Raw genomic sequence first — 57,671 nt, 5'->3', positions numbered from 1 at the left:
ACCTCCGCAAGGCAAGAAACACCCACCAGAACCGGATAAGCCGCAGGATAAAAAGTTACCTTGGTATAAACGGTGGTTTAGCGACAGCAAAGATAAGGCCGAAGCCGCTGCGACTGCTGTAGCTGCAACGACTCGCAGCGCGGTGGCGGATGGCGAAGCATTGGTGATGCGTTACATTGGCGGCGGCATTAGCAGTGCCGGGCGCTGGCTGGCGGCGCCGAATCCATTGACAGTCGGACTAATGGGGCTGTTTTATTCATCGGGACTAAATGAAGGTGAGGAAGATTACTTAAACCAATATCATCTTAGTGAAATTGCCAGTCAGTATGGTAAAGCACCGACCCGCGTCCGTTTTCGCTGGATCAGAGATGAAGAAAGCGGCAGGATGACAGTTCAGGGGTATCACGTCAGCCCGGAAAGTGGTCTGGATAAAGTGCCGGTTCATATGATGAAACTGAATCCGGTCACCGGTAATTACGAGTTCTGGGAACCGGGAGAACACCGGCCAACGATTTTATGGACACCAAACGAGCAGGAATTCAAAGTTCCACCCCATACCGGGAATGAGGAACAGCCGTTTATTCCGTCGCAGATAACCGTATTGCCGATCCCGGATAAAGTCGGCAGCGATATTGAATCGTTGCCGATGCCGGAAGAGAAGGATTTTCGGGATTATATTCTGATACTCCCCATTCCGAATATGCCACCGGTGTATGTGTATTTGAATAAGCCGCCGGTGAAACCGCTGGAAGTGGGAGAATATCATGATCTGGCCGGGCGTAGTCGCAATGATGGAATGGATATTGATCATATTCCGTCTAAAGCGGCATTGAAAACTTATTTGATTGAAAAATACGGAGAATTAGATTCTGATATGCTCAAAAATATCTTAGATAATAGCGTTTGTATTACTATTTCTCGCAAAGTTCATCAAAAATATAGTGAAACTTATGGTGGAAGAAATACACCAACGAAAAGGCTTCAGGATGCATCCGATTTGAAAGCAGCAGTTAATAGTAACTTTGATGCTATAACTCCAGGTCTGAAAGAAGAAGGTTATACTGATAGTCAATTGAATAACGCCCGGAAAAATTTACATAAACTTAATCAAGAGAAAGGATGGTACAAGTAATGAGAGATATTGTTGAAGTAATTCATAGTTTAGGGAAAACAGCGGATTTATTAATTGAAAAACAACTTATTCCAACAGGAAAATTTGAATATCTTTTTAAAGGAGACGATGAATTTCTCTGCATACCAGAAGATGGATTAACGTTAGCTTTTGAAGACAAATCAAGATCGTTAATCTCAGTCGGTATTACTCTAATTGCATCTGGACCAAGGATGAAGGTTTATAGAGGTAATATGCCCCCTCCATTTCTATCTGAAATGAATAAGACAAAGGTTAAATCTATGTTAGGAGAGCCATCAAAGACAAAGGGGGCGGTTGAATTGCCAGTTATTGGAATGGTTGGAGGATGGGATACTTATATTAACCGGATGAGCGATCAGTACCCAAACACACGAATAGTTTTTGCGTATTCTACAGATCAGAGGGTAAGTAATATAACTTTTAAAAAAATTTGAGCGAGGGGTAATCTTTAATTATTTACTTTGGATAAAGTCGGCAGCGATATTGAATCGTTGCCGATGCCGGAAGAGAAGGATTTTCGGGATTATATTCTGATCCTCCCCATTCCGAATATGCCGCCGGTGTATGTGTATTTGAGTAAACCGCCGGTGAAATTGTTTGAAGTGGATTTGTACAGCAATTTTGCGGGGAAACCAAGAAGTGGGATGCATGCTGATCATATGCCTTCGGCTGCTGCGGTTCGGACAAAATTGAAAGTGTTATATCCTGATTTAGATAAGGATGAATTAAATCTTTTAGCAAAAGATGTTGCAGCAATTATCATTCCAGCAGAGGTTCATCAAAAATTCAGTGCAACCTATGGTGGTCGAAATTCCCAGACTCAAATAAAACAGGATGCACAAGACTTAAGAGCAGCGTTAGATCGTGATTTTAATACTATAAAACCAGCATTGAAGAACTATGGAGCAACAGAAGAGCAGTTAGAAGAAGCTCGCTCTAAGATGCATAAGCTAAACCATGAGAAGGGGTTATATTAATAATGGCGATTAATGTTGAAGCGTTAATTAATAGTTTAGGTAGAACTTATCAGGAAATTTATAGTGAAGGATTAATTCCTTATAAGAATAAGCCGAGTAGTTTTCCAGGTGATCCTGATATTCATATTGATATGGTGAGAGAGGGAATTTTCTTATCATTTGAACGGAGTAGTAAGATACTAAATGAAATTACATTAAGGCTACTTAGAGAAGATAAAACTTCTTTTATATTTCCAAGTGAATTGCCATCACCATTAAAACCTTCTATGGATAGAAGGTGGATTGAAGAAAATTTAGGTGCTCCGATTAAATCAATACCACCAAGGGAAATTTTAAAGAGGCAATTTGGTTGGATAGATTTATATCGTTTCACAGACAAGATCAGTATGAGAATTTCTTATGATTTACGTGAGCAGGTCAAATCAGTGACATTCCTACCTACTTCAGAAGTGTGTTGGTAGTCAATATAAAGAGGAGATTTTTCTTGAGAGCCAATTCATTAATCAACAGCTTGAAAGGTTAAATTGAAAATGAATTGGCTTAATTAAGAAAAGAGGTTATATAAATAATGGCGATCAACATTGAAGCATTGATTAATTATCTGGGTAAGTCTTATCAGGAAATTTTTTATAAAGGATTAATCCCTTATAAAACCAAACCAACAGGTTTTTCTGGTGACGAAGTGATATGCTTGGATATGGTGAAAGAAGGGGTGTTTCTAGCGTTTTATCGAGAAGGAAAGCGTTTAAAAGAAATTACGTTGACTTTGCTTGATAAAAATAAACCTCTATATCAGTTTCCTAATGAGCTTCCTTCTCCTTTTGTGCCTCTAATGTCCCGGGAATGGATGTATAAACAGTTTGGTAAACCTGAAAAATCACTTCCTCCGAGGAAAAGATTAAAGAAAGATATTGGTTGGACCGAACTATATACTTGTCTAGGTTTTCATATTCCTATTAGTATGCAAGTTGATTATGATCTATTAGAGCGTGTCAAAGAAGTGACATTTTTACCCACCTCAGAAGTGCGTTGGTAGTCAATACCAAGAGGAAATTCTTCTTGAGATTCAATTCATTAATGAGTAGTTTAAAAAATTAAACTGAAAATGAATTTGAATATTGGAACAGACAATGATGGAATATAATACTTGTCCGTGTTGTGGTAAACGGACAATTGAGCATTTAGGAGAATATGAAATATGTCCGATATGTCATTGGGAGGATGATCCTGTTCAATCAGCAGACCCACATTTTTCAGGAGGAGCTAATTCTATGAGTTTAGAAGATGCGAAGAAATTCTATCTTTCAAAGTAAGATTGATTTTGGAGTTAAATATTCTTTATAGTATTTCATTGCCTTTATTGTAATTGATTAATATTTATATGAAATTACTATCAAATGAATTATTCCTATAACATTATCAATAGAAAAAATAGTGGATTATAAGAACTGAGCTATGCAAGAATGAGAGAGTTATAAGATGGAATTAAAAAAATCTGATTTCAAGAATAATAAAGAGAACAAAGTCATTGAATATTTCTTGCTTAAAAATGGATATGTTAGTAACGGCTTAACCAGAACTCAGGTTATTTAAATTAATTTCCATTCAGAAACTCATTACCCCCATCCATTGAAATTATTTCCCAAATTAAATGTTAGATTAAAGTAATTTCAATAGTCATTCCCACCTTTATCATTACAATATAATATTATCTCAAATATATTTCTCCATTTTATTTCCAGCAAATCCAATTTTTCATAGGCTAGTACCTGATCCCCTCCATGAGATTCTCATATTATATTAATTAAAAAATCTCATATCATCCTTTTATCATTCCAATTACTAATTACTTCTCCTGATTTATAATTATCTTCATGAATATAATGTTAGATATTTTTCTCTGGCAGAATATCATGGCATTCTCGCTACTCACCAAGCACTAGCACATGTTTAATTCAATTTATCCCAAGTTAAACCTTTAATTCTTCTGGGGTTCCCTCCCTATATGGCACCAGCGTCGTCCTATCTTGTGAATCAACCGCACAATGATTATTACCAACAACAAGCATGACCAAATCGCTGGTTGCTTTAATCGCGTGATCTATTTGTCCATTCACAAAATAACAAACCCCAGGTTCTATTTCATGCTTTTCTCCAGCATAAATAACATGACCCGTTCCTGCGAGTACAAATAAGATATGATGCCCTATGTGAGTATGATTCTGCATCCCTTCATCTTTGCTGAAACGAATTAAATCAGCACCAAAGCCATCAAACGAAACTAATCCCTCGCCCGTTCCCATACTGTTAACCATTTTATGACTTCTAGCCATTGTATCGACAACGAGATGTTCACCATTCCAGTGACAAAATCTATTTTTAATAAACTCCATATTACCTTCCTCTTATCTCTATAAATAAAATTTCATTTTAAAGTGACTATCCCTCTATTAAATAATATAATATTTCCCAGTAAAACTTTAATCTTCAAAAAATTATATTGGCAAAAAAGCTAACTAGTTATTAACAATATATCAAATAGAAATATGTAATTCCATAGTAGTATTTCACAAAAGCTCACTTTGTGATAACAATCACTGTAAAACGATTATTTTAAATATCTTTGCAGAAGATAACTTCAGTTTAAAATAACATCTGTAGAAATTTAGGTTAATTACATTATTAATTCATAACAATAATGGCGTTGATTAAACCCAGCCTTAACCCTTGCTAAGAATAACCGTTTCACATAGATATAAACGCATTTTTTTATTTTAGCCAAGAAATATATACAATTAATCCTGCTACCACTCTCAATAAAAATATTATTATGCTACAACGGCTAAAATATTCATTAGAGAAATACCCTTTAACTGCTCAAGCATCGTTTTAATTAAATTAAATACTATTTTCTTAGCCAAATCCCCCCCTTTCAATGCAAACGGGAACATAAGACAAACAAAAGAAACCCCACAATCTCTTTCGATGATTGTGGGGTTCTGCAACTATTTCATCATACTCTCTGGTTTTCCCGTTCCGTTTCACTTCCTACGGTTTTTCAACCACAGATTCATGGTTAGGTAACCAGTAACGCCGATGTTCAAATGCATATTTGGGCAATCTAATGCGTAACGGTTTCTGCCCGGAAGGCCAACAGGTACGCCAATCTATATTCTGACCTTGTAACCATAAAAATCGAGAGTCGTCTGCCGCCATATGGAGCCACTGTTCTTCATCGGCTGAAACAGACGAAACAAAATCACGTAACTGGCTCAGAAGATCTTGTCTTGATGTCGCAACAAACAATGCCCGATGAGGTAAAGCTGCCCTACCAAACTGCAATGTCCAGCTCACCGCTTGCAAATCGATATTTGCATCGTTTTCAATAAAATCTCCCAGCATGACAACCATTTTTTGCAACGATGCCGGGCTATTAGCGGCAACAGGATAGTAATATTTCTCAGAACTGGCTTTAACCGATTGCTGTGTTTTGGTCGGAGCTTCCTCCAAAATAACATGAGCATTACTTCCACCCAATCCAAAGGAACTTAACCCAGCAAAACGTTTTTGCCCTGCCCCCACCTGCCAAGAATGTACTTCCGTAGCCAATTGCAAGCGAGTATCCGTGTTATCAATTTCAGGATTCAAACGCTGAAACGCTGCGCTAGGTACAATAGATTTATGCTGCAACATCAATAAGACTTTAACGATGCCCGCTAATCCCGCCGCTCCCTCTAAATGACCTATATTGGCTTTTACTGAACCAATATAACAAGGCTGCCGGGTTTTTCCTGATTTATCATGGTTAAAGACTTCGTTAAGCGCGTTAAATTCAATTGGATCACCCAGCGAAGTCCCCGTTCCATGTGCTTCCATGTAACTAATTTGCTCCGCAGAGACTCCAGCCTGTTGCAAACAATCATTGACTAATGCGATTTGCTGCTCAGGGTTAGGTGAAGTCAGTGAGTTGGCTCGCCCACCATGATTTATCGACGATGCCCGAACGTATCCATAAATCGGGTCCCGATCCTCTAATGCCTGTTTGTGCGTTTTCAGAAATAGACACACAGCCCCTTCACCACGTACAAAACCATTAGCATCCGCATCAAAAACCCGGCAACACCCATCTTTAGATAACATCCCCGCTCGATAATAAGCAGCCATGTTAAATGTGTTGCTCAATAAATTAATACTGCCAACTACCGCCTGTTGGCATTCTCCAGAACGTAATGAATTTACAGCTTGAGTCAATGCAGTTAACCCGCTTGAACACGCGGTATCAATTTGTAAACTCGGACCAACAAAGTTGTAATAAAATGACAACCTGTTTGCCAGAAGGCAATTCAGTGTTCCCGTCGTTACATAAGCATTTGCCATCGTCATATCAGCCGCAGCGAGTTCACGATAGTCATTACTGCACGAACCAATAAAAACACCCGTTTTTGATCCTGAATAGTCAAGCGGATTAGCCCCGCTATCTTCGATTGCCTGCCATGTCAGCTCCAATAGCATTCTCTGTTGCGGGTCCATCATAGCCGCTACCCGCGGAAAAATACCAAAGAATGGCGCATCAAAGCCATCAATACTATCAAGTAACCCAGCTTTCAATGCTTTTTGGGGCACCGGAACAGCGTAAGTTTTCCCAGATGCAAACCGTTCCTCAGGAATCTCTTTTATCACACTGCGACCAGATTTTAAGATCTCCCACATTTGCTCAGGAGAATCTTCTGCTCCAGGGAGCCGGAAAGCCATGCCTACAATAGCAATAGGCATCTGCTTCGTATCACCCGCATCACTTATTGATGGAGCAATGGCGTTCAGATGTTCCAACAAGACAGATTTAGCCATCTGTTGTTCATCCGGACTTAGTGAATGATATATGTGATACAGATTATCCATGCTGCTTCCCTCCTTCTATGAGGCTCTGCAACCTTAATGCAGCTTCACCATCAAGGTCACGCACTGCATTAGTAAAGTCATCTAAGGAATGCTTTTTCTTCTCCGTCATTTCAGTACTGGAAACGTCAAGGTACTCAATTAATCGATGCGGCGAACTATAGCGCCAGAACAGGGTTGGAGATAATTTTCGACGAAAATCCCGTGACATCAGCTCCGCAAGTTTTATCGCTTTAAGCGAATCAATACCCAAATCAGCCCAGGTACGTTGCATCATTGATTCAGTAAAATCCTCATCCCAATTCAGAAAATCAGCCAAAAGTGTGCGTAACTGACTAGAGACCGATTTGACAGATTTACCTTCCATTTGATGGGCTACCGATTGTGACCCAGCCAGAGCACGGACCTGAGTAATAACCTCTGTAATAAATGCAGACGCCTCTACCCCATTAAGCAAATAGTGATTAAATGCCAGAACCAAGCTCATTTCTTTGTTATGAGGCGCACCGATGAACAATGTTGATTGAGATGGCGGCACAATAACCGGTACGGCAAAGGTAGCACCATCGTTGCCGGTATATGAAATCATCATAGGAACATCAATATCGACGGGCAGTTTTTCAACATCTGGATCAAGTACACTATTCAGATGCTGTCTGAACTCGAAAAAGCCCATTGTCTGCGTTCCCGGTACTTTTAACGAACTCAAATCACCTTTTTCGTCCAGAAAAGCAATACCCAGGTTGATATCCGTATAAGTGTGATAACGTTCTTGATCAAGCGGTCTTGAGCGCAACATCGGGAATTTTTTCAGTGCCTGAGCAACTGCATAAGTAATTACCTGAAATGGCGTTATCCACTCTTGTTGCCCGGAGGTTTCCGTTAAATGACGAATGGCACTATCAACAAGCTCAATCGGTAATGGTTTAGCTGCCCAACAAGGCTGTACAGTCGCACTATTTAACCGTATTGCACGATTAAGACGCTGCTGATCTCTTGACAGAAAACCTACATTGCCATTTTCTGCCTTGTCTTTTTCTGACGGTTTGGCTTCGCGGTGCTGTTGAAGATAATCATCAATATGGACTGGCAATAATGTCCCATGTTTTTCCGCCAGTTGGCTAAGAATTTGTGGCTCAATGTGATGTTCTTGTGCGTATTGACGGGTTTTAGGCGGAATACGCGCCGGAGGAGCTGATACCTCAGGAGCCGCCGCTATCTCCACATTCTCCACTTTCTCCAGCGGAGGCGTTAACTCTTCACTGGCAGGGGAAGGCTCCACCAACTCGCCGGCGACTCTAATGACTGCAATAGGCGATCCAACTGGGATAATATCATTTTCCGCCGCTAGCCATTTTTCCAGTATCCCCTCAACATCAGATTCAATGGTAAAAGCGGCCTTATCCGTCTCCATTTCATAAACAGGTTCATCACGCTTGACATAATCTCCCACCTGCTTAAGTAACTGGATGACGACGACTTCCGTGGTTCCTTCTCCCATCGGGGGAATAAACAACTGTGCCATAAGTTCTCCTTAGCCCATTACCGCATAGACGGAAGCCAAAATGTCATCCGTGCTGGGTAAGACAGCTTTTTCTAAACAAGGATTAAAAGGAATATGAATATCTTCACGCGTCACCAGGCGCGGAGGTGCCAGTAAAGAGAAGAAATTGTCATTCTCATCCAAAATATCAGCAATAATGGATGCTCCAACACTGGCCGTCCGGGTATCCTCTTGCACAACGATAAGCCGCCCGGTTTTGCGCAAAGATGCCGCAATCCGTTGTTTATCCCAAGGTACCAGACTACGTAATTCAATCACTTCAATGTCAATATTGTTTTTTTCCGCCTGAAGAGCAGCCATAGTCGCAAGCTGAACGGTATTCCCCCAGGCAACCAGTGTAATATGCTTGCCAGCCCTGACAATATTTGCCTGCCCAAGCGACACTGGAGTCACCAGCTGGCGCTCATGACGCTCTCTCATCAGGTGTTTAGGGATCAGGATCAGACTCGGCATATCCAGACTTAATGCAGTACGGAACAACGCGACTGTGTCGGCGGGTGTTGTTGGAACAAGCACATTAATACCGGGAATATGCGCTAAAATACCGTCCGAGCTTTGGCTGTGCCATATACCGCCTCCAGGAAGATAAGCGCCATAAGGAGCATATATCACCACCGGACAACGCCATTTTCCCACGGTTCTCCAACTTAAAGTGCCAAGTTGTGACTGTAACTGATTGAAGCCCAACCCAACAAAGTCGATAAATTGCAATTCAACAATTGGACGCCAACCACAGGCGGACAATCCAACAGAAGAACCAATAATCGTGGCTTCAGAAAGGGGAGCATTAAAAACGCGATCAGGATAACGGGTGGATAAGCCGCGGGTGAAACCAAAAACCCCGCCTTTGGGATCTTCAATATCCTCACCAAATAACAGCACATTTGGATTCTGGCTCAACGCCTCGTCCAAAACCTGATTCACCGCTTTAAACTGTGTCTCTTCGGCTTCCATTTCAATATGTACAACAGGAGCGCTTTCACGATTACACAAATAGGTACTGACACTTGCAGGATCAGGCTCTGCCTCGTGATAAACACGCTCAAATATTTCCATGACATCCGCTTTAATGCGCTCTTTTTGTTCAGTCAACGCCTGTTCAGTAATCGCCCCCTTTTCCTTTAAATAGGCGACATAATTTTCAATAGGGTCCTGTAGTGCCTCCAGCTCATCTTGGGTACGGTACAGTTTGTGAGAATCTGAGTTGGAATGAGAATCTAACCGGTCCACACGACAAACCAAGATGCAAGGTGTTCGCTCAAATCGCGCCTTATTGAATACCTCCTGTGCAACAGGAAACAAAGTTTCCGGCTTGCGGGCATCAACACGGCGGATCAAACACTCGTTAAATATTCCCAATCGATACGGAGCCATCTTCTCCGTTGAGGTACTAATACCCAATTTATTATCGGAAACCACAAAGACGACGGGCAAACGCCTTTCAACCGCAAAGCTGACCGCTTCATAAAATTCTCCCTGCCGGGTTGCCGCATCGCCAACACCACACACGACAAGCCCATTTTTATTATCCAACACGCTTGCCCAGGCAGCTCCAGTCGCGGGAATACATTGGGTTCCCGTCAGACTGACTACCGAGAAAATATTATGCTCTTTGGAGCAAAAATGATTCGACATGGTCCGGCCAGCTGAGTGAGAAGTGGCCTTACCCATCAATTCCCTTGTCATTTCAACAATAGACATACCACGCGCTAATACTAATGCCCGATCACGATAGTAAGGAACCAACACATCATTCTTTTCCATCAGCTGTGGCAACACTGCCAGTCCTTCATGTCCAGCAGCCGATACATGGAACCAAGCGCGGCCTTGTCGTGTGACTATCGCACTACGATTATCAAATTCCCGTGACAGCAGCATGTCATAAAGTAACTTTTGCTCATCCAAACAATTATCCATTGAAGGGCTGTGTTCCTTAAGAGGTACTTCATTGATCTGTACGTCTATCACTCTCTTTTTCCTCACAAATAGTTAACGTGGTAATTGTCGTTATTGCGCTTAATGCCTGATAAAGAAGCGAACACGGGGTAGTCCCATTTATGATTACCTGTGAGACTACAGTTCCCAATAAAGAAGTGAATGCGGGGTAATGCCATCACACGGATCGCAAAAAATAGAGATATACGGTCACAATTTCTAATAACATTTACGCGTCTGGAATGGTAGGCAAAATTCTCTCCATGGCCATAAATGGCTCTGGCTGTCGCAGTATTCCCCGAATTTTGAGCATTGTCTTGATCACAATGTGATACCATTTAAAAAACTCCAACCGATGAACAATAGCCATTTGCCAAGAGCAGAACCAATAAACATCGGCATTTCCATGATTACGATACGATTAAAAACAGGTTTTTACCTATACTTTTGAATCCTGCAATGATAAGACGCTGGAATAATTTCTCACTCTGTTAAGCTATTTTAAAGTTATGCTTCTGCAACAGATTCTTCATTAGGTATTTTTACATTTAACTGAGAAATAGACCTAAAATAGCATCACATTACATCAATCAAGCTCAAATTCAATGATTTTATACTTATTGCAAATCATTATATTTTGTGATGAATCTCAATAACAACCTCATTTATTGCCAAATACATCCCATTGAATTCATGAATCCATATAGCACCAACACTGATGCTTTACAAAAAATTAATTTATTATCCCTTATATTTTATCATAAAAAAACTGATCGTAATGAGTGAATGATCACAAAAGTACTGATATACTTAACTGCCTGATTCTACTAAATTTACAAGCCTAATATCGTTGATATTATAATGCAGTTAATAGCATATCGACATATAAAAATATATTTCTTAACCATTTGAATATTTTATCAATTATTTAAAATAGTAAACTAAAAAAACAATAAGATAAAATATAATTTCAGTAAGGTTGATCTGAATGAATTTATCTCTATGTTGTGTGCAAATTATTTCTATAAATAATAGCATCAAATACATCTGTCCTTTTAGCCCTCTTCATACTATTAATCCTCTTCATACTATGGAAAAACGATTAATTCATGCAATTATTCTAATTTTAATCACTACTTCTTATTTTAAATAACAACGGCTTTGACAGCCCCCTTGTTTAACATTGATAAACAACTCTGCCACTTTCGCACCATGCCAATTATTCCTATCGATCTCGCAAACACACAGTGATGGGTACCTATCCCACTGTTACTTATTTTTCTGCCGAATTTGAGCATTTGATCACAATAGCCTGACCGTTTTATGCAAAGATAAACACAACATTCCGGGTCCAATCAGACCCGATTTTGATCTATGCTGAGTACCAGATTAGCATGAAAAATTGAATCCACGTTTCCTTCTGAAAATGGTAAAAACTGATGGATATTTGCAATTTGCAATTTGCAAAATCAGCAATCCATTTATATTCAAGCAATATAACTGGCAGGATTTTAGCACTAATAAACCTTTACTAGCTGAACTAGTATTGGATAGTCCATTAATTGCCTAAGTTAATGATATACTAAATTCAAAATCAATTAAATTTAATATAATATTTCAATACCTTTTCATATGGTAAATATTTTTTTAATAAAAAATAAAAACCAAGTTTATATCGTCTATTTTACGGTCCACTTTCTATTTAAATATGAATGAAAATATTTTTATTATTGGACTGTTTATGTGTTTTATTATTACTCTTGCTATAATATGAGAGTTATTTTTGAAAAAATAAATCATCCAGTAATAAAAAAATGATACCAAATGATACCAAATGATACCAAATGATACCAAATGATACCAAATGATACCAAATGATACCAAATGATAAATAAATTAAACTAATCTATTGATATTACTATTCTTATTTTCTCAATATATATCTTTGATTTTTTAAAATCAAAGATATATAAATGTATTCTTATGGGTATTTCCCCAAATCATAGAATATAACAAAATAATTTTTTGAGTTAATGAACATTAACTGGATATTCCTAAAATATCGTAATTAATTTAATATAATGTTATTTTAGTTCACTCTAATAAAGAGATATTACAATGGGCTGGAATAGTGAAGATTCGGTGAGGTGAAGAGGATAATGATAAGTTACGTGGTTATTTGCCCCTGCGGCTACCCGGGTATATGATGCCGCATGCTTTCGTGTTTCTCGATAAATTAGATGATTACATGTAACTATTTCATGAAAAATAATTACAACCGTTCTATTTTATCCCATCAGGGAGAATAAGATTAATATCGCTCAATACCATCAATCATATTTCCGAAAAATTTTTAATTCTGAGTGGCAGGCTTACCCCACCACTTTTATTCAGAAACCTAAGCTATCCAGTAGATCATCAACCTGAGCCTGATTAGCAATAACACCCACGCCATTTTGATTCACTTGCGGGCCATTTAGCAAACTGTCGGTCTCTTTCTTGGTTTTCACCATCTGATCAGCCGGCATGTTTTCCATCAATACCATCACCAGCTGTTTTTCTATTTCCTGAATAACATCCATCATCCGCTTGATAACCTGACCAGTAAGATCTTGAAAATCTTGTGCCATCATGATCTCCATCAGTTGAGCGTTAGTAAAAGCAGTATGCTCAGGTACTGTATTGAGGTAATTTCGGGTATCCATAACCAATGAGCGTGCCACAGGCATTTCAACTGGATTTTCAAACCACTCATCCCAGCGTTTTGTCAGTGATATTGCCGATGATTCCAACTCATTCTGACGAGGTTGCGCCGCCTCAACACAATTCAGCGCTCTTTCGGCTGCCTGCGCAGTCATCTGAACAACATAGTCCAGGCGCTCTCTCGCATCAGGTATCGCCTCAGCCGCCTGAGCAATAGTTTGATCCAACCCTAGCTCACGTAAACTATCACGCAACATCCGCGTAAGTTGGCCGATACGGCTGATAATCTCACTGGCAGTAATGGTCTCATCCCTCGGCATGACTGGATTTACACTCATTATGTCTCCTTAGAGGCCCAATTTTTCGAAAATTTTATTAAGCTTCTCTTCCAGAATGGCAGCTGTAAAAGGTTTAACAACATAACCACTAGCCCCGGCCTGCGCAGCTGCAATAATGTTTTCTTTCTTCGCTTCTGCTGTCACCATCAAAACGGGTATTTTGGACAATTGTGCATCTTCACGAATGATTTTTAACAACTCCAGACCATCCATATTAGGCATATTCCAGTCAGAGATAATGAAATCAAATTGGGATGAACGAATCTTAGTCAGAGCTTCTGCTCCATCCTGAGCTTCTTCTACGTTGTTGAAACCCAGCTCTTTTAGCAGGTTACGAACAATGCGCCGCATGGTTGAAAAATCATCAACCACCAGAAATCTAAGATCCTTATTCGCCATAAAAACTCCTTGAAATTATTTATCAGTCAGCACAGAGCTGCTTAAAAAATTAAATTTATCCAACTGCCGTTAAATACGAACAACCTGCCCCGAGCTTATTTTTGCCAGCATTCTCTTGCTCATTTTGAGTATATCCATAACCTCATCCACAGCCCCCATTTGTATTGCCGCTCTTGGCATACCAAATACGACACAACTTGCTTCATCCTGAGCTAACGTGTATGCACCGGCTTGCTTCATTTCCAGCAATCCCGCCGCGCCATCACTACCCATTCCTGTCAGCAATACACCAACAGCATTCCTGCCAGCAAATTTAGCGACTGATCGGAACAGCACATCCACAGACGGACGATGACGATTAACCGCCGGCGCATCAGTTATCAAAACCTGATAATCAGCACCATTACGGCATAGTTCCATATGGCGATCACCCGGAGCAATGTACGCATGACCTGGCAAAATTCGTTCGCCGTTCTCGGCTTCTTTTACTGTAATTTGGCTAAGTTTATTCAACCGTTCAGCAAAAGAACGGGTAAAACCAGGCGGCATATGTTGAGTAATTAGCAGTGCTGGGCTGGTTACAGGCAATGGTTGCAACAAGCTCTTTATTGCTTCCGTTCCCCCAGTAGAAGCCCCGACTGCAATCAGTTTTTCACTGGATAACAGAGGCTTAAAACTCAAAGGAGCAGAATCTACCGGTGTGGTTATTTGCGTAGATAATTTAGCCTGCGCTGCCGTCCGCACTTTTTCTGCAATAAGTTCACTGTAAGCCAGCATCCCTTCACGAATACCCAATTGAGGTTTCGTTACAAAATCAACAGCGCCAAGTTCCAATGCTCTTAATGTGATTTCAGAACCTTTAGCTGTTAGAGAAGAAATCATAACCACAGGCATCGGTCGTAAGCGCATTAATTTTTCAAGAAAATCAATGCCATCCATGCGTGGCATTTCAACATCCAGCGTTAATACCTGTGGGTTATGTTTTTTAATGAGATCACGAGCCACCAATGGATCTGGCGCACAAGCTACTACTTCCATATCCGGATGACTATTGATGATCTCTCGCATGATTTGCCGCATAAGCGCTGAATCATCGACACAAAGAACAGTAATTTTATTCATGACCTCTCCTTGCCTGGGCTACACCGTAAACGGTCTGTCCTTGCAAGTAGAATTCCCGGCTGATTTGAGTGACATTCTCGGAATGCCCGGCAAAGAGCAATCCATCGGGTTTTAATAAAGTAACAAAATGACGTAGTATCCGTTCCTGCGTCTTTTTATCAAAATAAATCATTACGTTACGACAAAATATAGCATCAAACTTACCTTCGAGCGGCCAACTAGCATCCAACAAATTGAGGTGTTGGAATGTCACCATGTCAGCAATCTGAGGCCGGACACGGGCATAACCTTCATAAGCACCAGTACCTTTAAAAAAGTAGCGTTTTCTCTGTTGATCTGTCAGCTGACGCAATTCATCCAGACGATAAACACCCTTACGCGCTTTTTCCAGTACATTGGTATCAATATCACTGGCAATAATCTTTACCCGATGAAAACGATGCCCCAATACATCACTCAATGTCATTGCAATTGAGTACGGTTCTTCCCCTGTAGATGCTGCCGCACTCCACACCCGGTACGATCCATTTTTCTTACTCGCATGCTTAGCTAACAGAGGGAAATGATGAGCTTCTCTGAAAAAAGCCGTCAGGTTAGTCGTCAATGCATTGATAAATTCCTGCCATTCATCACTATCAATATCATTTTCAAGAATGAACAGGTACTGACCAAAATCACGGATACCAAGAGTACGTAAACGCCGAATTAAACGGTTGTAAACCATCTCCCGTTTATGTGCCGCAAGCACAATACCAGCACGTTGATATATAAACTGACAGATGCGCTCAAAATGCACATCTGACATGGTATAGCGCTGAATCATGTGATTCAGCGGTGGAGACGGCAAGCTTGTAGTTGAAGCAATTAAATTTGATTTCATCTGGCCTCAGCGAGTCTGACTGACTGCCCCTTCGCTATCCGCAGACCTCAGCGTAGGTGAAAGTTCATTTTCAAGCTTATTTTCTAAATTATTTGGTAATTCGAATTGCGCTACGGTTTTCACCAGAATATCCGCTTGATCTTCAAGTGCAGCTGCGGCAGCAGCTGACTGTTCAACCAATGCAGCATTCTGCTGAGTAACCTGATCCATCTGCGTAACAGCTTGTGCCACTTGATGAATACCCCGACTTTGTTCATCGGATGCCGCAGCAATTTCGGCCATGAGATCTGTAACCTGATTTACAGAAGTTACCAATTCATTCATAGTCTTCCCTGCATGGCTAACCAATTCGGAACCTTGACTTACCCGCTGAACTGATTCACTGATTAATGTCTTGATCTCTTTTGCTGCTTCAGCACTTCGCTGCGCCAAATCCCTAACTTCACCAGCAACAACGGAGAAACCACGGCCTTGTTCACCCGCCCGCGCAGCTTCTACTGCCGCATTAAGTGCCAGGATGTTGGTCTGGAATGCAATGCCATCAATAACGCTGATAATTGCACTGATTTTCTGTGAACTGTTAGCAATTGCATCCATCGTTTCTACAACACCCGTTGTCAGTTCGCCACCTTTAGAGGCTGTTTTCGATGCAGATACTGCCAATTCACTAGCCTGACGCGCATTTTCAGCATTTTGTTTTACTGTTGCAGTCAATTGTTCCATACTGGCCGCTGTTTCTTCCAGAGATGCAGCTTGTTCTTCGGTGCGGGAAGAGAGATCCGTATTACCCTGAGTAATTTCCTGAATACCGCTATACATCAGGTTAGTATTCTCTTTAATCAAGGTAATAGAATTAACCAGTGAACGCTGCATATCACGTAATTTGAGGAACACTTCACCAATTTCATCATTAGTGAAAACAGCAACTTCTTTGTTTAACTTCCCTTCTGCAACATGCTGGAAGTGACTACGCATATTGGCGAATGGTCTGAGAAGATTTCTTTTTAGCCACCAATGAGCAGCCCAGGCAACCACCAAGACCATCAGGATCGCGCCTGCAAACATGGCGGTTGCAATCTGATAATAAAATCGACCATCTTGAACGGCAGTTGTAATTTCCTCTCCGATATACTGCATATAATGGTTGAAATCAGATTCCAGTTGCTGCTGATATTTTTCTGTCGGCTGGTCTAAAAATGCATCATAATTACCCTCTTCTAAGAAAACCGAGAGTTCCCTAAGTGCTTTTATATATTCCTTGTAGCTGGTTTCCACTGATGCCAGCAATACACTGCTACCATCTTCCTCATTTAATTTAGGCAAAGAGATAAACTCTGCAAAATGCATCTCAGCCTTATCCAGCGTTTCTCTGACATTAGCGACCATACTTTTAATATGATCCTCAGATTGCTGGAGCGTTTTTCCTACGGCGACTCTATTAAGTGTATTACGCGATTGCAGCAAAGCTGCCCAGCTCAACCCTAACGAATCTCTTTTTTGTGTTCCCAGATCAATCTGTTCGATATAAGACTGATCTGTGTGAATTATTCCAAGAGATAAACCACTTGAGATTATCTGCATTAAACAAAACATCATCAGTAACAGATATAAACTGGTTGATATACGAAGCCTGCCTAGCCCTAACATGTAATCACCTCTGTTAACGGCTGCATATGCAGCCGTGGTTATCGCTTAGTGTTTTAAAATGTTTCCCAATTAGACTGTTCTTCCACGTTACTCACTTTCTTCAATACAGGTGAATTCGATTTAACAGGAAGAGCTTTAACCACAGATAAATGCTCAGTTTTTGTTTCAGGCTGAGGTTTATCGTCAAGATTCGGTAATTGGAATAGAGAAACCAGCTTCTTCAATCCAGCTGCTTGATCTTCCAGTGCCGCCGCCGCCGCCGCTGACTGCTCAACCAAAGAAGCATTTTGCTGTGTTACACGATCCATTTCAGAAATAGCCAAACCAACCTGAGTTATCCCTCTGCTTTGTTCATCTGAAGCAGATGCAATTTCACCCATAATGTCAGTTACGCGGGTTACTGAGCTGACAATATTGTTCATTGTTTCACCGGCGCTCTCAACCAGAACAGACCCCGTATCCGCACGGCTAACTGAATCTTCTATTAATGCTTTAATCTCTTTTGCTGCTTCAGCGCTACGTTGTGCGAGGTTACGAACTTCCCCCGCAACAACCGCAAAACCTCGTCCATGTTCACCTGCACGCGCTGCTTCTACCGCAGCATTAAGCGCCAGAATGTTAGTCTGGAACGCAATGGCATCAATAACGCTGGTAATATCAGAAATTTTCTGTGAACTACCCGCAATTTCATGCATTGTCTGCACAACATTCGCTACGACTTTCCCGCCCTGACGGGCAATCTCAGAAGCACTATCAGCCAGGTTACTTGCCTGACGAGCATTTTCAGCATTCTGTTTTACTGTTGCTGTCAGTTGTTCCATACTTGCTGCCGTTTCTTCCAAAGAAGCAACCTGCTCTTCAGTGCGTGAAGAAAGATCATTATTTCCAGCAGCAATTTCGCTGGTTCCGTCATAAATATTTTCACTGCTCTGACGAACACTACTAACAGTATTGATGAACTCTTTCTGCATATGCTTCAGGCCAACAGATAACATACTCATCTCATTTCTGCCTGAAACCGTAATATTCTGTGTCAAATCACCAGTAGAAAGCGCCTTGATATTCTCCAGCAATTTATTTAATGGATTCAGCAAACTATGCCTGATGCTCACCCAGCTGAAAATCATGGCCGACACCAGAATCAGCATGATAATACCCAACATAATCATCGCATTTCTGTAGGATATGCCCGCATCAAATACAACATCGGAATAGAGATGGTCGTTTTGAGTTAAATAGAAATTATATTCTTCCTCAAAAGCACTCTGATATTTGCCAGTTGGCTGATTGAAAAATTCGACAGCCCGATCATGTTCAATCAGGACAATGAGCTCATGAAGTGCCGAAATATAAACATCATAAGCTTTTTTTAGACGATTAAGGCTTTCTGATTCATGAATAGGCAATTTAGCACTTTGTTCATACTGCTCAAAGCGCTGCTCTGCGATAGAAAGATTACTTCTGGCATCAGTCAGCAACTGTTCCAACGTGTAATAATTATCGACGCCTTCATCCTTCATCATGTACCGAATGCCAGCACGGTTCAGACTGTTACGAGCCTGTAATAAATTAACCCAAGTCTCATTCAAAAATGTCTGCTGTTCACGCATCTTATCCAGTGTTTCTAGATTTTCTTTGTTACCTTTCAACTCATGGAAGAAAAGCCCTCCGGATATAAATTGCAAAGCACCAAACAATATGATGACCGTCATCAATCCAGTCACTATTTTCATTCGGTTAAACATGTTTTCCCTTTTTTACAATAGATCGGCATGGCTCTGTTATCGGCATAACTAAACGGAACTTTACTGATTGAATAAAAGAAATTTGAATATTTTTTATGACAGTCATTGGAAGGGATAAAAAGAAAAAATAGCTGCCATCTATCTATGGTGGCAGCTATAAGTTTGACAACTAATTTTTAGCCACTGAATCTACCAGAGCCATCTCTTCACTGTTAAGCAACTTCTCAATATCCACCAGAATCAGCATGCGATCATCAAGTGAACCCAATCCAGTCAAATACTCAGTAGACAATGTCACGGCAAATTCTGGAGCCGGACATATTTGTTCAGCTTTGAGCGATAAGACATCTGAAACACCATCAACAACAATGCCAACTACACGGTTTAACAGATTCAAAACAATCACAACGGTATTATCATTATAGGTAACAGTTTCCTGAGCAAATTTAATTCTCAGATCAATAATAGGAACGATAACACCGCGCAGATTGGTTATTCCTTTAATGAACGCAGGCGTATTCGCGATACGAGTGACGTGATCATAGCCACGGATCTCCTGCACTTTGAGTATTTCAATACCGTACTCTTCATCACCCAAGGTAAAAACCAGATATCCTTCTCCAGCAGTTTCTCCTGACAATTTATTAAAAGCTTCTATGGCCGACATGATCTTACCTTTTACTGTGAGATTGACTATTTTTCTATGGGGCAAGCCCACTCAGTGCTTATTTTTTTCTGATAATTCAGCTTTGCTGATTGCCAGTTGGTCATGGTTGAGTTGCTGCAATGCAGAAACATCAATAATCAGTGCCACACTGCCATCTCCCATAATTGTAGCAGCGGAGATCCCCGGTATTTTGCGGTAGTTACTTTCGATATTTTTCACAACTACCTGATGCTGCCCAACTAACTGGTCAACCAGTAAGGCATAACGTCGGCCAGCACTTTGTACAATCACAACGATTCCTTTAGTTGGATCTGTTTTTGCGCCAGAAATATCAAAGACTCGATATAGTTTAATCAGTGGCAAATATTCGCCTCTAACATGAAGTAATTTTTCATCACCAGCTAGTGGATAAATATCTTCTTCCTGTGGCTGAAGAGAACTCACTACTGCACCTAATGGCAAAATAAACACTTCCTCATTAACTTTCACTGACATACCATCAAGGATTGCCAATGTCAGAGGTAACAAAATCCGTGTAATTGTCCCTTTACCGGCTTGGAAGCTAATCTGGATTTGTCCTCCCATTTCCTGAATATTTCGCTTAACCACGTCCATTCCCACACCGCGACCAGACACATCTGTCACAACTTCAGCAGTGGAGAAACCGGGAGCGAAAATCAGCATAGCAACCTCTTCGTTACTCATGTTTTCACTGACTGACAACCCTTGTGACATTGCTTTAGCTAGAATCTTCTCACGATTTAAACCAGCACCATCATCCACAACTTCGATACAGATATTTCCGCCCTGATGCTCAGCAGAGAGGGTCAACTTACCCGTTTCGGGTTTGTCTGAAGCGAGTCGAATTTCAGGTTCTTCAATACCATGATCAAGGCTGTTACGGACCAGGTGAGTCAGTGGATCAATAATGCGCTCGATTAAACTCTTATCCAGTTCAGTAGAACTACCAACCAAAGTCAGATCCACTTTCTTATTCAGTTTGCCAGCAAGATCCCTGACTAAACGCGGGTAACGGCTGAACACATATTCCATTGGCATCATGCGAATAGACATAACAGACTCTTGCAAGTCTCTGGAATTTCGCTGTAACTGAACCATACAATTTAATAAATCGCCATGTGAAGTCGGTTCAAGATCGTTGCAATGCTGTGCCAGCATAGATTGTGTAATAACTAATTCACCAACCAAATTTATAAGCTGATCAACCTTCTCAACCGCAACTCGGATGCTGGAAGATTCTGCTCGTTGACGTGGTGAACCGGCCTGTGGCATGGGTGCCGGACGCCCGACAGGTGGTGTAGAACTTTTTTCCGGCACAGTGGATTTGACTTTAGCTGTATCTTTGTTTTTAACTTCATCTTTTGGTTCAGCTACCGGCAAGAAAGTTATCTGCTCCGGTTCAATAACAAAACAGAGCACGGCTGTAATATCGTCCTCTGTAGCTGATGTTACCAGTGACGCTTCAACACTATCTCGAGTCTGTTCCGCATCATAAACCTCCCCCAAATTACCCAGTTCATCAAGCATTAAAGAAACTTCACGCTCTTTTAGACCTGAAAGATGAACCCGAACTCTACCTTGTTGGTTTTTGGCCGCATCAGGTTCTGGTTTTAATTCTGGCTCGGATTCAGGTACCTGTGATGTCGCCACCGGTACGGCGGACTCAACCTCACCGTCATTGTCTTTCTGTACTTCTAATGCAAGCTGGCGCAATGTCTCACAGATGTAGGTAAAAGCACTTTCATCCGGCTCCTGAGAACTTTTATAGGCATCCAACTGTTGCTGCATAATATCTTTCGCTTCCAAAAACAAGTTGATAATATCAGTTGTCAGACTCATTTCATCTCGTCTGGCACTGTCTAACAAATTTTCCAGAACATGTGTAGTTTGCTGTAGTTTGATAAAACCAAAAGTCGCAGCTCCGCCTTTTATTGAGTGCGCACTACGAAAAATAGCATTCAACTGTTCTTGATCTGGCGCATTTGGATCGAGCTGCAATAAATGCTGCTCCATATCCTCAAGCAATTCGTCTGCTTCATCAAAAAAGGTCTGATAAAACTCAGTAATATCCATTGTTACTTTGTCACCTTAGTCGGTATCACGATTAGGCTCAGCACTCGGTGATACTGGTTGAGCCGATATTGTGATTTCATTGGATTGTTGTGATGACCCACTCTCAGCCGAATCCTTTCCAATCGCCTCGTGAATTTCCTTACTATCATTAATAATCAAGGAATTGCTACCGGTATTTTGCTGTTCAATTCGCTCTTCCGCTTGCTTATTGAGCACTAAAATACTTATGCGACGGTTAACTGGTGAACTAGCATCTTCCTGTTTCAGGCGAACAGTTGAAGCCATACCGACCACCCGCAGAATCTTTCCTTCATCCAATCCACCTACCAATAGTTCTCTACGTGAGGCATTCGCACGATCTGCGGACAATTCCCAGTTACTGTAGCCGCGTTCACCATTAGCATATCTCAAATCATCTGTATGACCGGACAGACTAATTTTATTTGGAATCTCGTTCAGGATTGGCGCGATAGCCCGCAAAATATCTCTCATATAACTTTCAACTTTTGCACTACCAACCATAAACATTGGCCGATTTTCCCGGTCAATAATCTGGATACGTAATCCTTCATCCATCATGTCGATTAACAAGTGTGGACGTAATGCTTTAAGGCGGGGGTCAGTAATAATTAACTGATCGAGTTGCTCATGCAGTCTGTTTAACTTACGTGCTTCATCATTAGCTTCAACAACTTCAGCCTGACGAAGAATATCACCTTCCTGATAAAGCACATCCTGCCCTCCCCCAGGAATAGGATTAGAGCTATCGCTACTACGTTCCCCTTTATTTATTGCAACTTGCAATGGAGTACGGAAATATTCTGCAATGCGGGTCAATTCCTGCGGGCTGGAAATTGCCAACAGCCACATAACCAGAAAAAATGCCATCATGGCGGTCATAAAGTCAGCATAGGCAATTTTCCATGAACCACCATGATGCTTGGTGTCATTTCTTTTACGTCTTTTTACCCTAATGACAGAGACGTTTCGTGCCCTCATATTTGTTCTTCAGCTTCTTGCTGGACAGGTACTTTCACCCGGCGAACATGTTCCTCCAACTCAGTGAAAGAAGGACGATCTGTGAGGTATAAGGTCTTACGACCGAACTCAACAGCAATCTGAGGAGCATAACCATTCAGGCTTGATAACAACGTTACTTTAATGCACTGCATCATTTTGATGTGCTCACCACTGCGCTGGCGTAACAGTGTTGCAAGTGGAGAAATAAAGCCATATGCCAGCAAAATACCAAGGAATGTTCCAACCATTGCATGGGCAATCAGTGCACCAAGTTCTCCTGCCGGACGATCTGCCGAACCCAAAGCATTAACAACCCCCATAACAGCAGCAACAATGCCAAAAGCAGGAAGTGAATCACCAACCATCATAAGACTGGTTGCTGGGATCTCACTTTCCTGCTCATAAGTTTCAATTTCTTCATCCATCAAGGCTTCAATTTCATGAGGATTCATATTGCCACTTACAATCAACCGCATGTAGTCGGTGATAAAATCCATCAAATGCTTATCCTTAAGCAAACGCGGATACTGGGTGAAAATATCACTCTGCTGAGGGTGTTCAATATCTCGTTCTAACGCCAAGACACCATGCTGGCGGGATTTTGCTAGCAACCGGAAAAGCAAAGCCATCAGATCCATATACATCGCTTTATTATATTTGGATCTACGCATTATCTTTGGCAAAACACGCAATGTTGCCTTAATCGCTTTTCCGTTGTTACCAACAATGAAAGCGCCGATACCAGCACCAGTGATAATTAAAAATTCAGCGGGTTGATAAAGTGCGCCCAAATGACCACCTACAATCAGGTAACCACCGATTACCGCACCAAAAACTACGATATATCCTAAAAGTACTAACACGCGATATCCTTTAGCTAAGTTGGTGAGCGGATGGGAAGTTGAACAGTTTGAATCCAGAATAGTGACAATTTCAATACAGGTTACAGGAAGAAAAGTATAAATCTGTAACCTGTAGGAATGATTTCCCATTTAAATTCACATTGCGCGCTGAGCAAGTCCATCCAGCAGTTGTGAACTAGTATCGGCAGATTGAGAGGAAAGTTTACGTTTTTTTACTGCACGTGATGGTGGTTGGCAAAGGCTACAAACAAAGCTATTTACAGGTTGATGAGCATGGGTAATAAAAGTTCCTCCGCAAGTACGACATTGTGAAGGTTGCAACATGCCACTGTCCACAAAACGTACCAAAGTCCAGGCACGAGTCAGTGCCAAAACAGGTGCGTCCCCTTCTATAGGAGGACATTGTTCAAGATAGAGCCGATAAGCTTTAACAACTGCCTCTACACCGTCACAATAACCACTCTTGAGTAAAAAGCGATAAGCATTGTAGAACATTGATGAGTGAATATTCTGTTCCCAAGTCATAAACCAATCTGTTGAAAAAGGCAGCATTCCTTTGGGCGGGGGACTTCCCCTCAATTCTTTATAAAGCTTAATTAATCGCCCTCTGCTCAGTTGTGTTTCACTTTCAAGCATTTGTAACCGCGCGCCCAAAGTGATGAGTTCCATTGCAAGCTGTATATCCTTCGCTTCTTGAACTATACTTTTCCCGGCCATCTCTATGCTCTTTTCTTCACTGAAGTATCGTCTTTCGAAGATAACTGCTGAAATAAATGAGTAGATAACAAAATGCCTGTGTGTATTTGTTGCAAATCATCTACCCGAGATTCCCTGGTAAGCTGCTGAATAGTTTCACTGTCTTCGAACCGGAAATTACAGACTAATTGATTAGTCTCGGCAAGCTTTACCAACTGAGGTAATGTCAATTCAGACAACGTATCAGCCATAGAATCGCTAATACCTAAACGGAACATCGCTGATGCTTTTTCATGGTTAATTAATCGCTGAGCTAAAAGCAGATACGATAAATTTATGTCATAAATATGTTTGAGCAATTCAACCGTACTCATTTCTCTATCCCGTCCGATTACATTAAAAAATCAGTTTAGTGTTCGAAAAACCACTCGTGACAAAATTCCTAAAATAGCTTAGGGATTAATAATCTCTTACATAACTAAAATATACAGGCTTAGTCAGAGTAGTAACCATCCTTTGTATTACTTTTGATTCGTCCAACTTCAAAAATATTACGGTAGTGAGTTGCAAAAGTATTATTGCGTTACCTGATATAACATTTTTTACTGTCGATTAAGAATATTCTTAATGCAGGACAACTTTACTCCTGAATCATCAACTTATACAACGGAAAGAAGCCGCCATTTTAAATACTATGTGACATAACTCACAAAAATAAAGTCTTTTAATATGTATTTAATCGATGAATTGCTCATTAACCATTCAAACAATTAAATAAAATCCGAAATCCCAATTTTAATAAGTTAAATTATCTAAATAAAAATATTAGATATATTTTTTGATTTTATACGATCTATTAAACTTATAAATTTAAAATAACGATAAAAAATCCTACCCTTAGTCAAACAATCGATAAAAAAACCAGTTTTATCTCTAGGTAATAAGTGTAAACAATAATCTTATTCTGGGATCTGACATCTCCATTTGCACGATAAAACTGATTAAATTTATGTGAAATTTCGTTACAAAAAAGATGCTGGTATGATCACTTTTAGTTTAGATTTGTACTTTTTTCAACCTCAGGGCTTAACTAAAAATGTGTACCACCATTCACAGATAACACTAACCATACAAAAATAGCATAAAATACAGTAAGATAATGCATAAAAAAACAACTATAACAGCATTTTATTGCTGGCATAGTAACCAATATCTAGTATAGAGATAATCCCAAAAATCAATCCATTTTGCTTCATTACAGTCCAATCACCAGAAACAATCATTAACAAAACTTATCAAAAATCATATTTTGTAATGTCATTACACGCAAAATACTTTTGTTAATTACTTTACCCTTTTCACCTTTAATTTTTATTTTTCATTATAACTCATTAGCTAAATTTACACATTATCTATATATATATTCTAAAAGCATTAGGTATTTTAAATAAATTATGGTTATTTATTAGCCTATGAATCATTTTAAAATTCCATTAAAGCACATAATAGTAGAAATAAAAATTTTCAAGCCATATAAATATATAACCCCATTAAATATAAATCACAAATGACATCACCATTCTTTATAAAATTCAATAAAAATATAATTCATACATTAACTTTCAATATAAATAATATAAGTCATTTCAGAATTCATATCCTTATAATACAAATTAAATAAAATACTAAAAGACATTTTTTCTACTTTTCATTATTTCATATAATATTTACGACTCTCATCCCAAAAACATTTTTTATACGTGTAAAAAACGCAAATAAGGTTGCCATTAACAGATATCGTAGATTTCATTTTTTAAAATCATAATTATGGATAAAAATAATTAATTGAGATTTATTGCCAAAATAGCCAACAGTAATAGAATGATAAGAAACCCCAATACCATTCCTTACCAGAGAAATAATGTTAATAATCATTATTAATAAAAACACTATGATATTTTTATGAAAAATATGGTCTTGAGTAAAAATTTATTTTCCCATATAAATAGTAATGACAATTTTTCAAACAATTATAACTGTTCATCAAACATGGAAAATAATGCAGCAACTGATTACAGCCTCATCTCATCACAGAAAATATTCTCAGGGCAAAGATTCCATACTCATTAGTTCAACAAACAAGGTGCAAGGAATATAGATATCGAGAATCATTATCAATTATGTAACCAATAACACTGGAAATGCCATTGCAGTTTGGATAAAAGACACTCCCCTCATGCACAATATATAAACAATAAATTCTTGAAAAAGTTACCATTTAATACACTAAGTTGGTAGAAATGCAACTCAAAAAACAACATTTTTTACTGAGATAACGTATAAAATCAACATATATATCGATATACCGAGAATTAAACAAAGTCTCTTTATCAATACCACAAAACATCTAATATTTTTAGAATCTCATTTATAAAATTTTATCAGGTGCATTTTATCTCAATGATAAAGAAGGCTACGAAATATCATACATTAGATCTTGTACTAGTAAATGAATGTCCCCCATTGACAAAAATGGAATAAAGGTACCATCAAAAAACATTACCAGGTCTGAACTTACCGTTATATTCAAGTAGTTGATGATATTTCCATTCGTCTATCTTCCCTTAACTATCCAGCTCATCCAATCCCCTCAAATTTTTATCAAATCAGGTAATATCTATCGCTTTTTCTGATATATCTGTACTTGTACTAACAAAAATTCCAACATCAGCGTATCTCAATACCTCAGTATCATTAACGTCATCACCAGAAAAAAACTGTATGCCTGTTATTTTATAACATAGGACTCTTACAATACGCAGTTTGTCAAATATCGATTTTATTCCATTTCACTTTTCAGGATTTCAGCGTACATCGAATCAGTTTGTTAGGTTGTTAAAATAGCTTTGGCATCTAATCCTAGATCATGACAAATTATGACAGTAATAGCAGAATTATCTTCGGTAAGAATTTTTGCTATTACTCTACTCTCTCTTAATGCATAAACAGAAGAGGCTGCTCTCTTCTCTACCAAATCAAGAAAAATCCGTTCCCCTTGTAATATCGCCGATCTTTCTCATCAGAAAGCAACAAACATTTCTACTTTATCATAGGATAAATATCGAGCTGCTAAAAATTAATACTCTGAAATTTTGTCTGATAGTAACCATTAACTAGTACCATTATTTTTTCACGGCATTCTCCATCAAGCAGAATTATTATCTATTTTACTCTTATATAAGAACAAACTTAGATCATTTCTTCTACAATACCTTTGCAGGTTAATTGATATTTTCTCTAAAAATCCCGCACAGAAATAGATAACCAATACCGAACAAAATAAAATGTCAACTCATCAATTTTTCTGTACCCGTGCATAATAATACTGCATCGTTCCCCGCTTCCCTGTAAAACCAACAATCAATAATACCGCCAGAAATTATTTCCAGTATAAAGCGAATTTATAACCAACGCCCCCCACGATAAAAGTAGTCTGAAATCTACCACTAATAATCAATAGATTTAACCGTAACAATAATAACCGCTGGACAGTACCACTGTTCACATTTGACTCAAATGGTAGCCAGAACACAATATTGTCTGACACAATATATTTGATAGATATTTAGGGTTGGGATATGCAATACTATGACTTAACCACTATTGCCTTGATCACAGGTTTCACCGCTTGCTCGAAAAGTATTCTTATCAAAACGTTAACAAATCACCTAACCACAATCGTTCTGATGATGACATCCATAAAATTTGCTTTCTTTGATTGTTACCAATATCACCAACATATTAATAAAACCTACTGATGAAGTATTCATCTTATTATTAGAGAAAAAATTTCACATAGTTTCTTAATTACGCGTTGCCTAACAGAGAAAAGACTTAGTAGGCAACGCTCCATTTGTTTCATGTGACAAAAGGCAATTCATCAACAATGGCACTTTTTTTAGACTAAATTATTATTACCTTATATCAATAATTTTCAGACCTATAGTTCAGAAGCAATTTTCCAGTTTATTGAGCTAACGCTCTTTTCCAGACTCATGCGACAAACAATCGCTTCTATCTCTTTTTGCTCAGTCGATGTTGCTAATATTTCAATACACACTTCGAGTTTTCCAGGTTGAATCATATCAATGAAACTCAGTGATTGTAATCTCACTGCCACGCCATTTAGAGCTTGCAACACTAAAGTTCTAACCAGAATTCCGTCATTACTATCGCATACTAAGTGAATTCTATAACACTGTACCAAATCAGTGACCTGTTGTTTGGGTTGTAAATTAATACGCTGAGCAGCTTCACGTAATAATATATTCGCGCAAAGAATAATAACCGTCGCTATCGCAGCCAGCCAATATTGCCCAAGACCACATAACACACCAATTCCGGCAGAACACCACAAAGTTGCTGCAGTATTTAACCCACGAATATTCATACCTTCTCGCATAATGACACCTGCGCCCAGAAAACCAATACCTGAAACAACCTGAGCAGCAATACGACCAGCACTATCTGGAGAAGTTGTTATCGAACTAAGAATAAAAACTGCAGCACCAGTCGCAACTAATGCATTCGTTCTTAAACCTGCCATACGCTGACGCCATTGACGCTCAGCGCCAATTAATGCACCAAAACACATAGCTGATAATAAATGGAAGACAAAAGGAGTTATTAACATGACATTCTCCATATAACTAAATGGATAAGTAATCATGTGCATTTATTTTGCACACAGAAATTTGTGCTGAATGTTTAATTCAGCATTATTTTCTGTACATACCTGGAGGTAATAAGGTGTAAATGTATAACAACATAATAAAAACCCAATATATTATTCTTCGCTACTCTACCGAGTACCAAATAATACCGTGTTTTAGGTAAGTACAGCTCAGATATTTTGAGAGGCACCGCCCACCTTGTTTGGCAAGCAGCAAATCGGGAGGAAATTAACAGCTTACCATCTTATTTTTTATTTAACCGAAAATTTTGACTGTCCAATGATAATTTCTCCAATGAAATTTGCACGAAGTATAATCAGGAGTAGTTAATAAGTAAAGGGGGATATTGCTATAACAAAGAAAAAGCCCGCCACTACCAAAATAGTGACGGGCTTGAAAATCATTCAGGCAATCAGATAGCAGTTACGTTTGCTGCTGCTGGGCCTTTAGCACCATTTTCAATGGTGAATTCTACGTTCTGGCCTTCTGCCAAAGTTTTGAAGCCGTTACCCTGAATGGCAGAGAAGTGAACGAATACGTCTTTGCTACCGTCAGCTGGGGTGATGAAACCGAAGCCTTTAGACTCGTTGAACCACTTCACTTGACCTTTCATTTTGTCAGACATTGTGACTTTCCTATATATCAAAAAAATTTTGCCACCATGGGCATGTATTGGCCAGTTATCAGCTATTACTTATGGAGGCACTAAGAAGGAAACGCGTCAACAAAGGCTATCTCAGGATAACACTTACACATAACTCATTAACTCAAGATGTCGTACATAAAGTAGGTCTGTTTATCAGGCCGGCAGCATTAACGCATGATAGAAAAGGAATAGCAACCTTTTTATGCATTCGTGTTTTAAAAAATACGGTTAAGCTCACTATTAGAACAATAATACAACAAGTAAAGCAAATTAGTTATAAATTTTTTTGATTTATTCAACCATTATCTTAATGAAAGCGTTAGGATTAATCTCAGCCAATAACAGATCATAGATTAAAGTAAAACAACTGATCTACGTAAGATCATCTACCTCATGCTAACCTTAAGAACCGATAACTATGAAAACATTCCACTTTTCCTTCATCTACTCAGGTTAATATATGAATATCATTAAACAGATACTGATTCGGGACCTTGAACGAATTAACATTGAAGAACAGCGTGATGGCAAACCTCGCTTTAACAGCCAGTTTCTCAGCAACCACCCTTACCTTTTCCTGGCTATGCTCATCTCTTATCTGTTTCTCGCTGTACTTATCTGGTACGCCCCATACTTTGGTTTATTTTCACTGCTAGCCTTTACTGTACTCTTCATTGTTATGGCTACTGTTCTGCTATTTGAAATCAAACCTGTATATCGGTTTGATGATATTGGTGTGCTTGATCTACGGGTATGCTACAACGGTGAGTGGTTCACCAGCGAAAAAATATCAGACCATGCTCTCAAAGAGATCTTTTCTCATCCCCATGTTCCGTTAACAATGAAAGATGAAATCAAACGTATTATGAAACTGAAAGGTGAAATATATTTTTATGACGTTTACATAATGGCATTTTCTGAACAGTCAGACAAAACACCACCACCGCCGATGATGAATAAAAGTACTCAATTTCAATAAAATAGCATAGTTATAACACAACATGCTCATATGACGAACAAACAATAAAATTGTAAGACTTTTTGCGTTGACAGTGTCTCAGTTCATCGCTAGTATTCGCCTCGTTCTCAGGAATGATTCCTCCATAGTTCAGTCGGTAGAACGGCGGACTGTTAATCCGTATGTCACTGGTTCGAGTCCAGTTGGAGGAGCCAAATTCAAGTCTAGAGATGCTAACAGGAATCTCTGGTACTATCAGACAGATAGTCTGTACGAAAGCCCAATGAAAATTGGGCTTTTTTGTTTATAAAATAGCACATTTAGGGGTACTGGGGTGATTAGTCCAAAACTACTTTATAAATTCTCTCTTTAGATTTATGCAGTATATTTACTTCGCCAACAAGTTCTACTTCGTAATGAATTATTACCCGACCATTACCGATATAATTAAAGAAATCAATTCCACCTGGCTGACCATCGGCATTTACTTCAGGATTAATTACCCCCAACCGGACAACATTATCTTCATTGGCTACTAAAGATTCTATCTTTAATACTAACTCGCCTACATCCTGATTATCATCAGAATAACCTCTTATATGAACTGTACCTTTTTTTAACTCCTTATCTTTAAGTTTAACATCGCTAACCATAATATTGATGTCATACTCAATAATACTCTCACCAATTGGTCGGCCTCTAGTTTCATCATATTCATCAATATAAGGCATTTCCAGATCACGGCGAACCTGAACTGTTCCAGGGTCTTCATCAAGTTCTACAACTATATGCTGAACAGTAGAAAATTTAGCACTACCACTTTCACTAATAGTATAATAAACACTGTTGTGTTTACCGTTAGTAAGAAGATCACTTTTCACAGACAAGCTGCGGATATCATTGCTATCCTGAGCGTTTGGGACAGAAACAATAGTATCATCAAAAATAAATTTTACTTCATGATTTTTCAGAATATTAGAGTCAACAAAAAGTACTTTAACTCCTGACTTTATATCATTGCTATCAATTATATTATCATAATTTGCCGGATATATAGGTGCTGATAATCCCACTGACTTCAGTTTGAATCGATCCAGAACAGCTTCCGCAACCACATTACCACTAGCATCAGTTACTTCCGCAACAAACTTAATTGTGGCATTAACTTTTTGATCTGTTTTAATTTTTACTAAAATTTCAGATGCCCTGCTAATAGAGTCGAATACGTTATTGTTATTTACAATTTCATATTCGCCTTCACTCAAACCATGTACTGAAATTTTACTTTTGTAATTATCTAATGATACAGAATAATCATCATCTTTTAGAACTATAAACAATCGTAATGGAACGTCAAACCAATCTTTATGTGAAACCCAGTTAGTTACATCAGTATTAATTAAGAACTTCATGACTTTTCCTCATTTTGTATAAAAAATACAGAAAAATTAGCCACTCTTTTCTGGAAAAATATTATTTACTTTATTGCATCTTATATACAAATATAAAATAACCATTAATTTAATAACATATTAACCCATTAACATTAGATAAAACTTCATTATCAACGGATAACTACTTTCCTTAGACTAATACTATGCTTTCCAATTTATTGTTGAAATAATGAATTACTCTTTCAATTAATAATTATAGACGATAAAATCCACTAATAAATATCAAAAGACAATGCGCACTCTATTAAAAAATAAAATAGGAAGATTGGCAACAAATATAAACCCCCCTATAAATAACATTAAAAAATAATTAAAAATATATTTCATCATATTTTTAATATCCACAGTTAATTATCTTTTAAATAAAAAAATAGATAATATTCCCTCTACCTAACTATCATAGATAAATATTAATTAGTATTGGTATTTCCTGTCCCAAAAGATTTAATTGACTAAAAAATAACAAAGAAACGCCATTTTGAACACCAGTTAATCAATCAAACTCAATTTGCACTTTTCCCCTTTGACAAGCCTAAAATACCCAGCTATTATTCGCCTCGTTCTCAGGAACGATTCCTCCATAGTTCAGTCGGTAGAACGGCGGACTGTTAATCCGTATGTCACTGGTTCGAGTCCAGTTGGAGGAGCCAAATTATGAAGAGCCCGCTTAGTGCGGGCTTTTTGCTTTTCTAACTTACACTACCGCTCTTACAACCCAACATTCAATATAATAATGCTATTCAACCTACACTCCTAGCATACAATTCCTGCAACCAGCCATTGTTTAGCACAAAAACAGATCAACAAGTTCAGTTTACCAGCAAACAAACCCTATTTGTTGTTTTCTGCTTTGACAAAGCAGAAGTGTACCGTTAATATGCACCCCGTTGTGAAGGAGTTCCTCCATAGTTCAGTCGGTAGAACGGCGGACTGTTAATCCGTATGTCACTGGTTCGAGTCCAGTTGGAGGAGCCAACTTCATATCATTTTACCCTCATGCTTCATTTTTTCCTGTTTATAAGAAAATCCACCTCTGGTTACCCTAGTCTAATTGATTTGGATGGAACTTTCTCTGAAAGTTACATTCATCAATAGCTATTTAATCTTTTTCACTTTATTATCCATTCCCGGCTTGAACATGCTGAATTCAGCACTTGTCTTTTCTATTATATATACTGGAGCCGGTTTCATGACCACTGAATCATATACAATAAAAATCCGCCGCCCTGATGACTGGCACATTCATTTCCGTGATGGTGAAATGCTAAAAACCGTCGTTCCTTATACCAGTCACTATTTTGGCCGAGCTATCGTCATGCCTAATCTGCTTTCTCCGATAACAGAGGTTGGTAGTGCCAAAGCCTATAGAGACAGAATATTGGCAGCTATCCCTAAAGGGCACAATTTTCAGCCTCTTATGACTTGTTACCTCACTGATTCTACCAACAGTTCCCAAATAGAGGTCGGTTATAAAGAAGGAATTTTCATTGCCTGTAAGCTCTACCCTGCCAACGCCACAACCAATTCAAGCCACGGTGTCTCTGATATTAAGAACATTTATCCACTACTAGACGTTATGGAAAAACTGGGGATGCCTCTGCTCGTCCACGGTGAAGTTACTACTTCTCATATTGATATTTTTGACCGTGAAGCCCGTTTTATCGAACAAGTCATGGAGCCATTACGTAACCAGTTTCCCACACTGAAAGTCGTGTTTGAACACATAACAACCAAAGAAGCAGTGCAATATGTACTGGAGGGTGATGACAATCTAGCAGCAACATTAACGCCACAGCACCTAATGTTCAACCGCAACCATATGCTGGTTGGTGGTATCCGTCCAAACCTGTATTGCCTGCCCATTCTGAAACGCCATGTTCACCAAAATGCTTTACGCACAGCCGTCGCCGGTGGATGTGATCGCTTCTTCCTAGGTACAGACTCTGCACCACATGCACAACATAAAAAAGAATCATCTTGTGGTTGTGCTGGCGTATTTAATGCCCCATCAGCATTACCTGCTTACGCAACAGTATTCGAAGAAATAAATGCATTACAGCATTTTGAAGCCTTCTGTTCTCTTAATGGCCCTAAATTCTACGGATTACCCGTTAACGAAGGCTTTGTCGAACTGACTCGCAAATCTTCTACGGTCATTGAACACATTGATTGTGGCAATGAAAGGCTTATTCCGTTCCTGGCTGGCGAAGATGCCCGTTGGGAAGTAAAAATAGCAGACTGATATACGTGGGGATGGTTATCATCCCCACGTATATACCCAATAGATTTCAAATTGCAGCGCGACGGCAAGTGAACGCCTCCCCAGGAGCATAGATAACGATGTGACTGGGGTAAGTGAAAGCAGCCAACAAAGCAGCAACTTGAAGGATGAAGGGTATAGTTATCAACCTACCAACGAGCCGGGTAATAATTCCTAACAAAAAACCTTCTTACTTTTATTAAAAAGCATATACTAATAATGACTCATTCAGGAATGAGGTAGTTTGCTCTTAGTCAATGATATTAATAATTAATGCGGCGATCTGATTAGGAGGTTTTATGGGCAGTAAAGATGAAGTTATTCAAACGCATCCTGTTGTAGGTTGGGATGTCAGTACGGTTGATACGTATGATGCAGTGATGTTACGCCTTCACTACTTGTCCTCCCAAGATCAAGCACCAGAACATGTCATGGTAGACCGAACCTTATGGTTGACAACTGACATTGCAAAGCAATTGATATACATCCTCCAGGCAGGAATTGAAAAGATCGAATCCTCTGAATACAGCGATCTGAACTATATTAAGCACTAATCTTAAACTCGGACACCCAAACAAGTGGGTGTCCAGCTTGGAGGTACATTGATTCACCTCAACGATTTTATCTGGAATACTATACCATTAGATAATAATTTCGGATTAATCTGACTTTATTATCGCAATTGCCGAGTTGACTCTTAACAGATAAGGCGTTTATTGTGAACTCCGCCCAACAGGAACAGGGATGTACAATAATGAAAATCTTAGTAGTTGAAGAATGCTATTATACCCGTTCAGGTATTAGTGAGTTTTTAAAGAAAAATGACAACATTGAGGACATTGAAATCGCTAACTGTTCTTCAATTAACGAAGCTATAGATATTATAAATCGTTTTTCTCCTGACATTGTTTTAGCTAACCTGTCTCATTATTGTCACCATGCCAGTTACTGCTCTAATTTACATAAATTTATTACCCTTTTAGATAATACTCGTATCTATATATACCTTAATAATCCATATCCTTACTGTGATAACTATATTATATTGAAAAGTAATGTTTTTCTTCTAACAAAGAGAAATCTTCCCTATTTACTTAACAAACTGGGTAAAACAACATTACAGGAAATTCAGAAATACCGTGAAAAAACTGATGAATGTTGTTCTATTTTCAGTCCACAAGAACATAAGATAATTAACTACTGGATGAAAGAAGTTCCAAATTATCAGATATCCCAAAAATTAAGGATCAGTAATAGTACAGTATATTCTCATAAAAGGCATATTGCAGAGAAAATCAATGTACGTAATAGAATTGAATTCTGTTTTATCTACAACGTATTTAAATATCTCTATTAAAAAATCTATTACTAAAAATAAACTGGCACATTAATCTCTATGCCAGTTATTAGTATTATTACTTAGTTACCTGCAACGAAGGAATATTCAATCCATCCTGTTGGCGGTGCCGAGATTTATTAAATATTTTAGCCCCATTTTCACGGCCAGCCCGACGAACACGTTGTTCTGTTTCTGGTAATCTAACTTCTTCCCTACATGTTTCACTGCAACAGCCTTCAAATTTATCTACACATTCCGAACACTGAATAAATAACAAGTGGCAACCATCGTTTTTGCAATTAGTATGGCTATCGCAAGGTGTACCACATTGATGGCAATGAGCGATCACATCATCTGAGATACGTTCTCCCATCCGCTCATCAAATACAAAGTTCTTACCAATAAAACGTACCGGCAATCCCTGTTCCCTGGCTTTACGGGCATATTCAATAATACCGCCTTCTACGTGATACACTTTTTTAAAACCATTATGCAACATATAAGCACTGGCCTTTTCACAACGAATACCACCTGTACAATACATCACAATATTCTTATCTTTATTATCCTGCAACATTTCTACTGCCATTGGCAATTGATCGCGGAAAGTATCGGACGGAATTTCAATTGCATTTTCAAAATGCCCTACTTCGTATTCATAGTGATTACGCATATCAACAAATAGCGTATCAGGATCATCCAGCATCTGGTTAATCTGCTCTACCTTAAGATATTCACCCGTTTTTGATGGATCAAAAGTTTCATCTTCAATTCCATCAGCGACGACACGATCACGTACTTTCATACGCAAAACCCAGAAAGATTTCCCATCATCATCAAGTGCAATATTCAATCTCAGATTATCTAAAGCAGGATCAATGGAATACAATAAAGCTTTCAACGCTTCCATATTATGGGTTGGCACACTTATCTGCGCATTGATCCCTTCTTTGGCAATATAAACCCGGCCAAATACTGCAAGCTCGGTAAATTGTTGATAAAGATTATTACGAAAAGCCAAGGGATCTAATATATTAAAATATTTATAAAAAGAGATGGTAGTACGGGGCTTAGTCTCCGCTAGCATACGTGCTTTCAGCTCTTTATTAGAAATGCGGTTATGTAACACTGGCATGGTGTACTTTCCTAAATGATAAGTCATAAGAGTGGATATATAAGTGATGGCCTCCGCCATCAAATGTATACCTGTTATCTTTCAAGTTGCCTCTTTGTTGGCTGCACTCACTCACCCCAGTCACATAGTTTGCTATGCTCCTGGGGATTCGCTCCCTTGCCGCCGCGATGCATTTTGAAATCCATAGGGTATATATGATAACGAAAATGATTTTCAACGAGTAGCAATTTATAACATGGTAATAGAAATAAGGGAGGAATCCATCCTCTCCTAATTGATTGCGAATTTATTTACAACAAACTGCCAGCAGCTTAATCCTCAAGGCTGAAACCAGTCATCAGCGCTTTCCCATGTCTCTTGTAGAATCTCTTCAATGATTTCCCTATCATCGGAAGTACCACCGCGAATAGACAGCCCATCACTACTTGCTAATTTCACATTAGTCTTAATATCAGGCCAACGATACTTAAGGCGTTTATCCAGTTCTACAGCCAGGGCAGGGACAGCACCTTTTGGCAACTTCTTAGATTTATTGATAGTCACTTCTACATGCATAACTTTTCCCTCAACAAACATCACTGTTTAAGCACACAGTAATATTGTCCATGCGAATTGTAAATAGCTTCTGCAGAACTATTTTAATGATTATTTATCAATAAGTTATAAATATCATTTTCGCAGACATCAAAACTGAATGATCAATTGAGTACACCATTATCTACCCAAAGAAGGTGGCCAGCAGTTTGACGGAATTGGTCAGAATATTATCCACCATCGATCTCATAAACATTTTAAGTCTGAAAACTTCGACATCTAACCAAAAGGTGTCACAATAGACATATTGTTTTATCCATATTATTGGAATTAAATAACCTGAGAATCCATGATACAAGCACCTTCTTTTCAACGTTCACTACTTCATCCTCGTTATTGGCCTACCTGGTTTGGTATCAGCCTGCTTTACTTATTGGTTCTGCTCCCCTATCCGGCTATTTACTGGATAGGCACCCGTCTGGGCAGATTCTCCATGCGTTTTCTAAAAAGGCGTGCAAAAATCGCCGAAAGAAATCTTGAGTTATGTTTTCCTGACATTCCACAGGAAAAACGTAACGAGATGTTAGTCAAAAACTTCGAATCTGTTGGCATGGGAATATTTGAAACGGGTATGGCTTGGTTTTGGCCGGACTGGCGAATAGAACGCTGGTTTAAAGTAACCGGACGGGAAAATATTCAGAAAATTCAGTCTACCGGACAAGGAATTATCGTTATTGGTATCCACTTCCTCACGTTGGAATTAGGCGCCCGAATTCTTGGCACGTTAAATCCAGGCATTGGTGTCTACCGCCCGAATGACAATCCAGTTATGGACTGGCTGCAAACATGGGGAAGATTGCGTTCCAACAAATATATGTTGGACCGGAAAGATCTTAAAGGCATGATCCGCTGCCTTAAAAATGGTGAAATTGTCTGGTACGCACCCGATCATGATTACGGCCCACGAAAAAGCGTATTTGCACCATTATTTGCGGTAGAACATGCAGCAACTACCACTGGCACCTCAATACTTGTACGTCTTGCCGATCCGGCAATGATCCCATTCACTCCCCGCCGTTTGCCTGACGGAAAAGGCTATGAACTCATTATTCAGCCAGCAGTAGATAAATTCCCAAAAAGTGATGAAGTGAAAGCTGCTACTTTTATGAACAAAGTCATAGAACGGGAAATCTTACAGGCTCCTGAACAATATATGTGGTTACATCGTCGCTTTAAAACTCGGCCTGAAGGTATGCCTTCGCTGTACGGTCAAGCTGATAGAACCCATTAAATACCCTCAACGGCTGTTTCTTCACTCAAGAAACAGCCGTGATAACTTTTGTGTACAATCCAATAATCCTTATTTTGTTTCAATATTGATGTTATGTATTTTAATCTGGTTTATCTCTGAATTTTATATAAAAAATCAAGATTAATATAAAACTGATCAATAAACACAAAGCTGACAATTAAACATCTTTACTTTCTTACTTTTTATTATCACCTTCAATGATTGGTCACTAAAACTAATATTTATATATTATGTAATTTTCAATTTAAGTTATTCTTATTGGTAAAAATTTTCCTAATGTAAATATAAGTAAGTCAATAGCCTTCACCTTTTTTTAATCAACCAGTGGTGAAAAATGAGATTTCTGTCGGATTTTTCTCTGAAAAATGAAATATAAAGTAAGAGGTATCCTGTCTACCAATAAAATTGGCCGGAAAATATGTTAAATATATATTAATAAGATAGGACGTCATTTAATAATAACGTGGCTTTTTTTGCTCCAGACCTAAATCTGAAAGAGCTTTTTAAAGGCTTTATTTGTCGCATACACCACACTCCTAGAGTGTAGTATTATAGGAAAACTTAGATGCAATCCTCCATTAACAATACAAAAAACCGAACCTTCTTCGGGCATCCTTATCCATTAAGTTCTCTGTTCTTTACCGAAATGTGGGAACGTTTCTCTTACTACGGCATTCGCCCACTTTTGATCTTGTTTATGGCAGCAACCATTTATGATGGTGGGATGGGTATTCCCCGGGAACAAGCATCTGCTATCGTCGGTATTTTTGCCGGGAGTGTTTATCTAACTTCACTGCCCGGCGGTTGGCTGGCAGATAACTGGTTAGGTCAACGTCGGGCAGTCTGGTATGGTTCTATTATTATTGCATTGGGGCACCTGTCCATCGCCCTTTCTGCTTTCTTAAGTCATCACCTGTTTTTTATTGGTCTACTGCTGATCGTATTAGGTACCGGGCTGTTTAAGACCTGTATCACAGTTATGGTCGGGACTCTGTACAAAAAAGATGACCCTCGTCGTGATGGCGGTTTTTCCTTATTCTACATGGGGATTAACATAGGTTCTTTTATCTCTCCACTGATTACCGGCTGGTTAATTCGTGACTATGGCTGGCACTTGGGTTTCGGTATCGGTGGACTGGGCATGTTGGTTGCTCTGTTAATATTCCGTTTCTACGCAATTCCCTCAATGCGCAGCTATGATAAAGAGAGTGGTTTGGACTCAAGCTGGGATCACCCCACAGGTAAACGTAAAAACGTCGGTAAATGGGTCTTTACTGCTGTTATCGCTATGATTGCTATTATTAATTTGCTAATCCTTGGTGTAATTCCATTCAATCCGGTAGCTGTAGCCAGTACGATGGTCTATGTGATCTCATCCTGTGTAACGCTTTACTTTATCTATCTGTTCCTGTTTGCCGGTTTGAGCAGTAGTGATCGTTCCCGTTTACTGGTTTGTTTTATTCTGCTGGTATCTGCTGCATTCTTCTGGTCTGCATTTGAACAAAAGCCGACTTCATTCAACCTGTTTGCCAATGATTATACAGATCGGATTGTGATGGGATTTGAGATCCCAACAGTATGGTTCCAGTCAATTAATGCACTATTTATTATTCTGCTGGCCCCAGTATTCAGTTGGTTCTGGCCTATGTTGGCCAAAAGTAATGCCAACCCTAGTAGCATCAGTAAATTTATTATTGGTATTTTGTTTGGTGCTGGTGGTTTTGGTCTGATGATTCTGGCTGCACAGAATGTACTAGCAACAGGTGAAACCGTTTCTCCACTCTGGCTGGTAGCAAGTATTTTATTGATGACACTCGGAGAACTGTGCCTCAGCCCTATTGGGCTTGCAACTATGACTCTGCTGGCACCATCCCGTATGCGTGGTCAAGTGATGGGCCTGTGGTTCTGTGCAAGTGCCTTGGGTAATCTGGCTGCTGGCCTAATTGGTGGACAGGTCCGCGCTGACCAACTGGACAACCTGCCTGATCTGTTCTCCCGCGTATCTCTAGCTCTGGTCATCTGTGCAGTTGTGTTGATGGTATTAATCGTACCAATACGTCGCCTGCTTAATAATGCTGACAAATCAGAGGCGAAAGCCCAGTAAATATTTAACTCACAATCAAGCCATCTGTTCATAAGATGGCTTAATTTATTTCAATATCTGAAAATATCATTTTGTCTTGCGCAACCGAGCAGGCGTACAACCATAATGCTGATTAAATGCAAATGTAAAAGCAGACTGGGAAGCATAGCCTGACAAAAATGCGATATCAGACAAAGATTTATAACTGTTAACCAATAAATTATAAGCGAATTTCATCCGGCATGTTTTCAAATAAGCCATTGGACTCATTCCCGTCGCGATAAAAAGTTTTCGGTGCAAAGTGCTGACAGATACCGCGCAAATATTGGCCATATCCATCACGGTCATTTTCTCATGTAAACACCCGGAAAGCCCCTGATTCAGTTTTACTATCAGCGCTGAGGATGAACTTATTTGTGGTAATTGCGCTAATAGCAAACGAGCAACATCAGCGTGGCTGGCTGGTGGTTGTGGATAATCGTACAACCATTTAATAAGAACAAGTGCAGATTCAGGTAATGGCTGCCAGAAAGAATCACCATATTGTAATTGCTCAAACTGCGTCGAAGGTAATTCCAGTACTAATTGCTGATTTTCACCACTGGCGAAAAAACTGTGCTTAGTATCAGGAGGGATTACAACAGCATTCCTGGAATTAACAACCCCTTGTTGCCCTTCTATATTTAATTCCAATTGCCCATTATAACCAAAAACAAACTGCCATAGCCCCTGATGGCTATGGCTGATAGTTTCAGCTGAATACTGACGCAAATGTAGTGAAGGTAATTGAACAACCATGTTTATCGCCGATAATTAAAATACATCCTATTTATTCGACAATAAACTAACACGGATCACAATAATTTATGACCATTTGGAACAGGAAGAGTAAATTCTGCGATCACCACCGCACCGTTTTCATCCATACTGCCCGTTAACAATACCTCTGATTTCACACCAGCAATTCGCTTTAGCAGAAAATTGCACACACAAAGAACCTGACGACCAACCAATTGTTCAGATGTGTAATGCACAGTTATCTGGGCACTTGAACTTTTAACACCCAGCTCGCCAAGATCAATGTGCAATTTATAGGCCGGTTTGCTGGCTTTAGGATTCAATTCTGCCGAAACAATTGTACCCACTCGCATATCGACTTTCTCAAAGTCAGCCCATTCAATCTGCTCCATATGTTCCTCTCCTTAATTATATGAAATCACTATATTCACATAACAGCAGAGGAAATTCTTTCGAAAGGCTGTCAACAATTATCGACAAACTGCCGGTTTCTTCCGGCAGATCATTCAATTTACTATGAGATCTCTTTGGGTAGCGCTCATTCCCTATCAAAAAAGTTACTTCTCGTCATGCCGCCATTCTCTTTGATTTTAATCTCCCGTTCAATTTCCCGATTGAATCTCTTATTAACTTCATCATTAAACCTCCGACTCTCTTCCCAATTTGCAGTATATTTCTTTTCATATTTTTCTTGTTTTTCCTGCTCCCGCTTCTCTGCGGCTTGATTATCTGCAATGAGTTCATTAACATTCCAATGCTTAGATTTAAGGTTTTCTCGCTTCTTCAAATAGTCTGCCGATGGCTTATTATCAGCCGGAATCTCACTTTTGTAGTCAAAATTTAAGGCAAATACCTGGAAAGAAATTGCAGATAAAATGGCAAAAACGTAACGCGATCCTTTGATCATCCTATTGATCCCTCTTCAAAATCATAACTTCAAGTAATTATTAAATAATGATTGTCAATAGGAATCAATAACATTTATACATAAAAAATTAGTTATCAATATCCGGTTTAAACTCTATTTAAATTGTGATCTTTCCATGGGTCTGGTAAACAATTAACCCGCTGAATCTGCGTGTTATTTGTTTACCAGGAATATAAGACAGTTATTTCACGATTAAATAGCGCTTCCTTGCCGATAAGCCAGAGCAACCGCTAAAGATTGCACCAAACACAGAGTAGCTGACTGAGAACGGAATGCATCCACCTGCGCTTCTTTAACCACAAAACAGACATCACTGAAACTGGCAAGAGGACTAATCTGGCTATCAGTAATCACGATCTGTTTTGCCCCTGCTTTAGCCGCCCTCTCGCTGATCATCAATGTCTCTTCTGCATAAGGAGAAAAACTGATTGAAACGACAACATCCTCTTCCCCAATTAAGTTAATCTGCTCCCTGAACATTCCCCCCAAACCATCTACCAGTAAAGGACGGCATTCCAGATGACTCAGTGCATAAGCAAGATAAGCCGCTACACTGAAAGAGCGACGCAGCCCAATGATGTAGATACTCTTAGCCTGAGCCAATAAATCTACTGCGCGCTTTAAATCTTCGGGGGCAGTTCTGGCAGCCAGCTGTTGCATAGCCTGTACATTAGAACGAGCAAACTCCTGCAAAATATGTTGAGGATCTTCTGGCGGTTCCTGTTCGCCATCCAATTCTCTGAATAGTCTGGCTCTGTCTGCATAACTAGCCGTCTCTTCCACCATATGCATACGAAATAGCTGTTTCATTTCATTAAAGCCACTGAAATCAAACGCATTAGCAAAACGAATTAATGTTGATGGAGGAACATCAGCTTCTCTGGCTATCACAGCAACAGTATCAAAAGCCACACTATTGGTATTATCCAGCACATATCGAGCCACTTGTTGTAAGCGTTTACTTAATTCACCATAGCGGGAACGAACTTGCTCTTGAAATTCATTCAGATTCGATGCTACAGACATAAATCCCCCATAAAATTTATTGTCAGTAATTGTAATAGTTTTACAGTATAAGTTGAATCATATTTCATTTTTATAGTTAAAAATGAAATAAATAATCCATTCAATGTAACGAATTATTATTATCACCTTATTGATTAGTATATAATTATTCATTCAATCACCTGTAATTCATAAAAACTTTACCCCGATCACACTAATCACCTTTTATTCTAAATTAAATTGAAAACGAAACAAATATTTCATATATCTATTACTAACATTTCCGATTCAGTACAAACATCAAAATTCACGAGAGAGGCTCAGAATGGAACAAATAAAGAATTACGTTAACGGGCAACTCATTCCCAGTCACAGTTTCCGTTTTTCTCCTGTTTTTAATCCAGCTACAGGTGAACAAATTCGCCGGGTAGCACTTAGTACCACCTCTGAGATTGAACAAGCGATTGAAATTGCCTATCGGACTTACAGCGAATGGTCTAAGGTTTCACCGCTTAAACGGGTTCGTGTGATGTTCCAGTTCAAAACATTACTGGAAGCCAATATGGACCGACTGGCACGCTTGATTACAGAAGAGCACGGAAAAATCTATTCAGATGCTGTCGGTGAATTAACACGTGGTTTGGAGGTTGTTGAATTTGCCTGTGGCATTCCTCATTTGCAAAAAGGTGAGCATTCCGCTAATACCGGAACGGGTGTGGATAGCCATTCATTAATGCAGCCTTTAGGTGTTTGCGCCGGAATTACTCCTTTTAACTTTCCAGCCATGGTTCCTATGTGGATGTTTCCTATCGCACTGGCTACGGGAAACACTTTTGTACTAAAACCATCAGAAAAAAATCCTTCTCTTGCTATTGAATTAGCGCTACTGCTTCAACAAGCCGGTTTACCCAATGGCGTATTTAATGTTGTCAACGGCGATAAAGAAGCCGTCGATGTATTACTGACGGACTCAAGAGTGCAAGCAGTCAGCTTTGTTGGTTCGACTCCTGTCGCTGAATATATCTACACAACCGCCTCTGCTCATGGAAAACGCTGCCAGGCGCTAGGTGGCGCAAAAAATCACTGTATTCTGATGCCAGATGCTGATCTTGATATGGCTAGTAACGCTATTACAGGTGCCGCTTTTGGTGCGGCAGGTGAACGTTGCATGGCATTGTCTGTGGTATTGGCGGTTGGGGATGAAACGGCTGATGCGCTCATTGAAAAATTACGTCAACAGATTAACAAAATGTCTGTCGGTCCCGGTATTGTGGCAGGCAAAGAACATGATATGGGACCCGTTATCTCCGCCCAACATAGAGCCAAAATCTGTGGCTATATCGCCAATGGCGAACAGCAAGGGGCTAACTTGTTAGTTGATGGCCGTCAACTCAATATTCCCGGCTATGAAAACGGCTATTTTATTGGCCCGACGCTGTTTGATAACGTCACACCAGATATGGAAATCTATCAAGAAGAGATCTTCGGCCCAGTACTGGCAATTGTTCGTGTTCCCGATCATGCCACCGCGTTAACATTAATTAACGGACATCAATATGGTAATGGTACCGCTATATTCACCCGTGATGGAGAAACCGCTCGCCAGTTCAGCGAAGACGTACAAGCGGGTATGGTAGGCATCAATATCCCCATTCCAGTACCCATGGCATTCCACAGCTTTGGTGGCTGGAAACGCTCGATTTTTGGTCCACTTAACGTTCACGGCAATGATGGTGTTCGCTTCTACACCCGCATGAAAACAGTCACCAGCCGCTGGCCGGCAAGCATCCGATTAGAACATCATTCCAGCAGTTTTGTGATGCCAACTATGGAATAAATTGGAGTTCTGTAAATGAGCAAGTTAACAATGACAACCGCTCAGGCATTGGTGAAATTCCTAAATCAGCAATATGTGGAAACAGATGATGGACAATATCCATTCATCAAAGGAATTTTTACCATTTTCGGCCACGGTAATGTTGTCGGATTGGGGCAGGCACTGGAACAAGATCCCGGCCATTTAACCGTTTATCAAGGATGCAATGAGCAAGGCATGGCCCATATTGCAACAGGTTTTGCCAAACAGAAAAAACGCAAACAGATTTTTGCTGTTACCTCATCGGTTGGCCCTGGTTCCGCCAACATGGTAACAGCCGCAGCAACCGCAACCGCTAATCGTATTCCTCTATTATTACTACCCGGCGATACATTCGCCTGTCGCCAACCTGATCCGGTTTTACAACAAGTCGAACAGTTCCATGACTATACTATCAGCACCAATGACTGTTTCCGTCCAGTTTCCCGTTACTGGGATCGCATCTCCAGACCAGAGCAGTTAATGAGCGCTATGGTTAATACCATGCGGGTTCTGACAAATCCTGCCAATACAGGCGCTGTCACAATTTGTCTACCACAAGATGTTCAAGGTGAGATTTGGGATTTCCCTGACTACTTCTTTCAAAAACGAATTCATCGCATTGAACGCCGCCCTGCTTCCGCTGCCATGATCAACGATGCCGTAGCACTCATCAACCGCAAGAAAAAACCGTTGCTCATCTGCGGTGGCGGTGTGCGCTATTCAGAAGCACACAAGGCTTTCCGTCAGTTCGCAGAACAGTTCAATATTCCTTTTGCTGAAACACAGGCAGGTAAAAGCGCGGTAATTGCCGACCATCCACTTAATTGTGGTGGTTTAGGTACAACAGGCTGTCTTGCGGCAAACCTGATAGCCAAAGAAGCTGATTTGATTATTGGCATCGGTACCCGGTTTACTGATTTCACCACTGCATCCAAATCCCTATTTCAAAACCCGGATGTAGAATTTCTCACTATTAACGTCGCGGCATTCGACGCCTGTAAACTAGATGCCGTCCCCGTTATAGCGGATGCCCGTGAGGGATTAAATACCATTGCAGAGAAGCTTACTCAGTTGAGTTATTGCAGTGGTTACCAGAATGAAATTCCTCAGGTACGGGAAGCATGGCGAAAAGAATTAAACCGCTTGTTCGAAATTCAGTATCAGCAAGGTTTCATGCCAGAAATTTCCGGCCATCTTGATGATAAATTGGAAGAATACAGCCAGACATTACAAACCCAGTTGACACAAACCAGAGTATTAGGATTGCTGGACAGACACCTTGAACCGGAAGCTATTATTGTCGGTTCAGCAGGTTCCCTTCCCGGTGATTTACAGCGAGTATGGCAGCCCAAACAACCAGACACCTATCATCTTGAGTATGGCTATTCCTGTATGGGCTATGAGATAGCAGCAGCTGTTGGCGCCAAAATAGCATGCCCAGACCAACCCGTTTATGCCATGGCAGGTGATGGTTCTTATATGATGCTTCATTCAGAACTGCAAACCGCGGTACAGGAAAACATCAAGATCACGGTATTGCTATTTGATAACGCAGGGTTCGGCTGTATCAATAACTTACAAATGAGTCAGGGAATGGGCAGTTTTGCAACAGAAAATCGTTACCGGAATCCAAAAAGTGGCAACATAGATGGCAACCTGATTAAAGTCGATTTCGCCAAAAACGCAGAAAGCTACGGCTGCAAAAGTTACCGAGTCCACGATGAACAGCAATTGCTTTATGCATTACAGGAAGCCAAAAAACAAACCGTGCCAGTGTTAATAGATATCAAAGTCCTACCTAAGACTATGACACATGACTATGAATCATGGTGGCGAACAGGAACAGCTCAAGTGGCCCAAAAACCCACCATAGAATCTGCCGCAAAGAAAATAAAGGAGATGGTTTCAACCAAAATACGTCAATACTAAAATTAGTGGCCTGTCATCTGACAGGCCATTTTTCCTTTCTTGACCAATTCCAAACACTATTTTCGAAATTTTTATTTCGAAAATAAAGTTGCTTTTCCCTTTCTTCCAATCCCTATCACTCAGCGTAACGATCACTTATGCCAAACTCACATTGTAGTTTGTTTCTAAAGGAAAATTTAATAAAAACATTTAGTAACAATCTGACTTTAAGTGATCTATTTAACATAAATTTAATAATATTTTTAACAAAATGCTATCCACCACACAAAAATATTAATTCCAATCATTGTAAAATTGAAATAAATATTCTAATTGATATATTTTTAAGTATACCCAAAGCAGATTACCCAGGTATTAAGGAGCACTTATGTTCAACATTGCACTATTTGGCGCCGGCCGGATCGGACAAGTACACGCGGTAAATATCACTAACCATAAAGAAACCTGCCTTTATTCTGTTGTTGATCCGCATCAGAAAAGTGCTGAACTTTTAGCACAGAAACATCAGACAAAAATACAAACTATTGAACAGGCCATGTCTGACCCTAAAATAGATGGTATCCTTATTGCTTCAGCAACAGACACTCATGCAAGCCTGGTCGAACTCGCAGCAAAGCATCACAAAAAAATCTTCTGTGAAAAACCCATTCACCTGGATATTGAACGTGTTCGTCATTGCCTTAAGACAGTTGAACAATATCAAATCCCGCTATTTGTTGGCTTTAATCGTCGTTACGATCCGCAATTTCGTCGAGTAAAAACCCTATTTGATGCTGGTACGATAGGAAAAGCTGAATCCCTGCTGATTACCTCCCGTGATCCCTCTCCTCCCTCTGTTGAATATGTCAAAGTTTCCGGTGGTATGTTCCGAGATATGACAATCCACGATTTCGATATGGCACGTTTTATTATTGGTGAAGAACCATATTCAATCTATGCACAAGGCAGCAACTTGGTTGACCCCGCTATTGGTCAGGCCGGTGATATTGATACTGCCTTTATTGTTATGAAATTCCCATCAGGCGCAATAGCCGCCATTACCAATAGTCGGCGATCTGGTTATGGCTATGATCAGCGGATTGAACTACATGGTGAAAAAGGGCTACTTAGTGCCGGTAATATTAAAGAAAACAGTGTTGAACTCTGGGAAAACACAGGTTGTTTAACGGCCAAGCCAGAGCATTTCTTCCTGCAACGTTATCGAGAAGCATATATTGCTGAATGGGATCATTTTGTCGATGTCATGGCTGATCGCGCTATACCAGAATGCAATGGCTCTGATGGTGAACAAGCACTTTATCTGGCAGATAAAGCGCTTGAATCCCTGCACTCCGGTCAAGAAGTCAGATTATAAAACAGGACCACACCTAAATAACTGACTCACATTTATTTTCACAATAAAAACGGGAAAAACCTTTTTCCCGTTAACATATTACTGCCTGAAAATAATCAATCAGGCGTGGAGGATAATATGTTAGCTTTTCTCTCATTTACCGGTTTCACCCTATTAGTAGCAGGTTTTGCTTATTACAAAACACATAATACCCGTCTGACAGAATCTGCTGAAGGTTATTTTCTTGGTGGACGCTCCCTGACAGGAGTTTATATTGGTAGCTCTATGCTGCTGATGAATCTATCGACAGAACATTTAGTTGGTTTGAATGGTTTAGCATTCCGAACCGGGTTTATCGTCATGGCTTGGGAAGTTATTGCAGCCATGACAATCGTCTTATTTGCTATTTATTTCCTGCCTAAGTACCTCAAACTTGGCATTTCAACCATACCGGAATATCTTGAACGTCGGTTTGACAAAAATACCTTATTTATTACCTCAATTCTATTTCTGGCAATGTATGTTATTTCATTACTACCCATTGTGCTGTATACCGGTGCGATTGCGCTGGAAAGTCTGTTCCAAGTTTCTGAGGTATTTAGTGTCAATAAAACCACAGCTTTGTGGATTATGGTTTGGGGTGTCGGTGGATTAGGCGCTATTTATGCCATATTTGGTGGTATCAAAGCCATTGCAGTGGCAGATACCATTAACGGAGTTGGTTTAATCGTTGGTGGATTAATGGTAACAATTTTTGCTCTGCTCTACGTCGGCAGTGGCAATGCATGGCAAGGATTAGTTGAGGTTTACCAAGCTAATCCTGATAAATTTAACTCTATCGGCAGTGAAGATTCACTGGTTCCTTTCTCCACGTTATTTACCGGCTTGATTATTTCCAATATGTTTTTCTGGTGTACCAATCAATCCATTGTTCAAAAAGCCCTTGGTGCAAAAAATCTGGCAGAAGGGCAAAAAGGTGTCATGCTGTGTGCTTTCTTTAAGTTAATTATTCCCTCTATTATTATTCTGCCAGGCATTATTGCTTTCCATATTTTCAAAGGGCAAATAGACAATCCGGATAACGCTTACCCAGAATTAGTACATCTGGTTTTGCCTGAAATATTGGTTGGCTTCTTTGCGGCTGTTGTCGTCGGTGCAGTATTCTCCACATTCAGTGGTGGCCTTAATTCATCCGTGACACTTTTTACCGTCAATATCTACAGACAACGAATTAATAAAAACGCAACTGAAGCTCAAACAGTGGCTGTTAGTCAATATCTGGGGCTTGGGTTGGCAATAATCACCATGATCGTTGCGCCATTAGTCGCGAATGCTCCGGATGGTTTATTTTACCTCATTCAACAATTACAGGGGATTTTTAACGCACCAATTCTCAGCGTAGTATTGATTGGTCTGATGACTAAACGTGTGCCCCCTATCGCCGCTAAACTCGGCCTGCTATTCGGTATGTCAGCTTATATTATCTGCAACTTCATTTTAAAAATTGACCTGCATTTCTTTCATCTGGTCGGTATTCTGTTTGTTCTCAATATTATTTTCATGCTGGCTATTGGCTACTTCTTTCCAGCGAAACCATTTGAAGATGTTTATACCGAGCAGGTAAATATTACGCCGTGGTCTATGGTGAAACCTGTCGCATGGTTAATTACCTTGGGTTCGATTTCTATGTATGTATTTCTCGCACATAATATTCCAAAGGTAATCATGGTTATTTATTACCTGTTTGCTGCATTAGTGTTGTTTTATGTGTTCTATAAAATGGGTAAATCCTTGCTCAGTAAGTAAAATAATAGAAAGATCTCTTCCCTATAATATAAAGGGAAGAGATTAATTATGTGATTTATTCCCACCATTAAGTCGCCAATACTATATACCAGAACATGAATGGAACAAAAATTTCAATACTCCATTTAATTTACCTTTACTGCTAAATAATGAATAAACCATTATAATATTACCTTTATTTAACATCATGTTAACTCAAAAATCCTTACCAGATCACAATGTGAAATTAAAAATCCAAATTAAATTGAAAATGAAAGAAATATTTCATATAACAGGAATATGGCAACAACCAGGGTTAACTGACAATAGGCAAGAACTTACTGTAAACAATAAACAACCTGTCAACTTTCATTCGGAGAAACACAGCTATGAAAGAGATTCGTATCGGCTTAATCGGTACTGGTTACATCGGGCGAACGCATGCAATTGCATATGCACAAGCTCCCACTGTTTTCCCTCTGAAAGGCAGGTTAGTTCGTGACATGGTAGCGGAAGTTTCTGCTGAACTGGCAGCAAAACAGTCTAAAGCATTAGGCTTCCAACGTTTTACCGATAATTGGCGCGAACTAGTCGCAGATCCTGATATTGATGTTGTTGACATCTGTTCACCAAATTTTCTTCACAAAGGGATGGCCCTCGAAGCAATCAAACACGGTAAGCACGTTTATTGCGAAAAACCACTGGCACTAAATTCAGCTGACGCAAAACTCATGGTCGAAGCAGCCCAGAAAGCCGGAGTGAAGACGCTGGTAGGTTTTAACTATATAAAAAATCCTACTTCACAACTGGCTAAAGAGATTATTTCGAATGGTGAAATTGGTGAAATCATTCACTTCTATGGCACTCATAACGAAGACTATATGGCTGATCCACTCAGCCCTATTCATTGGCACTGTTTCAAAGATAAAGCGGGATTAGGTGCATTGGGTGATCTTGCTGCACATATCATTAACATGGCTCAATATCTGGTTGGTGATATTCAAACTGTTTGCTCAGACATGGAAATTGTCATCAAAGAGCGCCCAGAAAAAATAGGCTCCAGCGTCATGGTTACAGTAGAAAACGAAGATCAAGCGCATGCTATGGTACGTTTCAGTAGCGGAGCAATGGGTATTATTGAGACTTCACGTGTTGCCTGTGGCCGCAAAATGGGATTGAGCTACATCATCACAGGAACAAAAGGCACTTTAAGTTTCACCCAGGAAAGAATGGCTGAATTAAAACTTTACCGCCACGATGAACCAGCAAACCGTCAGGGATTTAAAACTATTCTTATTGGCCCAGAACATCCTGACTACGCACCATTTTGTAACGGTGCCGGTCACGGCATCGGTTTCAATGATCAAAAAACAGTGGAAATCAGAGACTTGCTTAATGGTATCGCCAGCAATAAAGAGATATGGCCGGATTTCACCGAGGGTTGGAAAGTTTCACGCATTCTGGACGCTATTGCTCGTTCTTATAAAGAACAACGTTGGGTGAATGTCACTGAAATCAATTAATTCTTTTTATCAATTCTCCACTAAGGAATTGTTCAATGGAGCAGCCAAAAAAATTTGATGTCATCTGCATGGGACGAATCGCCGTTGACCTTTATGGTCAGCAAATTGGAGCACGTTTGGAAGACATGGGAAGTTTTGCAAAATATCTTGGTGGCTCTTCCGGTAACGTTGCCTATGGTACTGCCCGTCAGGGGCTTAAATCTTCCATGCTAGCCAGAGTCGGTGATGAACATATGGGACGTTTTCTTAGGGAAGAGTTACAAAGTGTTGGCTGCGATACCAGCCATCTAATCACTGATAAAGAACGTCTTACTGCACTGGTACTGCTGGGAATCAAAGATAAAACAACTTTTCCACTGATCTTCTATCGTGATAACTGTGCCGATATGGCAATGACCCGTGATGATTTCAGTGAAGAATACATTGCATCAGCCCGTTGTCTGGCAATTACCGGTACGCATCTTTCTCACCCAAACACCCGTGATGCAATACTGACTGCCCTCAACTACGCCCGTCATAATGATGTCAAAACAGTTATTGATATTGATTATCGTCCTGTCCTTTGGGGGCTAACTGCTCTGGGAGATGGTGAAACCCGTTATATCGAATCGGAACCGGTGACAGCTCAGTTACAGGAAGTGTTATCTCTGTTTGACCTGATTGTTGGAACAGAAGAAGAGTTTCACATTGCGGGTGGATCGACAAATACCATCGAAGCACTACGCAATATCCGTAAACTCACTTCTGCTACATTAGTTTGTAAACGTGGACCTCTGGGATGCTCTGTGTTTACCGCTAAAATCCCTGATGATTTGGATGATGGCATTACCATACAAGGAGTTCGTGTCGAGGTATTTAACGTCCTCGGTGCAGGAGATGCTTTTATGTCTGGCCTGTTACGCGGCTATCTTAATAACGAAAGTTGGGAAAAAGCTTGTACCTACGCCAATGCCTGTGGTGCATTAGTCGTCTCCCGTCACGGGTGTGCCCCGGCAATGCCAGATAAAACAGAGCTTGATAACTATTTGTCACGAGCCAATCAGATACTACGCCCTGATTTAGATGAAACACTTAATCACCTTCACCGTATTGGTGCCCGTAAAAAGCAATGGGATGAATTGTGCGTGATGGCATTTGATCACCGTATTCAATTTATCGAAATGGCTCGTCAAGCAAATGCCAGTATCAAGCGTATTTCATTATTAAAACAACTTCTATTGCGTGCCAGTCGGGAAGTTGCCATAGAAGCTGGATTACAAAGGAAAACAGGTCTGTTATGTGACAGCACTTTTGGTCAAGATGTTCTAAACGAAATCACTGGTCAGGGTTGGTGGATAGGCCGCCCAATTGAGCTACCTGGCTCTCGCCCGCTTTGTCTGGAACATGGCAACATCGGCTCCCAACTTATTGACTGGCCACTAGAACACATCGTCAAATGCCTGGTGTTCTTCCATCCAGAAGATGCTCACCCACTCCGACTGGAACAAGAGAAAAAAGTTCGGGAAATTTATGCTGCATGCTGTAAATCTGGCCATGAACTCTTGTTGGAAGTTATTTTACCTACAGAAATGGAACATTCAGATGGACATTATATCCGTGCACTGAAACGCTTTTATAATCTCGGTATTAAACCGGATTGGTGGAAACTTCCTCCCCTCAGTTCCGAGAGCTGGGACAGTATTAACTGTTTAATCCAACAGCGGGACCCATATTGCCGTGGCGTCGTTATCCTTGGTCTTGATGCCACACAGGAAGAATTGAAAACCGGTTTCAATGCCACCGCAGGCAAACCTATCGTCAAAGGTTTTGCCGTTGGAAGAACCCTATTTGGTCAACCATCCCTACAATGGTTAAAAAATGAGATTGATGATAACAATTTGATCCAAAAGATAAAAACCAACTATCACAACCTGATTAGCCTGTGGCGTCAGCGCGGATAGAAACATAATAAAATTATTTCATCTTACAGGAGCCCCATCATGGCTGTTCAACTTGGTATTAACCCTCTAACCTGGACCAATGATGATTTACCCACTCTTGGCACAGAAACCCCACTGGAAACCTGCTTAACTGAAGGCCGTCAGGCTGGGTTTACTGGTTTTGAACTGGGTAATAAATTCCCTCGCCAGGCCAGCATATTAGGCTCTATTCTTGCCGCACACGATCTAAAACTGGTATCTGGCTGGTACTCCGGTGAATTACTCACCCGTTCAGTCGCAGAAGAGATTAAAGCAATACAACCTCACCTGACCTTGCTGTGCGAACTTGGCGCTAATGTGATGGTATTTGCTGAAGTGACAAATTGTATTCACGGCGATCAGAACAAACCCATTCATCTTCGTCCTCAATTTCCGGCTGCTCGCTGGCAAGAATACGGTGAAAAACTGACTGAACTCGCCCGTTACACTCAAGAACAAGAAGTACAGATTGCTTATCACCACCATATGGGAACAGTCATCGAAACTGGGGAAGATGTCGATCATCTAATGGAAAATACTGGTGATGAAGTTGGATTATTGCTGGATACCGGTCATCTGACATTTGCTGGCGCTGATCCACTGGCTATCACAGAACGCTGGGCAAAACGCATTAATCATGTTCACTGTAAAGATATCCGCCCTGATGTACTTAACGATGTGAAAAACCGTAAAACCAGTTTCCTTGATGCTGTATTGAGTGGAGTATTCACAGTACCGGGAGATGGTTGCGTTGATTATGCCGCAATTTTTCAGGTACTGAAAAAGCATCATTATAACGGCTGGCTGGTAGTTGAAGCAGAACAAGATCCTGCTGTTGCTCACCCATTCACCTACGCAAAGATGGGTTACAACAATTTACATCAACTTGCCAGAAACGCAGGATTACTTTAATTAGTCAATTATTTGATTCATGCAAAAGCAATGCTGAGGTAAGTAACATGTCCAGATTATTATCGAAATATCATACACCGGATCAAAATAAACGAACTCAACATATCACGCCAGAATCGGCAAACTGGCAATATGTCCACTTTGATATTTATGAATTGACCGCAGGTGAAAAAATCACATTACCCGCATCAGCAAATGAAACCTGTTTGGTTTTGGTAGCAGGAAAAGCCACTGTGACTACGCCACATCAGCAATTTGAGCATATTGGCGATCGCATGGGACCATTTGAACGCAAAAAACCTTATGCCGTTTACATCACTGCGGGGGAATATGTTGAAATTATTGCTGATACCGCTCTCGAACTGGCTGTATGCCAAGCACCGGGAAAAGGAATCTACCCGACTCGCCTGATTACACCACAGGATATTGATGCAGAACAACGTGGAAATGGCTATAACCAGCGCTATGTTCACAACATCCTACCGGATAACAAACCAGCTGATAGCTTGTTGGTGGTTGAAGTCTTTACCGATGAAGGTTGTACCAGCTCCTATCCCAGCCATAAACACGATACAAACGATGAACCACAAGAAACCTATCTGGAGGAAACCTATTACCATCGTTTAAACCCATCTCAAGGATTCTGCATGCAACGCGTCTATACCGACGACCGTTCACTGGATGAATCAATGGCTGTTTACAACAAGGATGTGGTCATAGTTCCCAAAGGCTATCATCCAGTAGCAACCATTGCCGGTTACGACAACTATTATCTCAATGTCATGGCCGGGCCAACCCGCAAATGGCTATTTACCTGGGAAAAGGATCATCAATGGGTTAATAGTGAAGCGTATGCTCAAAAGCATAAGAAGTAACCCATTCCAAGAAATACAAGATTAACTTCCTTTTTAGCGCGCTCAATTGAGTGCGCTGCGGCCTGTGCGGCAGTGACGTTAAATATTAGCTTTAATATATTGATTATTAAAGACTTCTAAGCTGCCTGTACGGCAGTGAACGAATATATACACGGTCTTTATACCCGTGGAGCCTTCTAAGCTGCCTGTACGGCAGTGAACTCAAAATGCACATCAACGGACCGGATCACCGGCTTCTAAGCTGCCTGTACGGCAGTGAACTGTTAGATACTACCTTTAATTTACTGATTATTAAAGAACATAATGATAAAAAGCAGAAAAACCCTTTTTATTAGCAGCGACTAATCCCTTAAATAAATCAATAAGTTATAATTAGCCGCTAAAAAAGGGTCAAAACCAAGGGATAGTAGCAGATGAACTTAATCCATAAGAGCTGAAAACGCCTGACGTTGGTTTATCTTCTATTGGTCCTTGTTCGATAAACAATGGAAAAGTTTGTCTTGATGACAAACTCTTAAGAAGCAAAAAAGGTAAATGAGTACGTTGCTCCTTGCTTATTGGAATGCTCTGCCGAGCTTGTTCCTCCGTTAACCACCCTTTTTTGATCGAACGACGACGAAGCCGCTCCACGCTGCTTTTAACCTGTACCCGACTAACACAACGATATCGAGTATCTTGAGGTACGGGTTGGATATCCATTATTTCAGTATAATCCCTAAGTCCTTTTAACCAGGGTAATGCTTGCAAATCATTCAATGCCTCGCTTGCACCGTGAATCCGCAGCTTGTCCCCCAGTGTTTTTCCCGCACACGGAAAACTGACCCCAATACGCCCGTCACCTACTTGCCCTAGCGCCCGATGCAGCTTAGCAAATAACGCTTCCATCAAACTTTGCTGGCTAAATTCAGGATCGGGAAGGACGCGGATTTCAAAGTAATAATCCATTGTAGCCCCTTATTCACCTTTTTCACCGAAAACACCACCGCGGATTAAAATCGCCATAACATAGTGCTGTTGCTCTACTTCTTCTGGTGCTTTTCCTTTGACAACCCAGTTATCCAACAACGTATAAAAATCCATTTTTGCTTTAGGCTGACGATAAGCTTTACCGCGACTGGTTACAGAACCGTAAGGTTCAACAGCAATTGGACCAAGCCCCAACTCCGTAGCGTCTGGATACCAAGTATCAATAGTACGAAGCGCATTACCCACTTTCTGAGAATGTAATGCCGCAATTCCATTTACCTGATACAACACTTTGCTTTTTTTACTGTTACTGTCGAGAACCAACTCTTGAGAAGGGAAAATTTCCTGTCCATGACCTAAACGAACAAATGTCTCAACGTTGAAAAATGTCGATCTATCGCCTGCCAACCCTTCTTCAATTTCGGCAGCCAATTTAGCTAAGTTACCTTCCACCTGACTGAATTCACGTAAACTGAAATCTTCGCTGTTAAACTCCCACCATTCACCACTCTTACCCTTTAGGGGTCCGCTTGGAAAACGGAAAATATCCTACGCTAAGCCTGTTTTTTGTACAGATTGATATCAACTGATCGTAACGGACGGTATTTTCCAGCTCCTAACTTAAGATTATTACGCCAGATGTAATCT

At 40.0% G+C, this 57,671-nt stretch carries 46 protein-coding genes, 3 tRNA genes and 1 pseudogene (1 of these 50 running past the window's edge); 23 read left to right on the top strand and 27 right to left on the bottom strand.

What is annotated here, in order from left to right:
* From C5469_RS12080 to C5469_RS12055, 6 genes are all read left to right on the top strand, one after another.
* On the top strand, positions 1-1,132 hold the 3' portion of the coding sequence (locus C5469_RS12080) for an S-type pyocin domain-containing protein (protein ID WP_166306677.1). It extends 536 nt beyond the left edge of the window; the window shows 1,132 of its 1,668 coding nt (coding positions 537-1,668); the start codon falls outside the window, past its left edge; the stop codon is at positions 1,130-1,132.
* Positions 1,132-1,587, top strand: a complete 456-nt coding sequence (locus C5469_RS12075; RefSeq protein WP_166306674.1) for a DUF6392 family protein — start codon at positions 1,132-1,134, stop codon at positions 1,585-1,587. Before C5469_RS12080 ends, C5469_RS12075 begins: the two co-directional genes overlap by 1 nt.
* 27 nt (positions 1,588-1,614) lie before the next feature.
* Positions 1,615-2,130, top strand: coding sequence for an S-type pyocin domain-containing protein (locus C5469_RS12070; protein ID WP_278249761.1), 516 nt, complete (start codon positions 1,615-1,617; stop codon positions 2,128-2,130).
* A gap of 2 nt (positions 2,131-2,132) precedes the next feature.
* Positions 2,133-2,591 (top strand): DUF6392 family protein, encoded by a 459-nt coding sequence (locus tag C5469_RS12065; protein WP_166306671.1) that lies wholly within the window; start codon positions 2,133-2,135, stop codon positions 2,589-2,591.
* 107 nt (positions 2,592-2,698) lie between these two features.
* Positions 2,699-3,166, top strand: coding sequence for a DUF6392 family protein (locus tag C5469_RS12060; RefSeq protein ID WP_166306668.1), 468 nt, complete (start codon positions 2,699-2,701; stop codon positions 3,164-3,166).
* Between the two features lie 94 nt (positions 3,167-3,260).
* Positions 3,261-3,443, top strand: coding sequence for a CPCC family cysteine-rich protein (locus C5469_RS12055; protein ID WP_166306665.1), 183 nt, complete (start codon positions 3,261-3,263; stop codon positions 3,441-3,443).
* Between the two features lie 657 nt (positions 3,444-4,100).
* On the opposite strand, the gene C5469_RS12050 is transcribed toward C5469_RS12055, so the two are convergent.
* The 18 genes from C5469_RS12050 to cspE all read right to left on the bottom strand — a co-directional run bounded on the left by C5469_RS12050 (position 4,101) and on the right by cspE (position 30,057).
* Complete coding sequence (locus C5469_RS12050; RefSeq protein ID WP_166306662.1) at positions 4,101-4,523, bottom strand: cupin domain-containing protein; 423 nt, start codon at positions 4,521-4,523, stop codon at positions 4,101-4,103.
* Positions 4,524-5,178: 655 nt separating this feature from the next.
* Positions 5,179-7,029 carry a type I polyketide synthase gene (locus C5469_RS12045; RefSeq protein ID WP_166306659.1) on the bottom strand — a complete coding sequence of 617 codons (1,851 nt, stop codon included), beginning with the start codon at positions 7,027-7,029 and terminating at the stop codon, positions 5,179-5,181.
* Positions 7,022-8,551 carry a biotin/lipoyl-containing protein gene (locus tag C5469_RS12040; RefSeq protein WP_166306656.1) on the bottom strand — a complete coding sequence of 510 codons (1,530 nt, stop codon included), beginning with the start codon at positions 8,549-8,551 and terminating at the stop codon, positions 7,022-7,024. The genes C5469_RS12045 and C5469_RS12040 overlap by 8 nt, the downstream gene beginning before the upstream one ends.
* Before the next feature lie 9 nt (positions 8,552-8,560).
* The gene (locus tag C5469_RS12035; protein ID WP_166306653.1) at positions 8,561-10,558 is read right to left on the bottom strand and encodes a thiamine pyrophosphate-dependent enzyme; all 1,998 of its coding nucleotides are present in this window, start codon (positions 10,556-10,558) and stop codon (positions 8,561-8,563) included.
* 2,357 nt (positions 10,559-12,915) lie between these two features.
* Positions 12,916-13,566: a protein phosphatase CheZ gene (gene cheZ / locus C5469_RS12030; RefSeq protein WP_166306650.1), complete on the bottom strand. Its 651-nt coding sequence runs from the start codon at positions 13,564-13,566 to the stop codon at positions 12,916-12,918.
* Between the two features lie 9 nt (positions 13,567-13,575).
* Positions 13,576-13,965 (bottom strand): chemotaxis response regulator CheY, encoded by a 390-nt coding sequence (gene cheY, locus C5469_RS12025; protein ID WP_166306647.1) that lies wholly within the window; start codon positions 13,963-13,965, stop codon positions 13,576-13,578.
* A 69-nt stretch (positions 13,966-14,034) separates the two neighbouring features.
* Positions 14,035-15,087: a protein-glutamate methylesterase/protein-glutamine glutaminase gene (locus C5469_RS12020; protein WP_166306644.1), complete on the bottom strand. Its 1,053-nt coding sequence runs from the start codon at positions 15,085-15,087 to the stop codon at positions 14,035-14,037.
* Positions 15,080-15,967: a protein-glutamate O-methyltransferase CheR gene (gene cheR, locus C5469_RS12015; RefSeq protein WP_166306641.1), complete on the bottom strand. Its 888-nt coding sequence runs from the start codon at positions 15,965-15,967 to the stop codon at positions 15,080-15,082. The genes C5469_RS12020 and cheR overlap by 8 nt, the downstream gene beginning before the upstream one ends.
* Before the next feature lie 6 nt (positions 15,968-15,973).
* Complete coding sequence (locus tag C5469_RS12010; RefSeq protein WP_166306638.1) at positions 15,974-17,614, bottom strand: methyl-accepting chemotaxis protein; 1,641 nt, start codon at positions 17,612-17,614, stop codon at positions 15,974-15,976.
* A 53-nt stretch (positions 17,615-17,667) separates the two neighbouring features.
* Positions 17,668-19,359, bottom strand: coding sequence for a methyl-accepting chemotaxis protein (locus tag C5469_RS12005; RefSeq protein WP_166306635.1), 1,692 nt, complete (start codon positions 19,357-19,359; stop codon positions 17,668-17,670).
* A 169-nt stretch (positions 19,360-19,528) separates the two neighbouring features.
* Complete coding sequence (gene cheW / locus C5469_RS12000; protein ID WP_166306632.1) at positions 19,529-20,026, bottom strand: chemotaxis protein CheW; 498 nt, start codon at positions 20,024-20,026, stop codon at positions 19,529-19,531.
* Positions 20,027-20,077: 51 nt separating this feature from the next.
* Positions 20,078-22,120: a chemotaxis protein CheA gene (cheA, locus tag C5469_RS11995; protein WP_166306629.1), complete on the bottom strand. Its 2,043-nt coding sequence runs from the start codon at positions 22,118-22,120 to the stop codon at positions 20,078-20,080.
* Positions 22,121-22,135: 15 nt separating this feature from the next.
* Positions 22,136-23,119, bottom strand: a complete 984-nt coding sequence (motB, locus tag C5469_RS11990; RefSeq protein ID WP_166306626.1) for a flagellar motor protein MotB — start codon at positions 23,117-23,119, stop codon at positions 22,136-22,138.
* Entirely contained in the window at positions 23,116-24,003 is an 888-nt protein-coding gene (gene motA, locus C5469_RS11985) for a flagellar motor stator protein MotA (protein ID WP_166306623.1), read from the bottom strand. Before motA ends, motB begins: the two co-directional genes overlap by 4 nt.
* 135 nt (positions 24,004-24,138) lie before the next feature.
* Positions 24,139-24,720 (bottom strand): flagellar transcriptional regulator FlhC, encoded by a 582-nt coding sequence (flhC, locus tag C5469_RS11980; RefSeq protein WP_166306620.1) that lies wholly within the window; start codon positions 24,718-24,720, stop codon positions 24,139-24,141.
* A gap of 2 nt (positions 24,721-24,722) precedes the next feature.
* Positions 24,723-25,073, bottom strand: coding sequence for a flagellar transcriptional regulator FlhD (gene flhD / locus C5469_RS11975; RefSeq protein ID WP_021326104.1), 351 nt, complete (start codon positions 25,071-25,073; stop codon positions 24,723-24,725).
* Positions 25,074-28,699: 3,626 nt separating this feature from the next.
* Positions 28,700-29,392: an MgtC family protein gene (locus tag C5469_RS11970; protein WP_166306617.1), complete on the bottom strand. Its 693-nt coding sequence runs from the start codon at positions 29,390-29,392 to the stop codon at positions 28,700-28,702.
* A 452-nt stretch (positions 29,393-29,844) separates the two neighbouring features.
* The gene (cspE, locus tag C5469_RS11965) at positions 29,845-30,057 is read right to left on the bottom strand and encodes a transcription antiterminator/RNA stability regulator CspE (protein ID WP_010847246.1); all 213 of its coding nucleotides are present in this window, start codon (positions 30,055-30,057) and stop codon (positions 29,845-29,847) included.
* Between the two features lie 481 nt (positions 30,058-30,538).
* Between cspE and C5469_RS11960 the strand changes: the two genes are divergently transcribed.
* Both C5469_RS11960 and C5469_RS11955 read left to right on the top strand, forming a co-directional pair.
* Complete coding sequence (locus C5469_RS11960) at positions 30,539-31,057, top strand: YlaC family protein (protein WP_166306614.1); 519 nt, start codon at positions 30,539-30,541, stop codon at positions 31,055-31,057.
* 118 nt (positions 31,058-31,175) lie between these two features.
* Positions 31,176-31,251, top strand: a tRNA-Asn gene (locus C5469_RS11955).
* Between the two features lie 123 nt (positions 31,252-31,374).
* On the opposite strand, the gene C5469_RS11950 is transcribed toward C5469_RS11955, so the two are convergent.
* A complete protein-coding gene (locus C5469_RS11950) occupies positions 31,375-32,448 on the bottom strand; it encodes a hypothetical protein (RefSeq protein ID WP_166306611.1) in 1,074 nt (357 codons plus the stop codon).
* A gap of 616 nt (positions 32,449-33,064) precedes the next feature.
* Between C5469_RS11950 and C5469_RS11945 the strand changes: the two genes are divergently transcribed.
* The 5 genes from C5469_RS11945 (at position 33,065) to C5469_RS11925 (ending at position 36,107) form a co-directional block, all read left to right on the top strand.
* Positions 33,065-33,140: transfer RNA gene (locus tag C5469_RS11945), tRNA-Asn, on the top strand.
* Between the two features lie 249 nt (positions 33,141-33,389).
* Positions 33,390-33,465, top strand: a tRNA-Asn gene (locus C5469_RS11940).
* 214 nt (positions 33,466-33,679) lie between these two features.
* Entirely contained in the window at positions 33,680-34,732 is a 1,053-nt protein-coding gene (gene pyrC, locus C5469_RS11935) for a dihydroorotase (RefSeq protein WP_166306608.1), read from the top strand.
* Positions 34,733-35,049: 317 nt separating this feature from the next.
* Positions 35,050-35,304 (top strand): biofilm formation regulator BssS, encoded by a 255-nt coding sequence (bssS, locus tag C5469_RS11930; RefSeq protein ID WP_166306605.1) that lies wholly within the window; start codon positions 35,050-35,052, stop codon positions 35,302-35,304.
* A 200-nt stretch (positions 35,305-35,504) separates the two neighbouring features.
* Complete coding sequence (locus C5469_RS11925) at positions 35,505-36,107, top strand: response regulator transcription factor (protein WP_166306602.1); 603 nt, start codon at positions 35,505-35,507, stop codon at positions 36,105-36,107.
* Between the two features lie 58 nt (positions 36,108-36,165).
* On the opposite strand, the gene trhO is transcribed toward C5469_RS11925, so the two are convergent.
* Both trhO and C5469_RS11915 read right to left on the bottom strand, forming a co-directional pair.
* A complete protein-coding gene (trhO, locus tag C5469_RS11920) occupies positions 36,166-37,224 on the bottom strand; it encodes an oxygen-dependent tRNA uridine(34) hydroxylase TrhO (RefSeq protein WP_166306599.1) in 1,059 nt (352 codons plus the stop codon).
* A gap of 318 nt (positions 37,225-37,542) precedes the next feature.
* On the bottom strand, positions 37,543-37,779 hold the full coding sequence (locus tag C5469_RS11915) for a DinI-like family protein (RefSeq protein WP_166306596.1): 237 nt from the start codon (positions 37,777-37,779) through the stop codon (positions 37,543-37,545).
* Positions 37,780-38,107: 328 nt separating this feature from the next.
* Between C5469_RS11915 and C5469_RS11910 the strand changes: the two genes are divergently transcribed.
* Positions 38,108-39,049, top strand: coding sequence for a Kdo(2)-lipid IV(A) acyltransferase (locus tag C5469_RS11910; RefSeq protein WP_166306593.1), 942 nt, complete (start codon positions 38,108-38,110; stop codon positions 39,047-39,049).
* 586 nt (positions 39,050-39,635) lie between these two features.
* On the top strand, positions 39,636-41,174 hold the full coding sequence (locus tag C5469_RS11905) for a peptide MFS transporter (RefSeq protein ID WP_166306590.1): 1,539 nt from the start codon (positions 39,636-39,638) through the stop codon (positions 41,172-41,174).
* A gap of 66 nt (positions 41,175-41,240) precedes the next feature.
* On the opposite strand, the gene C5469_RS11900 is transcribed toward C5469_RS11905, so the two are convergent.
* The 4 genes from C5469_RS11900 to C5469_RS11885 form a co-directional block, all read right to left on the bottom strand.
* Positions 41,241-41,951 carry an AraC family transcriptional regulator gene (locus tag C5469_RS11900; protein WP_166306587.1) on the bottom strand — a complete coding sequence of 237 codons (711 nt, stop codon included), beginning with the start codon at positions 41,949-41,951 and terminating at the stop codon, positions 41,241-41,243.
* 56 nt (positions 41,952-42,007) lie between these two features.
* Complete coding sequence (locus tag C5469_RS11895; RefSeq protein WP_166306584.1) at positions 42,008-42,343, bottom strand: tRNA-binding protein; 336 nt, start codon at positions 42,341-42,343, stop codon at positions 42,008-42,010.
* A 146-nt stretch (positions 42,344-42,489) separates the two neighbouring features.
* Positions 42,490-42,858, bottom strand: a complete 369-nt coding sequence (locus tag C5469_RS11890; protein WP_166306581.1) for a hypothetical protein — start codon at positions 42,856-42,858, stop codon at positions 42,490-42,492.
* 213 nt (positions 42,859-43,071) lie between these two features.
* Entirely contained in the window at positions 43,072-43,905 is an 834-nt protein-coding gene (locus C5469_RS11885; protein WP_166306578.1) for a MurR/RpiR family transcriptional regulator, read from the bottom strand.
* A 304-nt stretch (positions 43,906-44,209) separates the two neighbouring features.
* On the opposite strand from C5469_RS11885, the gene C5469_RS11880 reads away from it, so the two are divergent.
* The 8 genes from C5469_RS11880 to iolB all read left to right on the top strand — a co-directional run bounded on the left by C5469_RS11880 (position 44,210) and on the right by iolB (position 56,057).
* Entirely contained in the window at positions 44,210-45,721 is a 1,512-nt protein-coding gene (locus tag C5469_RS11880) for a CoA-acylating methylmalonate-semialdehyde dehydrogenase (RefSeq protein ID WP_166306575.1), read from the top strand.
* Between the two features lie 15 nt (positions 45,722-45,736).
* A complete protein-coding gene (iolD, locus tag C5469_RS11875) occupies positions 45,737-47,671 on the top strand; it encodes a 3D-(3,5/4)-trihydroxycyclohexane-1,2-dione acylhydrolase (decyclizing) (protein WP_166306572.1) in 1,935 nt (644 codons plus the stop codon).
* A 367-nt stretch (positions 47,672-48,038) separates the two neighbouring features.
* Complete coding sequence (gene iolG / locus C5469_RS11870) at positions 48,039-49,025, top strand: inositol 2-dehydrogenase (protein ID WP_166306569.1); 987 nt, start codon at positions 48,039-48,041, stop codon at positions 49,023-49,025.
* A gap of 117 nt (positions 49,026-49,142) precedes the next feature.
* Complete coding sequence (locus tag C5469_RS11865; protein ID WP_166306566.1) at positions 49,143-50,810, top strand: solute:sodium symporter family transporter; 1,668 nt, start codon at positions 49,143-49,145, stop codon at positions 50,808-50,810.
* A 368-nt stretch (positions 50,811-51,178) separates the two neighbouring features.
* Positions 51,179-52,312: a Gfo/Idh/MocA family protein gene (locus C5469_RS11860; protein ID WP_166306563.1), complete on the top strand. Its 1,134-nt coding sequence runs from the start codon at positions 51,179-51,181 to the stop codon at positions 52,310-52,312.
* 35 nt (positions 52,313-52,347) lie between these two features.
* Positions 52,348-54,252 carry a bifunctional 5-dehydro-2-deoxygluconokinase/5-dehydro-2-deoxyphosphogluconate aldolase gene (locus C5469_RS11855; protein ID WP_166306560.1) on the top strand — a complete coding sequence of 635 codons (1,905 nt, stop codon included), beginning with the start codon at positions 52,348-52,350 and terminating at the stop codon, positions 54,250-54,252.
* A gap of 39 nt (positions 54,253-54,291) precedes the next feature.
* Entirely contained in the window at positions 54,292-55,182 is an 891-nt protein-coding gene (iolE, locus tag C5469_RS11850; protein WP_166306557.1) for a myo-inosose-2 dehydratase, read from the top strand.
* Between the two features lie 47 nt (positions 55,183-55,229).
* Entirely contained in the window at positions 55,230-56,057 is an 828-nt protein-coding gene (iolB, locus tag C5469_RS11845; protein ID WP_166306554.1) for a 5-deoxy-glucuronate isomerase, read from the top strand.
* A gap of 390 nt (positions 56,058-56,447) precedes the next feature.
* Here iolB and cas6f read toward each other — a convergent pair whose 3' ends face one another.
* Complete coding sequence (cas6f, locus tag C5469_RS11840) at positions 56,448-57,002, bottom strand: type I-F CRISPR-associated endoribonuclease Cas6/Csy4 (protein WP_166306551.1); 555 nt, start codon at positions 57,000-57,002, stop codon at positions 56,448-56,450.
* Between the two features lie 9 nt (positions 57,003-57,011).
* A pseudogene (csy3, locus tag C5469_RS11835) lies at positions 57,012-57,533 on the bottom strand (type I-F CRISPR-associated protein Csy3); the annotation flags it as partial.
* Positions 57,534-57,671 lie beyond the last annotated feature (138 nt).

Source organism: Photorhabdus cinerea (assembly GCF_011189575.1).
Taxonomy (GTDB): Bacteria; Pseudomonadota; Gammaproteobacteria; order Enterobacterales; family Enterobacteriaceae; genus Photorhabdus; species Photorhabdus cinerea.
This window is presented reverse-complemented; position numbering and strand designations above follow the sequence as displayed.

What these genes read in the sequence shown, in the direction of transcription:
- C5469_RS12075 (WP_166306674.1), top strand. Translation starts at nt 1,132, where the DNA reads ATGAGAGATATTGTTGAAGTAATTCATAGTTTAGGGAAAACAGCGGAT.
- C5469_RS12065 (WP_166306671.1), top strand. Translation starts at nt 2,133, where the DNA reads ATGGCGATTAATGTTGAAGCGTTAATTAATAGTTTAGGTAGAACTTAT.
- C5469_RS12060 (WP_166306668.1), top strand. Translation starts at nt 2,699, where the DNA reads ATGGCGATCAACATTGAAGCATTGATTAATTATCTGGGTAAGTCTTAT.
- C5469_RS12055 (WP_166306665.1), top strand. Translation starts at nt 3,261, where the DNA reads ATGATGGAATATAATACTTGTCCGTGTTGTGGTAAACGGACAATTGAG.
- C5469_RS12050 (WP_166306662.1), bottom strand. Translation starts at nt 4,523, where the DNA reads ATGGAGTTTATTAAAAATAGATTTTGTCACTGGAATGGTGAACATCTC.
- C5469_RS12045 (WP_166306659.1), bottom strand. Translation starts at nt 7,029, where the DNA reads ATGGATAATCTGTATCACATATATCATTCACTAAGTCCGGATGAACAA.
- C5469_RS12040 (WP_166306656.1), bottom strand. Translation starts at nt 8,551, where the DNA reads ATGGCACAGTTGTTTATTCCCCCGATGGGAGAAGGAACCACGGAAGTC.
- cheZ (WP_166306650.1), bottom strand. Translation starts at nt 13,566, where the DNA reads ATGAGTGTAAATCCAGTCATGCCGAGGGATGAGACCATTACTGCCAGT.
- cheY (WP_166306647.1), bottom strand. Translation starts at nt 13,965, where the DNA reads ATGGCGAATAAGGATCTTAGATTTCTGGTGGTTGATGATTTTTCAACC.
- C5469_RS12020 (WP_166306644.1), bottom strand. Translation starts at nt 15,087, where the DNA reads ATGAATAAAATTACTGTTCTTTGTGTCGATGATTCAGCGCTTATGCGG.
- cheR (WP_166306641.1), bottom strand. Translation starts at nt 15,967, where the DNA reads ATGAAATCAAATTTAATTGCTTCAACTACAAGCTTGCCGTCTCCACCG.
- C5469_RS12010 (WP_166306638.1), bottom strand. Translation starts at nt 17,614, where the DNA reads ATGTTAGGGCTAGGCAGGCTTCGTATATCAACCAGTTTATATCTGTTA.
- C5469_RS12005 (WP_166306635.1), bottom strand. Translation starts at nt 19,359, where the DNA reads ATGTTTAACCGAATGAAAATAGTGACTGGATTGATGACGGTCATCATA.
- cheW (WP_166306632.1), bottom strand. Translation starts at nt 20,026, where the DNA reads ATGTCGGCCATAGAAGCTTTTAATAAATTGTCAGGAGAAACTGCTGGA.
- cheA (WP_166306629.1), bottom strand. Translation starts at nt 22,120, where the DNA reads ATGGATATTACTGAGTTTTATCAGACCTTTTTTGATGAAGCAGACGAA.
- motB (WP_166306626.1), bottom strand. Translation starts at nt 23,119, where the DNA reads ATGAGGGCACGAAACGTCTCTGTCATTAGGGTAAAAAGACGTAAAAGA.
- flhC (WP_166306620.1), bottom strand. Translation starts at nt 24,720, where the DNA reads ATGGCCGGGAAAAGTATAGTTCAAGAAGCGAAGGATATACAGCTTGCA.
- flhD (WP_021326104.1), bottom strand. Translation starts at nt 25,073, where the DNA reads ATGAGTACGGTTGAATTGCTCAAACATATTTATGACATAAATTTATCG.
- C5469_RS11970 (WP_166306617.1), bottom strand. Translation starts at nt 29,392, where the DNA reads ATGTTAATAACTCCTTTTGTCTTCCATTTATTATCAGCTATGTGTTTT.
- cspE (WP_010847246.1), bottom strand. Translation starts at nt 30,057, where the DNA reads ATGTCTGACAAAATGAAAGGTCAAGTGAAGTGGTTCAACGAGTCTAAA.
- C5469_RS11960 (WP_166306614.1), top strand. Translation starts at nt 30,539, where the DNA reads ATGAATATCATTAAACAGATACTGATTCGGGACCTTGAACGAATTAAC.
- C5469_RS11950 (WP_166306611.1), bottom strand. Translation starts at nt 32,448, where the DNA reads ATGAAGTTCTTAATTAATACTGATGTAACTAACTGGGTTTCACATAAA.
- pyrC (WP_166306608.1), top strand. Translation starts at nt 33,680, where the DNA reads ATGACCACTGAATCATATACAATAAAAATCCGCCGCCCTGATGACTGG.
- bssS (WP_166306605.1), top strand. Translation starts at nt 35,050, where the DNA reads ATGGGCAGTAAAGATGAAGTTATTCAAACGCATCCTGTTGTAGGTTGG.
- C5469_RS11925 (WP_166306602.1), top strand. Translation starts at nt 35,505, where the DNA reads ATGAAAATCTTAGTAGTTGAAGAATGCTATTATACCCGTTCAGGTATT.
- trhO (WP_166306599.1), bottom strand. Translation starts at nt 37,224, where the DNA reads ATGCCAGTGTTACATAACCGCATTTCTAATAAAGAGCTGAAAGCACGT.
- C5469_RS11915 (WP_166306596.1), bottom strand. Translation starts at nt 37,779, where the DNA reads ATGCATGTAGAAGTGACTATCAATAAATCTAAGAAGTTGCCAAAAGGT.
- C5469_RS11910 (WP_166306593.1), top strand. Translation starts at nt 38,108, where the DNA reads ATGATACAAGCACCTTCTTTTCAACGTTCACTACTTCATCCTCGTTAT.
- C5469_RS11905 (WP_166306590.1), top strand. Translation starts at nt 39,636, where the DNA reads ATGCAATCCTCCATTAACAATACAAAAAACCGAACCTTCTTCGGGCAT.
- C5469_RS11900 (WP_166306587.1), bottom strand. Translation starts at nt 41,951, where the DNA reads ATGGTTGTTCAATTACCTTCACTACATTTGCGTCAGTATTCAGCTGAA.
- C5469_RS11895 (WP_166306584.1), bottom strand. Translation starts at nt 42,343, where the DNA reads ATGGAGCAGATTGAATGGGCTGACTTTGAGAAAGTCGATATGCGAGTG.
- C5469_RS11890 (WP_166306581.1), bottom strand. Translation starts at nt 42,858, where the DNA reads ATGATCAAAGGATCGCGTTACGTTTTTGCCATTTTATCTGCAATTTCT.
- C5469_RS11885 (WP_166306578.1), bottom strand. Translation starts at nt 43,905, where the DNA reads ATGTCTGTAGCATCGAATCTGAATGAATTTCAAGAGCAAGTTCGTTCC.
- C5469_RS11880 (WP_166306575.1), top strand. Translation starts at nt 44,210, where the DNA reads ATGGAACAAATAAAGAATTACGTTAACGGGCAACTCATTCCCAGTCAC.
- iolD (WP_166306572.1), top strand. Translation starts at nt 45,737, where the DNA reads ATGAGCAAGTTAACAATGACAACCGCTCAGGCATTGGTGAAATTCCTA.
- iolG (WP_166306569.1), top strand. Translation starts at nt 48,039, where the DNA reads ATGTTCAACATTGCACTATTTGGCGCCGGCCGGATCGGACAAGTACAC.
- C5469_RS11865 (WP_166306566.1), top strand. Translation starts at nt 49,143, where the DNA reads ATGTTAGCTTTTCTCTCATTTACCGGTTTCACCCTATTAGTAGCAGGT.
- C5469_RS11860 (WP_166306563.1), top strand. Translation starts at nt 51,179, where the DNA reads ATGAAAGAGATTCGTATCGGCTTAATCGGTACTGGTTACATCGGGCGA.
- C5469_RS11855 (WP_166306560.1), top strand. Translation starts at nt 52,348, where the DNA reads ATGGAGCAGCCAAAAAAATTTGATGTCATCTGCATGGGACGAATCGCC.
- iolE (WP_166306557.1), top strand. Translation starts at nt 54,292, where the DNA reads ATGGCTGTTCAACTTGGTATTAACCCTCTAACCTGGACCAATGATGAT.
- iolB (WP_166306554.1), top strand. Translation starts at nt 55,230, where the DNA reads ATGTCCAGATTATTATCGAAATATCATACACCGGATCAAAATAAACGA.
- cas6f (WP_166306551.1), bottom strand. Translation starts at nt 57,002, where the DNA reads ATGGATTATTACTTTGAAATCCGCGTCCTTCCCGATCCTGAATTTAGC.